Annotated in this window: 41 protein-coding genes; 11 read left to right on the top strand and 30 right to left on the bottom strand. The window is 29.9% G+C overall.

Annotated features, from left to right (window positions below):
- Positions 1-5 precede the first annotated feature (5 nt).
- The 10 genes from RH99_RS04165 to RH99_RS04120 all read right to left on the bottom strand — a co-directional run bounded on the left by RH99_RS04165 (position 6) and on the right by RH99_RS04120 (position 14365).
- Positions 6-428 carry a PRC-barrel domain-containing protein gene (locus RH99_RS04165; RefSeq protein ID WP_243441446.1) on the bottom strand — a complete coding sequence of 141 codons (423 nt, stop codon included), beginning with the start codon at positions 426-428 and terminating at the stop codon, positions 6-8.
- Between the two features lie 104 nt (positions 429-532).
- On the bottom strand, positions 533-961 hold the full coding sequence (nifU, locus tag RH99_RS04160; protein ID WP_010234368.1) for a Fe-S cluster assembly scaffold protein NifU: 429 nt from the start codon (positions 959-961) through the stop codon (positions 533-535).
- Positions 962-966: 5 nt separating this feature from the next.
- Positions 967-2160: a cysteine desulfurase NifS gene (nifS, locus tag RH99_RS04155; RefSeq protein WP_010234365.1), complete on the bottom strand. Its 1194-nt coding sequence runs from the start codon at positions 2158-2160 to the stop codon at positions 967-969.
- Positions 2153-2590, bottom strand: a complete 438-nt coding sequence (locus RH99_RS04150; protein ID WP_010234362.1) for an RrF2 family transcriptional regulator — start codon at positions 2588-2590, stop codon at positions 2153-2155. Before RH99_RS04150 ends, nifS begins: the two co-directional genes overlap by 8 nt.
- 342 nt (positions 2591-2932) lie before the next feature.
- Entirely contained in the window at positions 2933-4369 is a 1437-nt protein-coding gene (locus RH99_RS04145) for a glutamate synthase subunit beta (RefSeq protein WP_010234359.1), read from the bottom strand.
- A 13-nt stretch (positions 4370-4382) separates the two neighbouring features.
- Entirely contained in the window at positions 4383-8903 is a 4521-nt protein-coding gene (gene gltB / locus RH99_RS04140) for a glutamate synthase large subunit (protein ID WP_010234355.1), read from the bottom strand.
- Positions 8904-9393: 490 nt separating this feature from the next.
- Positions 9394-11706, bottom strand: coding sequence for an ATP-dependent DNA helicase (locus RH99_RS04135; RefSeq protein WP_010234352.1), 2313 nt, complete (start codon positions 11704-11706; stop codon positions 9394-9396).
- Between the two features lie 2 nt (positions 11707-11708).
- Positions 11709-12980 (bottom strand): replication-associated recombination protein A, encoded by a 1272-nt coding sequence (locus tag RH99_RS04130; protein WP_010234349.1) that lies wholly within the window; start codon positions 12978-12980, stop codon positions 11709-11711.
- 225 nt (positions 12981-13205) lie between these two features.
- Complete coding sequence (locus tag RH99_RS04125; protein ID WP_010234346.1) at positions 13206-13796, bottom strand: ECF transporter S component; 591 nt, start codon at positions 13794-13796, stop codon at positions 13206-13208.
- A 365-nt stretch (positions 13797-14161) separates the two neighbouring features.
- A complete protein-coding gene (locus RH99_RS04120; protein ID WP_010234344.1) occupies positions 14162-14365 on the bottom strand; it encodes a cold-shock protein in 204 nt (67 codons plus the stop codon).
- A gap of 440 nt (positions 14366-14805) precedes the next feature.
- Between RH99_RS04120 and RH99_RS04115 the strand changes: the two genes are divergently transcribed.
- Positions 14806-17235, top strand: coding sequence for a glycogen/starch/alpha-glucan phosphorylase (locus RH99_RS04115; RefSeq protein ID WP_010234342.1), 2430 nt, complete (start codon positions 14806-14808; stop codon positions 17233-17235).
- A gap of 228 nt (positions 17236-17463) precedes the next feature.
- Here RH99_RS04115 and RH99_RS04110 read toward each other — a convergent pair whose 3' ends face one another.
- On the bottom strand, positions 17464-20394 hold the full coding sequence (locus RH99_RS04110) for an insulinase family protein (protein ID WP_010234340.1): 2931 nt from the start codon (positions 20392-20394) through the stop codon (positions 17464-17466).
- A 313-nt stretch (positions 20395-20707) separates the two neighbouring features.
- Here RH99_RS04110 and RH99_RS04105 point away from each other — a divergent pair, with 313 nt between their 5' ends.
- On the top strand, positions 20708-22117 hold the full coding sequence (locus tag RH99_RS04105) for an aspartate ammonia-lyase (RefSeq protein ID WP_010234338.1): 1410 nt from the start codon (positions 20708-20710) through the stop codon (positions 22115-22117).
- Positions 22118-22204: 87 nt separating this feature from the next.
- Positions 22205-23440: a [FeFe] hydrogenase H-cluster maturation GTPase HydF gene (gene hydF / locus RH99_RS04100; RefSeq protein WP_010234336.1), complete on the top strand. Its 1236-nt coding sequence runs from the start codon at positions 22205-22207 to the stop codon at positions 23438-23440.
- Between the two features lie 266 nt (positions 23441-23706).
- On the opposite strand, the gene RH99_RS04095 is transcribed toward hydF, so the two are convergent.
- On the bottom strand, positions 23707-25311 hold the full coding sequence (locus RH99_RS04095; protein ID WP_010234334.1) for an ABC-F family ATP-binding cassette domain-containing protein: 1605 nt from the start codon (positions 25309-25311) through the stop codon (positions 23707-23709).
- Between the two features lie 258 nt (positions 25312-25569).
- On the opposite strand from RH99_RS04095, the gene RH99_RS04090 reads away from it, so the two are divergent.
- Positions 25570-26409, top strand: a complete 840-nt coding sequence (locus RH99_RS04090; RefSeq protein WP_010234332.1) for a CvfB family protein — start codon at positions 25570-25572, stop codon at positions 26407-26409.
- 163 nt (positions 26410-26572) lie between these two features.
- Here the strand turns inward: RH99_RS04090 and RH99_RS04085 are convergent, their stop codons facing one another.
- Positions 26573-27337: an exodeoxyribonuclease III gene (locus tag RH99_RS04085; protein ID WP_010234329.1), complete on the bottom strand. Its 765-nt coding sequence runs from the start codon at positions 27335-27337 to the stop codon at positions 26573-26575.
- Between the two features lie 202 nt (positions 27338-27539).
- Between RH99_RS04085 and RH99_RS04080 the strand changes: the two genes are divergently transcribed.
- On the top strand, positions 27540-28013 hold the full coding sequence (locus RH99_RS04080) for a metal-dependent transcriptional regulator (protein WP_010234327.1): 474 nt from the start codon (positions 27540-27542) through the stop codon (positions 28011-28013).
- A gap of 249 nt (positions 28014-28262) precedes the next feature.
- Here the strand turns inward: RH99_RS04080 and RH99_RS04075 are convergent, their stop codons facing one another.
- Positions 28263-28454 carry a DUF1540 domain-containing protein gene (locus RH99_RS04075; RefSeq protein ID WP_010234324.1) on the bottom strand — a complete coding sequence of 64 codons (192 nt, stop codon included), beginning with the start codon at positions 28452-28454 and terminating at the stop codon, positions 28263-28265.
- A gap of 182 nt (positions 28455-28636) precedes the next feature.
- Between RH99_RS04075 and RH99_RS04070 the strand changes: the two genes are divergently transcribed.
- Entirely contained in the window at positions 28637-28816 is a 180-nt protein-coding gene (locus RH99_RS04070) for a hypothetical protein (RefSeq protein WP_026038393.1), read from the top strand.
- Positions 28817-29331: 515 nt separating this feature from the next.
- Here RH99_RS04070 and RH99_RS19175 read toward each other — a convergent pair.
- The gene (locus RH99_RS19175) at positions 29332-29502 is read right to left on the bottom strand and encodes a hypothetical protein (protein WP_158511933.1); all 171 of its coding nucleotides are present in this window, start codon (positions 29500-29502) and stop codon (positions 29332-29334) included.
- Positions 29503-29814: 312 nt separating this feature from the next.
- Between RH99_RS19175 and RH99_RS04065 the strand changes: the two genes are divergently transcribed.
- The 3 genes from RH99_RS04065 to glgA are packed head-to-tail and all read left to right on the top strand — an operon-like array spanning position 29815 to position 33571.
- The gene (locus RH99_RS04065) at positions 29815-30957 is read left to right on the top strand and encodes a glucose-1-phosphate adenylyltransferase (protein ID WP_010234322.1); all 1143 of its coding nucleotides are present in this window, start codon (positions 29815-29817) and stop codon (positions 30955-30957) included.
- A gap of 22 nt (positions 30958-30979) precedes the next feature.
- The gene (gene glgD / locus RH99_RS04060) at positions 30980-32122 is read left to right on the top strand and encodes a glucose-1-phosphate adenylyltransferase subunit GlgD (RefSeq protein ID WP_010234319.1); all 1143 of its coding nucleotides are present in this window, start codon (positions 30980-30982) and stop codon (positions 32120-32122) included.
- A 15-nt stretch (positions 32123-32137) separates the two neighbouring features.
- Entirely contained in the window at positions 32138-33571 is a 1434-nt protein-coding gene (gene glgA / locus RH99_RS04055; RefSeq protein WP_010234316.1) for a glycogen synthase GlgA, read from the top strand.
- Between the two features lie 62 nt (positions 33572-33633).
- On the opposite strand, the gene lepB is transcribed toward glgA, so the two are convergent.
- From lepB to RH99_RS03990, 14 genes are all read right to left on the bottom strand, one after another.
- Positions 33634-34146 (bottom strand): signal peptidase I, encoded by a 513-nt coding sequence (gene lepB / locus RH99_RS04050; RefSeq protein WP_010234313.1) that lies wholly within the window; start codon positions 34144-34146, stop codon positions 33634-33636.
- A gap of 340 nt (positions 34147-34486) precedes the next feature.
- A complete protein-coding gene (locus RH99_RS04045; RefSeq protein WP_010234309.1) occupies positions 34487-35470 on the bottom strand; it encodes a 3'-5' exoribonuclease YhaM family protein in 984 nt (327 codons plus the stop codon).
- Between the two features lie 121 nt (positions 35471-35591).
- Positions 35592-35744 carry a lmo0937 family membrane protein gene (locus RH99_RS18900; protein WP_010234306.1) on the bottom strand — a complete coding sequence of 51 codons (153 nt, stop codon included), beginning with the start codon at positions 35742-35744 and terminating at the stop codon, positions 35592-35594.
- A gap of 297 nt (positions 35745-36041) precedes the next feature.
- Positions 36042-37430, bottom strand: a complete 1389-nt coding sequence (locus RH99_RS04040; protein WP_010234303.1) for an N-acyl-D-amino-acid deacylase family protein — start codon at positions 37428-37430, stop codon at positions 36042-36044.
- Between the two features lie 18 nt (positions 37431-37448).
- Positions 37449-38531 carry a polyamine ABC transporter substrate-binding protein gene (locus RH99_RS04035; RefSeq protein WP_010234301.1) on the bottom strand — a complete coding sequence of 361 codons (1083 nt, stop codon included), beginning with the start codon at positions 38529-38531 and terminating at the stop codon, positions 37449-37451.
- Between the two features lie 19 nt (positions 38532-38550).
- Positions 38551-39333 carry an ABC transporter permease gene (locus RH99_RS04030; protein ID WP_010234299.1) on the bottom strand — a complete coding sequence of 261 codons (783 nt, stop codon included), beginning with the start codon at positions 39331-39333 and terminating at the stop codon, positions 38551-38553.
- Complete coding sequence (locus RH99_RS04025; RefSeq protein WP_010234296.1) at positions 39333-40193, bottom strand: ABC transporter permease; 861 nt, start codon at positions 40191-40193, stop codon at positions 39333-39335. The genes RH99_RS04030 and RH99_RS04025 overlap by 1 nt, the downstream gene beginning before the upstream one ends.
- Positions 40194-40205: 12 nt before the next feature.
- Positions 40206-41276: an ABC transporter ATP-binding protein gene (locus RH99_RS04020; RefSeq protein ID WP_010234294.1), complete on the bottom strand. Its 1071-nt coding sequence runs from the start codon at positions 41274-41276 to the stop codon at positions 40206-40208.
- Between the two features lie 327 nt (positions 41277-41603).
- Positions 41604-42380, bottom strand: coding sequence for a 4,5-DOPA-extradiol-dioxygenase (gene ygiD / locus RH99_RS04015; protein ID WP_010234291.1), 777 nt, complete (start codon positions 42378-42380; stop codon positions 41604-41606).
- A 35-nt stretch (positions 42381-42415) separates the two neighbouring features.
- Positions 42416-43060, bottom strand: coding sequence for an alpha/beta hydrolase (locus RH99_RS04010; RefSeq protein ID WP_010234288.1), 645 nt, complete (start codon positions 43058-43060; stop codon positions 42416-42418).
- A 278-nt stretch (positions 43061-43338) separates the two neighbouring features.
- Positions 43339-44568 (bottom strand): aminopeptidase, encoded by a 1230-nt coding sequence (locus tag RH99_RS04005; protein ID WP_010234286.1) that lies wholly within the window; start codon positions 44566-44568, stop codon positions 43339-43341.
- Between the two features lie 166 nt (positions 44569-44734).
- Positions 44735-45241, bottom strand: a complete 507-nt coding sequence (locus RH99_RS04000; protein ID WP_010234284.1) for a GNAT family N-acetyltransferase — start codon at positions 45239-45241, stop codon at positions 44735-44737.
- An 88-nt stretch (positions 45242-45329) separates the two neighbouring features.
- The gene (rbr, locus tag RH99_RS03995; protein WP_010234282.1) at positions 45330-45917 is read right to left on the bottom strand and encodes a rubrerythrin; all 588 of its coding nucleotides are present in this window, start codon (positions 45915-45917) and stop codon (positions 45330-45332) included.
- 167 nt (positions 45918-46084) lie between these two features.
- On the bottom strand, positions 46085-46738 hold the full coding sequence (locus tag RH99_RS03990; protein ID WP_010234280.1) for an HAD family hydrolase: 654 nt from the start codon (positions 46736-46738) through the stop codon (positions 46085-46087).
- A gap of 416 nt (positions 46739-47154) precedes the next feature.
- Here RH99_RS03990 and RH99_RS19610 point away from each other — a divergent pair, with 416 nt between their 5' ends.
- Entirely contained in the window at positions 47155-47364 is a 210-nt protein-coding gene (locus RH99_RS19610; RefSeq protein WP_010234278.1) for a hypothetical protein, read from the top strand.
- 44 nt (positions 47365-47408) lie between these two features.
- Complete coding sequence (locus RH99_RS03985; RefSeq protein ID WP_010234276.1) at positions 47409-50852, top strand: cupredoxin domain-containing protein; 3444 nt, start codon at positions 47409-47411, stop codon at positions 50850-50852.
- 144 nt (positions 50853-50996) lie between these two features.
- Here the strand turns inward: RH99_RS03985 and RH99_RS03980 are convergent.
- Positions 50997-51716 (bottom strand): MFS transporter (locus tag RH99_RS03980; protein WP_010234274.1); only part of this gene is annotated, 720 nt, incomplete at its 5' end.

The following is a 51716-nucleotide window of genomic DNA, read 5'->3' as shown; positions in this document are numbered from 1 at the left end:
TATAATCATCTTGCAGAATTATTTTTTTTACCATGATAAAAATTTTGCAAAAATCCTCTAGATACAATGAGTCCCTTTATTTTAAAAGTAAATAGATTAAATATTATTTCTTCTACTATTCCTCCTACACATCCTATATTGTCAATAACCTCTAATCCTTTAATAGTATTAAATTTTAGATAATTAGATTTATTTAATTTTTTAATAATCATATATTCATTAAAAGAAACTATATCTTCTATTAAAACATTTGCTGATTTTTTTAAAATAGTAGTTGGTGAAATAACAAATCCCCTTACACTATTAGCATCCATATCTATAAGTAAATCCATTATAGCACCGATTTTCTTTCCCTTTAAATCATAAACATCCATTAATATAAAGTCTTTTCTTCTATACATATTACCACCTAAAGATATTATAACCATCCATTAAATTTTAATACAAAAACAAGTCACTTTAAAAATTATAAATCATTTTTAAAGTGACTTGTTTTAAACTATAAATAATATGCTAAAACTTCTTGCCTTTATTAATTTCCATGAACATGCTCATGTATACACTCTGAATGAGTTTTCATCTCCCATGGTTCAAGTCCAACACTCTCTCTGTAGTTGTTTATAGCTTTATGAATAGCTTCTTCAGCTAAAACAGAGCAATGCATTTTTACTGGTGGAAGACCATCAAGTGCTTCTGCCACAGCTTTATTAGTTAATTCCCAAGCGTCTTCAACTGTCTTTCCCTTTATAAGTTCTGTAGCCATACTTGATGAAGCAATAGCAGACCCACAACCAAAGGTCTTAAATTTTACATCTTCTATTTTATTATCTTCTACTTTTATATATATCTTCATTATATCTCCACACTGTGGATTTCCAACTTCACCAATACCATTAGCATTTTCTATTTCTCCAACATTTCTTGGATTTCTAAAATGTTCCATTACCTTATCACTATACATCATAATTATCTTTCCCCTTTCTCTTTTAAAAAATCTTCCCAAAGTGGTGACATTTCTCTTCTCTTTCTTACTATCTCAGGTAAAGTTTCTAAAACATAGTCTACTTCTTCTTCTGTAGTCTTTGCTCCTAATGTTAATCTAAGTGAACCATGAGCTGTTTCATGTGGCAATCCTATGGCTAAAAGCACATGTGATGGATCTAATGAAGCTGAAGCACAAGCACTACCTGTAGACGCATATATACCAGCAAAATCTAAATCCAATAATAATGTTTCTCCTTCTATACCAATGAAGCTTACATCTAAATTACCTGGTAATCTTCTGTCATCACTAGGTCCATTTAATTTTGTATGTGGTATTTTTTCCATTATTCCATTAACTAATTTTTCTCTTAAATTCTTAAGTCTTTTTGATTCTACATCCATCTCACCTATAGCTAATTCTATGGCTTTTCCTATTCCCACAATGCTAGCAATATTTTCTGTACTAGCTCTTCTTCCTCTTTCCTGAGCTCCGCCATGTATTAGATTTTCTATTTTTATACCACGTCTTATATACAAAGCGCCGATACCTTTGGGACCATAAAATTTATGACCAGCTAAAGATAATAAATCTATGTTCATATCCTTAACATCAATATCAACATGTCCAACTGCCTGAACTGCATCTGTGTGAAATAGCACCTTTTTTTCTCTGCAGACCTTACCAATTTCTTTTATAGGTTCAATTGTTCCAATTTCATTATTTGCAAACATAATGGAAACTAAAATAGTTTTTTCTGTAATAGCCTTTTTTACATCCTCTACACTTACAAACCCTTCTTCATCTACAGGAAGGTATGTAACTTCAAATCCATTTTTCTCTAGAAATTTGCCTGTATGTAAAATAGCATGATGTTCAATTTCAGTAGTAATTATGTGATTTCCCTTATTCTTACGTGAAAGAGCTATTCCCTTTAGCGCCCAGTTATCAGCTTCAGATCCACCACCGGTAAAATATATTTCATCTTTTTCAGCATTAATAGCTTTAGCAACTCTTTCTCTAGCAATATCAATTGCCTTCTTTGTATTATCTGAGAAAGAATATAATGAAGATGGATTACCAAATTCTTCAGTGAAGTATGGTAACATTTCTTCTACCACCTCAGATCTTGTGTATGTAGTAGCTGCATAATCCATATAGACTCTTTTTTTACTCATCAATATTCACTCCTTTAAGTTTCATACTTTTGTAATCATCAACCATATCTTGTAATGTTATAGATTTAGTTACATTGTCTATGCTTTCTTTAAGTTTTGCCCACAGAAGCCTTGTAGCACAACAACTACTATTACTACATATACCATCTTCAAGGCATTCTGAAATTTCTATAGGTCCTTCAAGTATATCTAAAATCTGATTAACAGTTATTTCTCTAGGGTTTTTATTTAAAACATATCCACCTTGTGCTCCTCTAATACTTTTTATTAAATTTGATTTCCTAAGAGTAGAAAATAATTGTTCTAAATAGTACTCTGAAATACTTTGTCTTTCAGAAATAGTTTTAATTGATACAGGTAACTTTCCATAATTTATAGCTAAGTCTACCATAGCTTTTACACCATATCTTCCTTTTGTTGAAAGCTTCATTAGCTCACTTCCTTTATGGTACAACTATATAATTTTTTATATCAGAGTGTTTCACTAAACTTTATGTGATTATAATATCAAATCAGGGTAAAGTTGTCAACAATAATTTCTTTAATTTTTTATATTTTTTTTAATTAAAAATTAATAATATGCAATCTATTTTATTAAATCGATAATTCGGAGCAATAGATTCACAATTAGAAGCTATAAAAACTAACTTATAATTCATATTATTTTGTTAAATTATCATAATAGAGATGGGCTGTCTCAAAATAATTAAAGAGATGTCTCACAATGTACATCTATGCATTGTGAGACATCTCTCTTTATTTTTCTTATAAATTATCCTCTTAATAAACTTTCGCCCATTAAATATTCATCTACAGCTTTTGCTGCTTGTCTTCCATCATTTATAGCCCAAACTACAAGGGATTGACCTCTTCTCATATCTCCAGCAGTAAATACTCCTTTTACACTGGTCATATGCTTTTCATCAGCAGAAATATTTCCTCTATTATCTAATTTTAAATCTAAAACATCGATAACTCCCTCATGTTGTGGATGAACAAACCCCATTGCCAATAATACTAGGTCTACTTCTTTTACAAATTTAGAACCTGGCACCTCAGTAGGAACAAATCTACCTGTTGAATCCTTTTCCCATTGAACTTTATTTCCCTCTATAGCAGTAACCTTTCCGTTTTCACCTATAAACTTCTTAGTTTCAATACACCATTCTCTAATTGCGCCTTCTTCATGTGATGTAGAAACTTTCAAGGTTTTCGGATATAACGGCCATGGCATTGTGTCATCTCTTTCTTCAGGTGGTTTTGGCATTATTTCAAATTGATATACATTCTTTGCACCTTCTCTAATGGAAGTACCTATACAGTCAGAACCAGTGTCACCACCGCCGATAACTAAAACATTTTTACCTTTAATATCTATAGCATCTTTAGACACATCATCCCCTGCAACCTTTTTATTTATATAAGTTAAAAAGTCTACAGCGAAATGTACGCCCTGAAGCTCTCTTCCTTCAATTGGTAAATCTCTTGGTACAGTAGAACCACCACAGAGTACAACTGCATCAAAATCATCTAAAAGAGCATTTCCATCATAGTCAAAGCCTATATTAGTATTAGTTTTAAATATAACCCCTTCTTCTTCCATTAGGCTTACTCTTCTGTCTATTACCTCTTTTTCAAGTTTAAAATCTGGTATACCATATCTTAGAAGACCTCCAATTTTGTCATGTCTCTCAAATACAGTAACAGTATGACCAACTGAATTTAACTCGGCTGCCACAGCAAGTCCTGATGGTCCAGAACCTACTACAGCTACCTTCTTTCCTGTTCTAACTTTCGGTGGATTAGCCTTTATTAATTTTTCTTTAAATGCTTTTTCAATAATTCCAAGTTCAAGTTCTTTTATTGATACTGCATCAGAATTAACTCCAAGTGTACAAGCGCCTTCACAAAGTGCAGGACAAACTCTACCTGTAAACTCTGGAAAATTGCTTGTTAAATACAATCTCTTAAAAGCAGCTTCAAAATCATCATTATAAACCATATCATTAAAATCAGGCATTAAGTTTCCAAGTGGACATCCCCATGAACAAAATGGTGTACCACATTCCATACATCTAGCACCCTGTTTACGTAACTCTTCCTCTTTCATTGGAAGATAAATTTGTTTGTAATCCTTTATTCTATCTTTAACTGGACGTTTTTTCGCAGTTTCTCTTTTATATTCTTTAAAACCAGTTGTTTTTCCCATATTATCATCACTCCTATGCTCTCAAAGCAGAGACTTCTTTATTTTTCTCTAGCAAAATTTTCTTATAAGCAGTTGGTATAATCTTTTTGAATTTTTTCTGTGCCTTATTCCAGTTTTTAATTAAATTAGCTGCTTTTAAACTTTGAGTGCAATTTTCATGTTCTAAAATCATGCTGTAAACTTCCTCAATGTCATTTTCATCTAATTCATCTATATCAACAGTCTCATTTATAATTTTGTCTTTCAATGAATTATCTTCATCTAGAACATAAGCTATTCCGCCACTCATTCCTGCAGCAAAATTTCTACCTATGCCGCCCATAACAAGTACTGTTCCACCAGTCATATATTCACAGCAATGGTCTCCAACGCCTTCAACTACTGCTAAAGCTCCACTATTTCTAACCGCAAATCTTTCTCCTACCAATCCATTTATGAATAATTTTCCTTCTGTTGCTCCATATAAAATAGTATTGCCTGCTATTACATTTTCATCTTGCTTATAGCTTGCATTAGCTGGAGTCTTAATTATTATCTTTGCTCCTGATAATCCCTTACCAACATAGTCATTTGCTTCTCCATCAAGATTAAGTGTTAATCCACGTGCAGCAAATGCCCCAAAACTCTGACCTGCCGATCCTTTGAAATTAAAGTGTATTGTATCTTCTGAAAGTCCCTTATTGCCATATAATTTGGCAATTTTTCCACTTATCATAGCACCTACCGCTCTGTCTGTATTCTTAATCTCAAAATTAGCAACAACTTTACTTCCATTATTTAAAGCTTCTTGAGCTATTTTTATCAATTTATAATCCATTGAATTTTCAATGCCATGTTCTTGTTTCTTAACACAATATGGTTTTATTCTGCTTGGCATATCAGGTTTATATAGTACTCTTGAAAGATCTATTCCCTTTGCCTTCCAATGACTACTTTCATCTTTTACTTCTATTTTATCAACTCTTCCAACCATTTCATTCATAGTTCTAAATCCAAGTTTTGCCATATACTCTCTAACTTCCATTGCAATGAATGTTAAGAAATTTACTATGTGCTCTGGTTTTCCCTTAAAATTCTTTCTTAATTCTGGATCCTGTGTTGCAATTCCCATTTCACAAGTATTTAAGTGACAATTTCTAAGCATTGTACATCCGAGTACTACTAAAAGCGTTGATGCAAATACAAATTCTTCTGCTCCTAAAAGAGTAGCAACAACTATATCTCTACCAGTTTTAAGCTGTCCATCAGTCTGAACCACTACTCTACTTCTTAAATCATTTAATAAAAGTACTTGTTGTGCTTCTGAAAGTCCAAGTTCCCATGGTATTCCTGCATGTTTAACAGATGATACTGGTGAAGCTCCTGTACCTCCATCGTGTCCACTTATTAATATTGCATCTGCATGAGCCTTTGCAACTCCTGCCGCTACTGTACCAACACCCACTTCTGATACTAATTTTACATTTATCCTAGCTTCAGGATTTGTAGATTTTAAATCATAAATAAGTTGTGCCAAATCTTCAATGGAATAAATATCATGATGCGGTGGTGGTGATATTAAATCTATTCCAGGTGTTGAATGTCTAACTTTAGCTATAGCTTCATCAACTTTTTTACCAGGTAATTGTCCACCTTCACCAGGTTTTGCACCTTGTGCCATTTTAATTTGTAGTTCATCTGCATTTACTAAATATTCAGCATTTACTCCAAATCTAGCTGAAGCAATTTGCTTTATTGCACTTCTTTTCCAATCTCCATTTGCACCTTTTTTATATCTTACTGGATCTTCTCCACCTTCTCCGCTGTTGCTCTTTCCACCTATTCTATTCATTGCAATGGCAATTGTTTCATGAGCTTCTTTACTTATTGAACCAAAGGACATAGCCCCTGCGCAAAATCTTTTAAGTATTTCACTTACTGGCTCTACTTCTTCTATAGGAATTGAATTATCTTCTTTAAATTTAAACATACTTCTAATAGTACATAAATTTTTATCCTGATTATTTATAAGACCAGCATAATTCTTATATAAATCATAATCATTCTTTCTTGTAGAAACTTGAAGTTTAAAGATTGATTCTGGATTAAAAAGATGGAATTCTCCATTTGCTCTCCATGCATAACTTCCACCTTCATCAAGTTCAGAAACTGGTTTTCTAATTTTGTTGAAAGCACTTTTATGTCTTATTAAAACTTCTTCTGCAACCGTTTCTATTCCTATACCTTCTATTCTTGAAGGCGTTCCTTCAAAGTACTTATCGATGAAATCACTCTTAAGACCAATAGCTTCAAATATTTGTGCTCCATGATAACTCATCAAAGTTGAAATACCCATTTTAGATAGTATCTTAAGTAGTCCATGATTTACTGCATATATATAATTGTCTACAGCTTTTTTATAGGATAAATCTTTTATTTCTCCATCGTTAACCATAGCTTTTATGGATTGATAAGCAATGTATGGATTAACTGCTGTTGCTCCATATCCTAAAAGAAGAGCTGAATGCATAGTTTCTCTTGCCTCACCAGTTTCTATTATAATTGAAACTTTAGTACGGGTTTTTTCTCTAATCAAGTGATGATGTACTGCAGATACCGCTAAAAGACTTGGTATTGCAGCTTCATAGGAATTACTGCATTTATCACTTAAAACTAAAATATTATACCCTTTATTTACCGCACTGGATGCTCTTTCACATATTTTACCTAAAGACTCCTTGAATCCATCTATACCTGTATCATATTTAAAAGTAATAGGTATAGTTATTGCTTTAAAATCGTTATTATTTAATATCTTTATTTTTGACATCTCTAAATCTGTCAAAATAGGTGAATGTATCTCTATAAACGGATTATTATAAAGCTCTTTACTTAGTATATTTCCCTGTGAACCTATATAATTTATAAGTGAAGTTACAAGTTCTTCTCTTATTGGATCTATTGGAGGATTTGTAACCTGAGCAAATAGCTGTTTAAAATATGCAAATAATATTTGTGGTCTATTTGATAAAACCGCAAGTGGTGTATCATTACCCATTGATCCAAGAGGTTCTTTAGCTGTACTTGCCATACTCTTTAAAATTATCTTTAGGTCCTCTAATGTATATCCAAAAGCCTGCTGTCTTTCTTTTAATACCTCTGGTATTATTTGTGTGTCCTCTTCAAAACCATTTAAGTCATCTAAGTCAAATTTATATTTTGATATAGCTTCTTTATATGGCTTATCACAACATATAGACTTTTTAACTTCTTCATCACTTATAATTTTTCCCTTTTTAGTATCAAGTAAAAATATTTTACCTGGCTCTAATTTTCCCTTTTTAACTATATCTTCTGTTGCAAAATCTAAAACTCCAGCCTCTGATGACAGAAGTACTGTTCCATTCTTTGTTATTACATATCTAGCAGGTCTTAATCCATTTCTATCAAGTACTGCTCCTACTTGTGTTCCATCTGTAAATGTTACAGCTGCTGGGCCATCCCAAGGTTCTATTAATGAAGCATTGTATTCATAAAAAGCTCTCTTATCCTCATTCATTTCTTTATTTGCTTCCCATGCTTCTGGTATAAGCATCATCATTGCATGAGCAGGTGTTCTTCCATCCATAACCAAAAGTTCAAATACATTATCTAGTGAAGCTGAATCACTTCCATCTGGATTTATTATTGGAAAGAGTTTATTTATATTTTTACCAAAAACTTTTGATTCTAGGACTCCTTCTCTTGCATGCATCCAATTTCTATTTCCTCTTATAGTATTTATTTCTCCATTATGAGCTAAATACCTAAATGGCTGTGCTAAATCCCAAGTAGGAAAAGTATTTGTACTAAATCTTTGATGAACCAATGCAATTGCACTTTTAAAGTTTATGTCATTTAAATCCATATAGTAACTTGTAATTTGATCTGGAAGAAGCAATCCTTTGTAAATTATTTTTTTACTAGACAAACTACAAACATAAAAATAGTTTGCACCATTCTCCAATAATCTTTTTACTTCACTCTCAGCTCTTTTACGAATCATATATAATTTTTTTTCAAATTCATTCTGAGTTTTGCAATTGTTTTCTATAAATATTTGCTTTATTATTGGCTCCGAACCCTTGGCAGTTGTTCCTATAACTCTACTATCAGTTGGTACATCTCTCCATCCAAGAAATCCCTGTCCTTCTTCTTCAATTAATCTTTCAACTATTCCTTCACATTGGTGACAAAGCGTAGTTTCTTTTGGCAAAAACAGCATACCAACTCCGTAGTTTCCTTCCTTTGGTAATGCTATTCCTACATTATCACAGGCTATCTTAAAAAACTCATGTGGTATTTGAAACATAATACCAGCACCATCACCAGTTTTAGTATCAGAACCAACTCCACCTCTATGAGTTAAATTTACTAATATTTCTATTCCCTTTTTTATAATATCGTGGGTTTTCTCTCCCTTTATATTTGCCACAAAGCCTATACCACAGTTATCTTTTTCAAATTGTGAATCATACAGGCCTTGTTTATTTGGATAACCAATCTTTGAGTTCATTATTTTGCCCCCCTGAAATTTAAAATTATACTCATATTTTATATTTTCTATTGATATAATATCAATAGAAACTTACTTCCAATTCATAAATATAACTAAAATTATATTCTAAATGAATTTTTTATATATTTTAGTTTAGTAAATCAGTTTATTATATTATAAGTGTATTTTTTGAAGCTTTTCAACTGAAAACTTGCATTTTAAACTATAATTATTATTTTCTCAAAAAAAACATTCTTAATTTTTTTAAAATATATACAGTAAAAAGCATAATTATAAATAATTTCAATTTATACCTTCATTAATGTACCTGTACTCTTTTCAATTGAGTACTATTATATTGATATTAAAGGTATATACAATATTAACCTAGTATTTATACAAATCATAGAAAAATACTAATGAAATATATTTAAATAAAATATTCACAATCTTTTATTGCTTTTCATTCCAGAAATTAAAAATAATTCTACTTGATTCATTTGTAGAATTATTCATTTTTTTTAATATTACTCCATTCGTTAGGTAATAATTTTTTATATTCACTTTGAGAATATCTTTCATCAATTAATACAACTATACCTCTATCTTTGTCTGTTCTTATAACCCTTCCCGCTGATTGTAAAACTTTATTGATACCTGGATAAACATAAGAATATAGAAAACCATCCACTTTACTTTTCACAAAGTATTCTTTAATTATATTTCTCTCTAAACATATTCTTGGAATACCCACTCCAACAATAATAGCACCAATTAGTTTTTTACCTATTAAGTCAATTCCTTCACTAAATACTCCACCCATAACTACAAATCCAATTAAAGTTTCATTTACATTTTCAGAAAATTTTTTAATAAAATCATTTTTTTCTTCTTCTGTCATAGTATTTTTTTGACAAACTATATTAATTTTTTCATTTTCCTCATTTTCATCGTTAAATATATAAAAAATACTTTTCATATATTCATAAGATGGAAAAAACACAAAATAATTTCCTGACTTTTGTGATATACAATTTTTTATTGTAGAAACAACTTTTTTATATGTAAATTGTCTATATTTATATTTTGTAGATATACTATCATTTAATAATAGACATAGATTTTCTCTTTTGAAAGGAGATGGTAAACTAATCTTATATGAATCATCATCTCCTCCCAATAAATTTATAAAATAATTCATTGGGGTTAGTGTAGCTGAAAAAAGTATTGTGGACTTTACCTTTTTTAAACATGCTCTCATTACTTCTGATGTATCAACACAAAACATTTTTATTAAAATGTCGTCTTTAACTTTTTCTGAATAGGTTACATATTTATCACTATAGCTCTCATAAATTCTTATAAAAGAATTTATTTTAAAATAAATATCTAAAATTTCTTCTTTAACATTACATTCATTATTTTCCACTAAAAATTTTTCTGCTTCATATATATAATTTTTCAATAGAGGCATTATATCCTTTGGTGAATCTTTTTGTAAATAAATTCCATCCTTATTTTCTTCACATTTTTTCCTTTCCTTTATGAAAAATTTATTTATCTTATTTAAATTTTTATATAGAACAGAAGAAATCTCCTTACATTTATTTTTTAGATTTAAAATATCCTTTTTATTTAATTCTGCTGAATACATATCCCTTGCTCTATCTATTAAATTATGGGCTTCATCTACCAGTACGCAGTAATTTCCTCTATCCTCTGAAAAAAATCTCCTTAAATAAACTTTCGGATCAAAAATATAATTATAATCGCATACAACACAATCACACCAATTAGATAAATCCAAAGAAAATTCAAAAGGACAAACATTGTATTTCTTTGCATAGCTTTCAATTACTTCTCTAGTAATTATATTTTCATTTAGAATACTTGCTATAGCATTATTTATTCTGTCAAAATGACCTCTAGCGTATTCACATATTTCCGGATCACAATTTGTTTCTTCCTTAAAACATATTTTTTCTTTTGCAGTAATCCATACAGTTTTAAATTTAAGTTTCTTTTTATCCAAGAGAATAACTGCCTTTTTCGCTTCATTTCCAGTAGTAGTTTTTGCAGTAGCATAAAATATTTTAGATATAATTCCTTCTCCCAATGCCTTCACTGCAGGAAAAATTGTAGATATTGTCTTTCCTATTCCCGTTGGGGCTTTTACAAAAAAGTTTTTATTTTCTTTTATAGAAATATACACAGCTACTAATAACTTTCTTTGTCCCATTCTATATTCTTCATAGGGAAAACTCAAATCTTTTATAGATAAATTTCTTAATTTTTCCCACCTTTGCTGAAGCTTTGCCCAATATATATATTTTTCAATAATATGGTTAAAAAACTTTTCTAATTCAATTAAAGAATAGGTCTTCACAAAATATTTTATCTTCTTAGTATTCATTTGATAATAAGTAAGTCTTGCATCAATAACTTTAAGATTGTTCTCCAAAGAATAGAAATATGCATAGCATTTAACTTGTGCCCAATGCAATATATTATAATCTTCTGTTATATTGTCTAGCTCATTAGTAGTAGTTTTAATTTCATCAATTATAACACCTTGCTTTTCTGTAATTACTCCATCTATTCTTCCGTTAATTTCCAAGGAAATATTATCTTTTATTACTGTATGTGAAATAGTTACTTCCTTATTATAATTATCTCCAGAACTTTTCTGTATCTTTTGATGTGCCTTAATTGCATCAGTATTTCTACTGCTTCCAGCAAAGCTAGATACTAAATCTCCCTGTCTTAAAACAAATTCAATTAAATCTCTTACAGAAACTTTTATTTTACTTAAATTATCCATATTTAAAAATTCTCATCATATATATAATATTTTTTATTTTCCATTTCATCAGGAAAATATTTTTGTTCTACATAATGACCTGGATAATCATGAGGATATTTATAATCAATTCCATTTCCAAAATTTTTTGCTCCTTTGTAATGCGTATCTCTCAGATGAACAGGAACTCTATATTGATATTCTTTTGCATCTTGAAAAGCTTTATCTACAGCCTCAATTACAGCATTACTTTTGGGTGCTTTTGCAATATATATTATAGCTTCAGCTATTGGTATCCTAGCTTCTGGCATACCAATAGTTTGAAGTGCATTCCAGGCAGCATGAGCCATAATCATTGCTTTTGGATCTGCCATGCCTACATCTTCAGAAGCATGCACTATTATTCTTCTCATAATAAATTTTGGATCTTCACCACCAAGAATCATTCTGCCAAACCAATATAAAGCAGCATCTGCATCAGATCCTCTTAGACTCTTTATAAAAGCAGAGGACATATCATAATGATTATCACCTGATTTGTCATAGTTTATAATTTTTTTTTGCATACATTCTTGAACTAATTCTTTAGTTATTTCTATTATTCCCTCATCATCTTTAGGTGTAGACAATACAGCTAGCTCTAATGTATTTATAGCACACCTTGCATCTCCACCAGACAATTCTGCTATATGCATTAAAGAGTTCTCTTCTAATTTTATATTTATATTTCCATAGCCTCTTTCTTTATTTTGTAAAACATTATTTAACACTTCGACTATTTCATCATTATTAAGACTTTCTAATTGAAATATTTTTGATCTACTTAAAAGCGCATTGTTTATTTCAAAATAAGGATTTTCAGTAGTGGCCCCAATTAATACAACTAGCCCTCTTTCAACTGCGTCTAAAAGTACATCCTGTTGTGAACCCTTTTTTAATGCATGGATTTCATCTATAAAAAAAATAGTTCTCTTTCCATAAAGTTTTAGTAGTTCTTCAGCCTTATTTATATAGTCTTTAATTTCTTTTACACTAATGATAGTGGCATTTAATTTTGCGAATTCACACTTTGTCTCTTTGGAAATAATAGATGCTAAGGTAGTTTTACCTACCCCTGGAGGACCGTATAATATTATGGAAGTTAATCTATCTGTTTCTATAAGTCTTCTTAAAATTTTTCCTTTTCCTATTATGTTTTTCTGACCATAAAATTCATCTAAATTTCTTGGTCTCATTTTTTCAGCTAGTGGTTTATGCGATGAGCTATTTTCCATAGCCATTGTAAATAGATCCAAATCGTTACCTCCCAATATTAGAATTATTATCATTTATCTAAACTTAGCCTTAAAGCAAACTCCCACTAAGTTTAGATCCATTGATATTATTATAAACCATGTAGATTTACTTTTTAAGAAGAATTTAATCAAATTATTATGGTAACGCCATTTAAAATATATAATTACCACAACAATAGCATAATAAAAAGAGCCTGTATAGACTCTTTTTATTATTTAGACATATCATCTTTTTCTAACCTTAATTACTGCAATTACTATTGGAACAGTTATAAAAACAGCCGCTATCATTTCTGGTATTCCATTAACTATAGCAACTCCTAATATTGCCTTACTGGCAGTAGATGAATTTATTTTCATATGTTTTGCATATTGCTGTAAGTATAGTAAATATATTATTCCAAGTACTCCAATAGTATTGGTTATTGACCCTATAGCGGCACCTACTCCAATCTTCAAAGCCTTATTATTTCCAATCATAAATTTATAAGCATAATAAGAAGTCAATGCAATTAAAATTCTTGGCAAAATTGAAACCAAAGGATTAATTAAGGCAAATGATAGTAAAGTTGGTGTCATTATATTTTGAATAATACTGGATATTCCAAATATAAGTCCTATACACATACCCACTATTGGCCCTTCAATAATTGCTCCTATTATTACTGGGACATGCATTATAGTTGCCTGAAGAATAGGTAGCTTTATATATCCCCATCCCGTTATTCCTAGCATAATAGATATGCCCGACAACATACCTACTACTGTTAGTTGTCTAACTCCAAATTTCTTATTTGTCATAATGTTTTGTTTCACAATATTGAACCCCCTTCATTCTCATTCCATAAGGATACAAGACGAAATTTTTTAATTTTTACAAGTTCAGTTTCAACGAAATATCGCCAAAAGATATTTTACCACTTTTGTTTAAAAATTAACATACTTATTATAGCAAAAATTATCCCTTTAAATAGATTTGTCAATGCACTTTTATCTTAGTCTATTTAAAGGGATTTATTTTAATTAACTTTATTTTTTATTCTTTATCTTTTCATGCATTAAAGGTTAATACCTCCACCTCTAAACGAAGCGTAGGTGGGACTTTTCAATCAGATGGGTTAGAATACCCAACTGATTTCCCCATGTTTCAGCTTGCTGAAACGAGTTCACTAATTCTACATTTATACTCTTTGAACATTTGAAGCTTGTAGTCCTTTTGATCCATCTACTACATCAAATTTTACTTCTTGACCTTGATCCAAATTTTTCCTTTTGCCTTCTTCTTTTATAGCCGAATAATGTACAAATACATCATCTTCTCCTTCTACAGAAATGAATCCAAAACCTTTTTCATCATTAAACCATTTAACTGTTCCCTGTTTCATCTAACTTACCTCCATAATAATATAATTATAATTCTAGTATTACCTAAACTCATTTTTAAAATTCCTAGTTAGGCATGTGAAAATAAATAACAAGTCAAAGATGCGAGGTCTATTTTGAATTATACAAGGAAATAGGTTCTGATGATAGTGGTGCTATCAGAAGGTTCTGTTGACGTAGTAGGATTCAAAATAGACTAGCATACTGACTAGTTATTTATTTGAATATGCCTTATGTATTAATTAGACTCTTAATTAATTTTTATCAAGATAATTTAGTCGCACTATTAATAATATAAATAGTATGTATACAATACAATATAATATATTGACTATATAATCCAAAAGATGTAATATTTATTTAATAAATATTACCATATTTATGCTTGTGAAAATTTTTCATTTTATTATTACTAAATAATAAAATTATCAGGAGGAATACTATGAATTTGACTAAAGATCGTATAAAAAATGACTTTAAAAAAAAGCTAATGAACCTTTACTCCGAAGATATTTCAGAATCTTCAAACTTACATTTATATTTAGCTCTTGGTTCTCTTGTAAGAGAATATGTATCCGAAAAATGGATGAAAACTAATGAACAATATTCAAAAAAACAAGTAAAACAGGTTTATTATTTTTCTATGGAATTTCTTATTGGAAGACTTCTCGGTAGCAATCTTTTAAACTTAGGTATAACCGATTTATGTAGAGAAGCTCTTCATGATTTAGGAATAGATCTTTTAAAGATTGAAGAAGTTGAAAATGATGCTGGTCTTGGAAATGGTGGCCTTGGAAGATTGGCCGCTTGTTTTCTTGACTCTATAGCCTCCCTTGAAATTCCAGGTCATGGTTGTGGTATAAGATACGATTATGGATTATTTGAGCAAAAAATAGTAGATGGTTATCAAGTTGAGATTCCTGATAATTGGCTAAGACAAGGTAATGTTTGGGAGGTAAGAAAAGAAAATAAAGCGGCTGTAGTAAAATTTGGCGGCACTGTTACTCCCGTATTTGAAAATGAAACACTATCCTTTAAACATGAAAATTATGAATCTGTTCTTGCAGTACCCTATGATACCCCGGTTGTTGGATATAATAACAATACAGTAAATACTTTAAGGCTGTGGAGTGCTGAAACTATAGATAAAGATTTTGATTTACAATCCTTTAGCAATGGTGAATACAGCAAAGCTGTGGAACACAAGTATTCAGTTGAATCCATTTCTCAAGTGCTCTACCCTGATGATACAAGAATTGAGGGTAAGTTACTAAGATTAAAGCAGCAGTATTTCTTTGTAAGTGCAGGTATTCAAAGTATTATTATACGATTTAAAAAAAATAAACTTCCAATTAACTTGTTTGATCAGTATATTGCAATTCACATAAATGATACTCATCCCTCTGTAGCCATTGCTGAGTTAATGAGAATACTGATAGACGAGGAAAATTTATCTTGGGAAGATGCATGGAAAATAACTACTAATACTATAGCTTATACTAATCATACTATCCTCAGTGAAGCTCTAGAAAAATGGCCTATTAATTTATTTAAGAGACTATTACCTAGAATATATATGATTATTGAAGAAATAAATAGAAGATTTTGCGATGAAATACGTGGAAAATATAATGATGATAAGAAAGTTCATGATATGGCAATTATCTGTGATGGTAATGTAAGAATGGCCTATCTAGCCATAGTAGGCAGTCATTCAGTAAATGGTGTAGCAAAGCTTCATACAGAAATACTTAAAAACAAAGAATTATCAAATTTCGCAAATTTTTACCCCTTTAAGTTCAACAATAAAACTAATGGTATAACTCATAGAAGGTGGCTAATGAAAGCTAATCCTAATCTTTCTAATCTTATTACTGAAGTCATAGGAGATAGTTGGATAAGTAAACCAGATAACCTTATTGGACTTTTAGCATTTTCTAAAAATGCAAATTTTCAAAATAAAATTAACAAAATCAAACAAGACAACAAAATAATTTTTTCAAATTATATAAAAAATACTTACGGAATTCTAGTTGATACAAATTCAATTTATGATATTCAAGTAAAAAGGCTTCATTCCTATAAAAGACAAATCCTAAATATATTTAACATATTAGATTTGTACTATAGGTTAAAAGAAAATCCAAATTTAGATATTGTTCCAAGAACTTTCTTCTTTGGTGCTAAGGCTGCCCCAGGATACTATCTTGCTAAACAAACAATAAAATTAATTAATACTGTGGCAAATAAAATAAACAATGATAATAGTATACATGAAAAAATAAAAGTACTGTTTCTTGAAAATTACTCTGTTTCTCTTGCAGAGAAAATTATACCTTGTGCCGATGTAAGTGAACAGATATCTACTACTACAAAAGAAGCCTCAGGTACAAGTAATATGAAATTCATGATGAACGGAGCTATCACTATGGCTACACTAGATGGTGCTAATGTAGAAATCCATGATGCTGTTGGCGATGATAATATGGTTATATTTGGTATGAGAAAGGATGAAGTTTTATCCTATGAAAAAAATAAGAACTATGTTTCTTATAACTTCTATAATTCTGATCCTAGACTAAAAAGAATACTAGACAACCTAATAAATGGATCTCTTGGAGTAGCTAATTCAGAATTTAGTGATATTCATAAATATCTATTAGCTAATAACGATGAATACTTTGTTCTAAAGGATTTTGACGATTATGTAAAAGCTCAAAACAAAATAGATATCTTATATAGAGATAAGTCTAAATGGCGTGAAATGTGTATATGTAATATTGCTCACTCTGGAATCTTTTCAAGTGACAACACAATACAGAAATATTCAAAAGAAATTTGGAAAACAGAAGAAGTCCATGTAAATATTTAAATTCAAAGTAAGAGAACTTAGTATAAATTTATTTTCATACTAAGTTCTCTTACTTTTAGGCATATTCAAATAAATAACTAGTCAGTATGCTAGTCTATTTTGAATCATACTACGTCAACAGAACCCTCAGATAGCTCACTATCCTCAGAACCCGTTTCCTTGTATAATTCAAAATATCCGTCGCATCTTTGACTTACTATTTATTTTCATATGCCTTAATTAAAAAATTTAGTCAAATACATTAATTATACTTCCAAATAAATCTGAATTTTCATTTATCTTATCTTTTCCACCTAAAACACAAATATAATCTTCTTTCATACATTTATCAATGAGAGGTGCAAATTTTTTTATATCCTCAGCCTTTGTTTTCAAAATTTCTTCTCTTTCTTCTTGTAAAAAGCTATCATTTATATTACTAATATACAGAGCTACCTGCCTATCACAAATCATTGAATTAGTAAGTGGTGTATCTAAAGTACTTATTGTCCCTAGAATATATTTTGTCATTTCCCTTTCATCTGCTGAAAAATTCTCTAGGTACTTATAAAAATTATCATATACATTTATAGTTTCACTTAAATTAGGATCTCTATAGGAAGCAATGCTCATATTACCATTTCTCTTAAAATTAATAAATACTCCATAGGCACCACCTTTTACTCTAACATTGTTCCAAAGATAATCATAGTTTGATATAGTTCTCAGTACTTGAAGTTTGCCGCTATATTTAAATCCAAACTTAGAGAAATTATATCCTTTAGCTACATATTGCACTTTTGATGATGTGACTAATGCTTCATTTTCTTTATTTAATTCAAATTTATATTGAATCTTCTTCCCTGAATTTATTCCTAGTTCATTTGAAATACTATGTTTTATTGATTTTTCTAATTCATTATAATTTTCTTTACTACATCCTATATTTACAATTAAATTATTAGTTGTAAATATACTTTTTGATACCTCTATTATATTTTTTATAATTTCATTTTTTTTCTCATCAAAACTTTTTTCCACTTCCACCAGGAATTTATAGAATGTAAATCCACTAATATTTTCTACATATTTACCTAATTCAGAATAATAGGAATTCACTTTAGATAAAGCAATTCTATGTCCTCCACTTACAATTATCATTTCAATTCTTGATTTAAGTTCTGATAATATTTCTTTAATTCTCTTATAATTATCAAATTTACTTGAAGTAAGTATTTCAAGAATTAATTTAAGTAAACTATCTGTTTTTTCATGAAGAGCCTTTCCTTTAACGATAAATTTAGGATAATAGTTTCCTATTTCGTCCATATTTGAATAGGCTTCAGCATCAAAATCAATGCCTCCAGTATTCTTATTGACCTCATTTGAAAGTTCTTCATAGGAGTAATTTTCTGTATCAATTCTTCCAAACAAATATGAAAGTAATGTTATATATGGTATCTGTTCTTGCTTTACATAACTAGTATCAAAATAAAAATCTATATAATCTATTCCATTAGTTATAAGTTCAGTATACAAAATTTTATAATTATCTATATCTTTTACTATAGTGTTATAAGTATCCAAATTCTTTTTAATATCATCAATTGATAGTAGAGGAATCTTTTCTAAATCTGCTTGACTGTCTGGTGAAGATTGTCTTTTAACTAATAGCTCATTTTCCTCTATAAATTTTTCTATTTCCTCTTTTGTTAAAGATTTTTTATAACTTTCAAGTTTTTCTCTTTCTTCTTTTACCTTCTCTTCAGCCAAATGTTTCTTTGGAATAACCATAAATAATAAACTATGGTTATTGTCTAATAAATTATCTTCAATTAATTTTTCAAAATATCTGTTATTTACATTACTTTTTATCTTATTAAGTACTTCATTAAATTCTAAATTTTGAAATGGGCTTCCTCCATATAGTAAGCTTCCTAATACCTTTTCGCAGTAAGCAAGTCCCTTTGGATAACTACTGTAATCACTTTCTTTCAATTCAAATTCTTTAGAATTTAGTACCGCTTGAATAAGTTCTTTATCAAAACCATTTTTTACAATATCCTTTAAAGTATTAAATACAATGGATTTAAATTCTTCTTTCTTTTCTTCATTCGAATTTTTAATAACAATACTAAGAGAAGTTTGAAGAGAACCATTGTTATACATACCGAATACATCTTTTGCTATTGCTGATTCTATTATAGCTTTCTTTAAAGGAGATGCTGAAGTTTCAAGTAACATATCTTCTAATAAGTCAAATGCTACGTATAATTCTCTATCTTTTATATCACCTATTGCAAAATTTAAGCTCAAATAAGTTTTATCAACTTCACTTTCTTCATTAGCTATAGGATAATTTATAGATTTTTCTTTCATTTTATTAAAAGGTTTTTGTTTTGCTATCTCTATATTTAAATCAACTTTGTCAAAATTATTTAGATAATTTTCATCTATGAATTTAAGCTTTTCTTCAATATCCATATCACCATAGAGATAGATATAGCTATTAGAAGGATGATAGAACTTTTTATGATAATTTATAAATTGTTCTTGAGTAAGATTTGGTATTTCATCAGGATCGCCACCTGAATCAAATCCATAAGGAGTATCTGGAAACAGATTACTATTTATACCTCTAAAAAGTAAGGATTCTGGAGAAGAATAGACACCCTGCATTTCATTGTATACTACACCCTTATATTTTAATTCCTCGTCTTTATTATTTATTTCATAATGCCAACCTTCCTGCTTCATAATTTCCGGATATTTATATATATTAGGATAAAAAACCGCATCTAAATATACATCCATAAGATTTTTAAAATCCTTATCATTTTTACTTGCTACAGGATACATAGTTTTATCTGGATAAGTAGCTGCATTTAAATACGTATTTAAAGAACCTTTTACAAGTTCTACAAAGGGTTCTTTTGATGGAAACTTTCTCGATCCACATAGAACTGAATGTTCTAATATATGAAAAACCCCGGTGCTATTATCAGGTAATGTTTTAAAACTTATAGAGAACACCTTATTATCATCCTGATTTTCTATGCTAACAAGCTTTGCCCCACTCTTTTCATGTAAAAAAAATCTTACAGTAGAACTTATATCATCAATTTTCTTTTCTTCTTTCAGTTTAAACCCATGATAATTTTTATTGATTTGAAAATTCATGTATTATTTTCCCCTCTTTCTAGGTATTTGTATTTTATTTATTTAAAGATTAATACTGGAATATTTATCATACTAGATAAATGTAATATAATTCTTATAACTAGTCAATTCAATATATTGTTTAGTATATATTATTATTCTACATTTTATATACTAATTATTTATATAAATAAATGTTTTTACTAATTATATTTTATATTTCTTTATTACTTTATAAATATAGTTTATTTGAAATTAAATTTAAACTTTGCTAAAATGTCCTTACAAGTCATTAAAAATACGATTTAGTTATTTGATGTGGAGGACTTTGAAAATGGAAAGTTTTAGAATAGAAAAAGATCTCTTAGGCGAGAGAGAAATTCCCACAAATGCCTATTATGGAATAAATACCTTAAGAGCTTCTGAAAATTTTAATATAAGTGGTAAAAAAGTTAACTTAAAATTAATAGATGCTTTAGTAATTGTTAAAAAGGCCGCTGCCCTTACAAATAAAAAGATAAAACTACTATGCTCTGAAAAAGCAGATGCTATAATAGAAGCTTGTGATAGAGTGTTAAATGGAGAATTTTATGATCAATTTATAACTGATTCATTACAAGGTGGAGCAGGTACTTCTACTAACATGAATGTAAATGAAGTTATTAGTAATATTGCAATAGAAATTCTTGGTGGTAAAAAAGGAGATTATTCCTTAGTACATCCTATACAGCACGTTAATATGTGTCAGTCCACTAACGATGTTTATCCTACTGCCCTTAGAATAGCCGCTATAAAGCTGTTAAGAAGTACTTCAAACTCTTTTTCTATACTTCAAGATGTTCTTCAAACAAAGGAAAACGATTTTTCTCACATTTTAAAATTAGGTAGAACGGAACTTATGGATGCACTTCCAGTAATGGTTGGTCAGGAATTTGGGGCCTATGCAAGAGCTATATCAAGAGATAGATGGAGATTATATAAGGTAGAAGAAAGACTAAGAGAAATAAATATAGGAGGCACTGCTATAGGTACCGGCATGAATGCGCCACAAAAATATATGTTCTTAGTTACAGATATACTTCAAGATATTACAGGTTTTGGTCTCTCTAGAAGTGATTTCCCTATAGATAATACCCAAAATATGGATATATTTTGTGAAGTATCAGGACTTTTAAAAGCGGCAGCAGTAAACCTAATAAAGATATCTAATGATATAAGACTTCTAGGTAGTGGTCCTAAAGGTGGCTTTGGCGAATTATTAATTCCACCAGTTCAAGCTGGTTCCTCAATAATGCCCGGGAAAGTTAATCCAGTAATTTTAGAAATGGTTTCTCAAGTTTCAATGAAAGTAATTGCAAATGATGCTTCTATAACCTTTGCAGCCTCCAGTGGCCAGCTAGAATTAAATGCATTTTCTCCCCTTATTGCAGATAATATACTGGAGTCTCTAGAAATTTTAAATAGTGCAGTAATTTCCCTTACAGATAATTGTATTAGAAACATAGATGTAGATATAGAAAAGTGTAAACTAAATTTAGATTCTTCAACAGCTTTAGTGACAGCTCTTGAACATTATATAGGCTATGATAAGGCCTCAGAAATAGCAAAAAAAGCTATTATGGAAAATAAATCCATAGAAGAAATAATAATTAGAGAAAACATAATTTCAAAGGATTTACTTGATAAAATATTAAATCCTTTTTCTCTCACTAGTCCAGGTATTCCTGGAAAGACAATAATCTAAAGATGTGCTACGGTTGTCTCCCGCTTAAAAATGCCCGGGTGTCACAGAGGTTAGTCATGAAATAAATATTAATGGATGGTGATACTAATGAGTAATTTAAATGAAACACCTCGTTCAAATAGACTTCATATTGCTTTATTTGGAAAAACTAATGCAGGTAAATCAAGTATTATAAATGCCCTTACAGGACAAAATATATCCCTTGTATCAGAAATAAAGGGAACTACTACTGATCCAGTTTACAAGGCCATGGAACTTCTTCCTTTAGGCCCTATAGTCTTAATAGACACCGCTGGTCTTGACGATGAAACTGAACTTGGTGACTTAAGAAAGAAAAAGACTATGGATGTTTTAAATAAAACTGATATAGCCCTTATTGTAATAAATGGTTGTGATGGTATATCTAACTTTGATCTTGAAACCATAAATCATATAAAATCAAAGAATATACCTGTAATGGCTATACTAAATAAATCAGACTTAAGTAATGTAGATATATCCTATATAAAGAACCTGGAAGAAAAAATTAAAATTAAAGTCATTTCAGCTTCTGCCACTAAAAAAATTGGAATAGATAATATAAAAAATGAACTCATCAAATTAGTTCCAGATGAAGAGGATAAATTTAGGATTGTAGGCGATTTAATTTCTCCTGGAGATTTTGTAGTACTTGTAACTCCTATAGATAAAGCCGCACCAAAGGGAAGACTTATACTTCCTCAGCAGCAAGTTATTAGAGATATTCTAGAAAGTGATGCTATCTCAATTGTTACAAAGGAATATGAACTTCGAGAAACTCTTGAAAATTTAAATAAAAAGCCGCGCCTTGTAATAACAGATTCTCAGGCATTTTTAAAAGTATCTGCCGATACCCCTAAAGATATATCACTTACTTCTTTTTCTATACTCTTTGCAAGAAATAAAGGTGACCTAATAGAACTTGTAAAAGGAGCAAAAGCAATAAATAGTCTTAAAGATGGTGATAAAATACTTGTTTCAGAGGCTTGTACCCATCACAGGCAATCAGACGATATTGGTAAAGTTAAAATACCAAGATGGCTTAGACAAACTACTGGTAAAGATTTAAGTTTTGAATTTTCAAGTGGCTTTTCCTTTCCTGAGAACATAAAGGACTATTCCCTTGTAGTTCACTGTGCTGGCTGTATGCTAAATAGAGCAGCTATGCTTCATAGAATCTCTTCTGCAGTAGATGCAGGAGTTCCTATAGTAAATTACGGTGTATTAATAGCATATGTACATGGGATATTAGAAAGAGCCTTAAAGCCATTCCCATCAGCAAAATTTGCTTTTGAAGAAGATTAAGGCATATGAAAATAAATAGTAAGTCAAAGATGCGACGGATATTTTGAAGTCTACAAGGAAACGGGTTCTGAGGATAGTAAGCTATCTGAGGGTTCTGTTGACGTAGTAGGATTCAAAATAGATTAGCATACTGACTAGTTATTTATTTGAATATGCCTAAATTAATAAAAAAACTACAACATAAGACTTATAGTATAAACAGAATTTTAACTATAATCTATGCTGTAGTTTTTTTCTAAAATAAATGAATTGTATACAATTATGCCTTATTTAGAAAGCTTTTTAATATCATCACTTTCTTCGTATTCATCAAAGGTCATCTTTTTATCTATTATTCCCTTTGGTGTAATTTCAATAATTCTATTAGCGATTGTTTCTATGAACTGATGATCATGGGAAACAAACAGTAAATCACCTTTGTAATCAATAAGTCCATTATTTAAGGCTGTAATTGATTCTAGGTCAAGGTGATTAGTAGGCTCATCTAAAATCAGCAAATTTGCACCACTAAGCATCATTTTTGACAACATACACCTAACTTTTTCTCCACCAGAAAGCACATTAGCTTTTTTAAGTGCCTCTTCACCAGAGAAAAGCATTCTACCTAAGAATCCTCTAATAAAGCTTTCAGATTTTTCTTCTGAAAATTGTCTAAGCCAATCTACTAAACTCAAATCCACATCATTAAAATACTCTGAATTGTCTTTAGGAAAATAAGAGGTACTAATAGTAATTCCAAATTTAAATGAACCACTATCTGGCTCTATCTCCCCCATTAGTATTTTAAAAAGTGTGGTCTTCGCTATTTCACTTTCACCAATAAAAGCAATTTTATCACCCTTATTCACAATAAAACTAACATCATCTAATACCTTTACACCATCCACTGTTGCACTTATGTTTTCCACAGCTAGAATATCATTTCCTGCTTCCCTATCTGCTTTAAAACCAACAAAAGGATATCTTCTTGTAGAAGGTTTTATATCATCTAAATTTATTTTATCTAAAAGTTTCTTTCTTGAAGTAGCCTGTTTTGCTTTAGATGCATTAGAACTAAATCTAGCAATAAAGGTTTGTAATTCCTTCATCTTCTCTTCTTTTTTCTTGTTTTGATCCTTTGCCATTTGTAATGCTAATTGACTGGACTCATACCAGAAATCGTAATTTCCAACATACAATTGTATTTTACCAAAATCCACATCTGCCATATGGGTACAAACACTATTTAAGAAATGTCTGTCATGTGATACCACAATAACTGTACCTTCAAAGTTTATTAAGAATTCTTCTAACCAATTCACAGACTGCATATCCAAATGGTTTGTAGGCTCATCTAAAAGTAAAATATCAGGATGACCAAATAATGCCTGTGCAAGTAATACTCTAACTTTTTCGGCACCATCCAATTCGCTCATTTTTTTAGAATGATCCTCTACAGCTATTCCAAGTCCCATTAAAAGTGTAGCTGCTTCTGACTCTGCTTCCCATCCGTTTAATTCTGCAAATTCGCCTTCAAGTTCTGAGGCCTTTATTCCATCCTCATCTGAAAAATCTGGTTTTGCATATATGGCATCTTTTTCCACCATAATGTTATATAGCTTTGAATGTCCCATAATAACAGTTTTCAAAACTTCAAATTCATCAAATTGAAAGTGATCTTGTTTTAATACTGCAAGTCTAGCATTAGGAGACATACTCACATCTCCAGTATTAGGTTCTATCTCACCTGATAATATTTTTAAAAATGTAGACTTTCCAGCCCCATTTGCTCCAATTACTCCATAACAATTACCTGGAATAAACTTTATATTTACATCTTCAAATAATTTTCTACCACCATAGCTAAGGCTTATATTATTTGCAACTATCATTAAATTACCAACCATCCTTATCACAAATTTTTTTTTATCTTTATTAAAAGCTCAAAATCACCTAAATTAATTTAAGATGTTTCTTGAGCTACCCAGTCATTATAACATAATGTTAATATTAATGGGAGTAATTTAATCTATAAAATATTCTTTTGAATCACATAATAATCAAGCATTATTTAATTATTCTAACACAATTCATCGAAATGTGTTAGAATAATTAGATATGACTAATAGTCAAAGGAGGAATTTCAATTTATGATTGATATAGGTAAATTTAATAAATTAGAAGTAGTAAGACAATCTGATTTTGGATATTTTCTAGATGCAAAAACTGACAATACAAATGATGATGTTCTACTTCCAAATGGTAATTGCGCTGATAAAGAAATTAATGTGGGTGATGAGGTAAATGCTTTTATTTATCGTGATTCTAAAAATAGACTAGTTGCTACTCTAAAAGAGCCTTATGCTACTGCCTTTCAGCTATGTTACTTAAAAGTTGTTTCTGTAACTGATATAGGTGCCTTTGCAGATTTTGGACTAGATAGAGATTTATTTGTTCCCATGAAAGAACAAAATTATTTACTAGTTCCAGAAAATAAATATCTATTCTACATATATATAGATAAAACAAATAGACTAGCAGCAACTACATTTATAGATGATTATCTTGAAAATACAGAAGATGATTTAATTGGGAAAGATGTGGAAGGAACTGTGTATGGTTTCCAAACAAATGGTAGTATTATGGTAGCTATAGACAATAAATATAGAGGCGTAATTCTTAAAAATGAATACTTTTCAAGAATAATTCCTGGTGAAGTTATAAAATTAAGAGTAAAGAAACATTTTGAAGATGGGAAAATGTCCTTAACACCAAGAAAATTCCCTAAAGATGAAAGATTATCTCTTGAAGATATAATTCTTCAATATTTAAAAGATCATGATGGTTTTATGCCTTATAACGATAAAAGTTCTCCATCAGATATAAAAGAAGTATTTAATCAGAGCAAAAATTATTTTAAAAATGCATTAGGCGGTCTTATGAAACAAGGACTTATTGTTCAAAGTAAGGAAGGAACAAAACTTAAATAGCATTTAAGTTAAGAGTTAAAAATTAAGAATCAACAAGTTAATATTTTGAATTTAGAGTATTTATTAACATTCTCGTCTTAATTCTTATCTCTTAACTATTATATCTCTTTTATTATATGATTATAAATTTATTATATTATTCATATTGAACCAATATAATATGCTATACATTAAAAGACACTTTTACAGGACAATGATCTGATCCCATAATTTCATTTAGTATTTCTGCACTATTTATATTATCAATTAAACTTTCAGTGACAAAAAAATAATCAATTCTCCATCCTGCATTTCTTTCTCTTGCTTTAAAGCGATAACTCCACCAGGAATATTTAATCTCATCTTTATGAATATATCTAAATGTATCTACATATCCATTCAAAATAAATTTGTCAATCCAAGCACGTTCTATTGGTAAAAACCCTGAATATTTTTCATTGGCTTTTGCATTTTTTATATCTATTTCATTATGAGCAGTATTATAGTCGCCACATATAATAAGTTTCTTACCTTCTATTTTTAATTTATTCAAATATTCTAGCAAAGCATCATAAAAATCTAATTTATATTTAAGTCTTTCCTCATCCTTTTGACCATTTGGAAAATATATATTGAATAGAATAAAATTATTGAATTCTGTAATCAATATTCTCCCTTCACTATCAAATCTTTCTATTCCTATGCCATACTTTACAGAAATAGGTTTTTCTTTAGTATAAGTTGCCACTCCACTATATCCCTTCTTCTTTGCACAAGAAAAGTAAGAATTATATCCTTCTATACCTTTTAATTCTTCACTTAAATTATCTAATTGAAGTTTTGTTTCTTGAATGCACAATATATCTGGATTATATTCATTTATAAATTCAAAAAAACCTTTTTTGCTTATTGCTCTAAGTCCGTTAACATTCCATGAATATATATTCATAAAACCACCTACTCTCTATATAATTCTTTAATCAAAACATTACAACTATTATATCATTTTATAATTCAATTTATAATATTTCATATATATGACATTTCTCTATAATGCTATTACCATAAAATAATGATTAAGGTTTTGTTCTTTAAAGCTTATATTATGTATATAATTTATTAAATAATTTAATTCTTAGGTAGGTGTATACATGTCAAAAGAAAATTTCTACACATTTAGTGAATACATGAAAAAAGAAGAAAATACAATTACTGCTTCAATGGAAGATTATCTTGAAATGATATACAGACTCTCTATAGAAAGCAATTTTACTAGAATTCATGATCTTGCAAAATCCTTAAATGTCCAACCACCCTCTGCTACTAAGATGGTACAAAAACTTTCTGATTATGGATTGATAAATTATGAACGTTATGGAATTATTGTATTAACTGAAAAAGGTGGAAAATTAGGTAGTTTCCTTCTTGATAGACATAATACCATAGAACAATTTTTAAAATTACTAGGAATTTCAAACAACGTATTAGAACAAACAGAAAAAATAGAACATACTATTGGTGATGATACTCTCAGATATCTTAGAAATTTTGTAGACTTTATTAAAAGTAATCCAAAACTTATGGATAACTTCAATATATTTTGCAATAAAAAAAATAATCATTAATCCACCTAGCCATCTTCAAATAAATAACTAGTCGTCAGTATACTAGTCTATTTTACCTTATATACTACATTAACAGAACCTTCTGATAGCACCACTATCATCAAGAACCTGTTTCCTTGTATAATTCAAAATATACCTGGTATATTTGACTTGATATTTATTTTCACATGTCTTATAAAAAAATTTAAGGAGTTAATACTAAAGATTCAGTATTAACTCCTTAAATTTTAATTCTATACTATATGGTAATTAGTTTGCTTTCACAAAACTACCACAGTCTGTACACTCAGGTGTTTTTGCTTCTGTTTCATGTTTTACAACTTCTATTTTTTGTAATGTACAATATTTATCTGCCTTATCATTGAACTTACATTCACTAACAGAACACCCTATACTATCATTATGACCACCGTGCATAGAAATATTATTATGATTTTCCATTTTTAAATCTCCTCCTCTTTTTTAATACATAAATAGTATTGCTAAATCAAATAAATATTATTCAAGGTTTTTTATAAATATTTAACTATAATTTTATAAATATTTATACTAAAAACCAAACTATCACATTATTAATCCCTTTTTCATACTTTAATAATATAATCAAATTTAGGAGGTCTAAATTGAAAAATATTATTAACGAAACTTCTATGAACTATAAAAGCTTAATGGAAAATAGCAACATAGAAAACAACAATTTTTATAAAACTATATCTTATTCTTTTTCTGATAATGATTATTATTTCTATCCTTTTTTTGAGGATTTTTCTTGTAAAGATATTAATCATAGTTCCCAATGTTAATTTAATTCTTAATTTATTAGGAAAAAGAATAAAACATACCTATAAAAGTTATAAGTGACTATCTCAAAAATAGTAAATACTAATTGAAGCAAGTTCTTAATTCAGGTGGGGATTCTTTTACCCCACCTGAATTTTAGAACTGCAAATGCATGGCTTACTTGGCGTCGAACTCCCACTTGAAGAAAAGCAGACAAAACAAAATTTATTTTGTATTTGGTCGCTTTCACAGAGTGCAAGTAGAGAACCCAAATTTTAATTTGGTGTGAATCACTTTCACAGAGTGCAAGCAGAGAACCAAAATCTTTTTTTTGATTTTATGTGAATCGCTTTCACAGAGTGCGTGGGAGACTTACGCCAAATTAGTCAGGTTAAACTTGAGAATGGCTAATCTAATTAATATAAATCACCTTAAATTTTATTAGTAAAATATCTAAAAAGCTGTCTCACAATGTATAGCTATATATTGTGAGACAGCTCTTCTAACTTTACCTCTAAAATTAAATCCTTAATTTATACTATCTAGTTACAGGATTCTTAACATTTTCTGCATTGTTTTTTCCAAAAGCATACGCTGATTCATTTAATTCATTAGTTTGTACTGATTGAACATCCTTATTTTCCGGATTTCTATCATCATAGATTTTAATTTTTTCTGGTGAAGTTTTGGCCATTGAACGTTTTGTCATTATAAACACCTCCCTAATCTATTTTTACTTAGTCTACAAGTTTTTATTCTTTGACAATAAATTTATTTTTGGTAAAATGTAATTATTATGTTAATATATTCATATATATATTTATATCTTTTTAACTTCTAATATATAAATATATATTAAAATATTATGTATATTTATGGAAAATAAAAATTTTATTTTTTTATAGAATTTATATTCTTAAGTAGTGCCTTTTTTCACAAAATAAGGTAATATATATATATACAAATATGTTATCAATTAAATTAACATTTAAATTTTTGCTTAATAATAGGGGGGTATATGATGCCAAAGAAAGAAATGATTGCAATGATTTTAGCAGGTGGACAGGGTAGTAGATTGGGGATTCTTACTAAAAAAACAGCAAAACCTGCAGTTCCCTTTGGAGGTAAGTATAGAATAATAGACTTTACCTTAAGTAATTGCTCAAATTCAGGTATTGATACAGTGGGGGTACTAACTCAATATAGGCCACTTATATTAAATAATCACATTGGTATAGGTAGTCCTTGGGATTTAGACAGATCCAATGGAGGTGTGTTTTTACTACCACCATACATGAGAGAAAATGGTGGCAATTGGTACAAGGGAACTGCAAATGCCATTTATCAAAATAGAAGTTTTATTGATTCATATGAACCAGAATATGTAATCATTCTCTCTGGAGATCATATTTATAAAATGGATTATTCAAATATGCTTGAGTATCATAAAGAAAAAAATGCTGATGCTACTATTGCCGTTTTTGAAGTTCCTTTAAATGAGGCTAGTAGATTTGGAATAATGAATACAAAAGAAAATAACGAGATTTTTGAATTTGAAGAAAAGCCTAAGATTCCTAAAAACAATATGGCTTCCATGGGTATTTATATTTTTAATTGGAAAACATTAAAAAGACTTCTTCATGATGATGAATTAGATACTAAATCTAGTAATGACTTTGGAAAGAATATAATTCCTAGAATGCTCCTAAGTGGCAAAAAACTTTTTGCATATCCTTTTAGCGGATATTGGAAAGATGTTGGTACAATAGATAGTTTCTGGAAATCAAACATGGATATGATTAATGATAATAATGAGTTGAACATACATGACCCGGATTGGAGAATTTATTCTGTTAATCCAACAAGGCCCCCTCAGTATATCGGTTCTGATGCAATGGTTAAAAGTTCACTTGTTGTTGAAGGCTGTGTAATACTAGGTGAAGTTAATAATTCGGTACTCTTTCCTGGTGTTCGTATAGGTAAAAATTCTAAGATATACGATTCTGTTGTAATGCCGAATACAATTATAGGTGACAATGTAACTATAAAAAAGTCTATTATTGGTAGTAATGCTATAATATCTAATGGCTGCTTGATAGGAACTGAAGAGGAAGTAACCGTAATTGGAGAAGGAAACAAGGTACGAGAAAGTGCAGCAGTATAATAAGAAAAAGAGGTGTTAATAAATGCTTTCTAATTACATGGCTATATTAAACTTAAATGAGAATGAAGATAATATTAAGAATCTTACTAAAAATAGACTAATTGCTTCAATACCTATAGCAGGCAGATATAGAATTATTGATTTTGTATTGTCTAATCTCGTAAATGCGGGTATTAGAAATGTTGGAATATTTACACAAAGTAAGGCAAGATCTTTAATTGATCACATAGGATCCGGAAAGCCTTGGGATTTGGATAGAAAAATAAATGGACTCTTTATATTTAATTTTGGAGAAAGAAATTACTATCTAAGTGATGTTGAGATGATAAAAAATAATATGGAATATATTTATAGAAGTAAGCAAGATAAAGTTATATTATGTTCTTCTTCTATGATTTGTAATATAGACTACGAGGCAGCTGCAAAATTTCATGAGGAATCTGGTAAAGACATCACTATAGTTTACAAAAAAATAAAGTCTAACAACAATTATTTTAGAAATTGTAATATATTAAATATAAAGAATGATGACTCTGTAATAAGTGTAGGAAAGAATATAAAGATTACAGAATTATATACTAGGAAAAATTTAATTTCTGATGGTACTGAAAACGTATCAATGGAAATCTTTATTTTAGATAAAGAAACCTTAATCAGTATACTTAACAATTGCATAAAAACAGGCTATTGGGCTGACTTAAAAGATTGTATTTACAACAATATAGCCGATTTAAATGTAAATGCCTATGAATTCAAAGGATATTTATCTAATATTAATTCTATTAATTCTTATTACAAAGCAAACATGGACATGTTGAATTTAGATATAAATAAGGAATTATTCTTCAATAATGGTCTAATCTATACTAAAGTAATGGATGAGTCCCCTACTAAACATTTTAGTACAGCAGATGTATCCAATTCTCTTATTGCAAATGGCTGCCTTATTAAAGGTAGTGTTACTAACAGTGTACTTTCAAGACGTGTTATGATTGACGAAGGTGCTGAAGTAAAGAACTGTATTATAATGCAAGGGTGTCATATAAAATCTAATGCTAAATTATCAAATGTAATAATTGATAAAGATAATATAATTGACAAAAATAAAGAGTTAAAAGGTGATACTGATTTTCCATTAGTTATTGAAAAAAAATCATTACTTTAGAGGAGTGAATCTTAGATGAAGGTTTTATTTACTGCTTCAGAATGTTTTCCATTTCTGAAGACTGGAGGTCTTGGTGATGTTGCCTATGCGTTGCCAAAAGCCTTAAGAAAAATTGGTATCGATGCACGTGTTATACTTCCTAAATATGGTGCTATATCTGATTATTTTAAAAACAACATGCACCATATAGAAAACTTTGATGTTCCCGTGGGTTGGAGAAATAAATTCTGTGGTTTAGATTATATAGAGCATGACTCTGTACCCTTTTATTTTATAGATAATCAATACTATTTCTATAGAGAAAATCCCTATGGATATTATGATGATGCTGAGAGATTTGGATTTTTTTCAAGAGCTGTACTTGAAGCCATTAATCATATGGGAGATTTTACTCCAGATATTATTCATTGCAATGACTGGCAAACTGGAATGATTCCAGTAATTCTAAAAGATACATTTAGCTTTAGTCCAAAACATAACAATATAAAAACTGTATACACTATACACAATTTAAAATATCAAGGTATATTTGATAAAAATATTTTAACGGAATTGCTATGCTTAAATGAAGGCTATTTTCATGAAGATGCCCTGAAATTTTATGATGGCGTATCCTTTATGAAAGCAGGACTTAAATTTGCTGATAAGATATCTACAGTAAGTAATAGCTATGCCTATGAAGTGCAAACTCCTTTTTATGGTGAAGGCTTAGATGGCCTTCTTAAAAGTAGATCTTGGGACTTTTGGGGTATACTTAACGGTATAGATTTTGATATTTATAATCCTGCCTTTGATAAGGATTTATTTGCCCACTATGATAAAAATTATTATGCTGATAAATATAATAATAAATCAGAACTTCAAAAAATGTTGAATCTACCTGTAAATTCAAATGTACCCATAATAGGTATTGTAAGTAGATTAGTTGATCAAAAGGGTTTAGATTTAATTGCATCTGTTCTTGAGGAATTACTACAAGATGGAATTCAAATAGTTGTTCTAGGTACAGGCGATACACAATATGAAGATATGTTCAAATATTTTGCATATAAATATCCTGATAAACTATCAGCTAATATTACATTTAGTAATTCTCTAGCTCAAAAGATTTATGCAGGATCAGATATGTTTCTTATGCCTTCCCTGTTTGAGCCTTGTGGCATAGGTCAGTTAATTTCTTTAAGATATGGAACTGTACCTATAGTAAGAGAAACTGGCGGTCTTAAGGATACTGTATTCTCTTATAATGATGCTACCGGAGAGGGAAATGGATTTACCTTTGCCAATTATAATGCATATGACATGCTTAACACAATAAGACGTGCAGAATATTTCTTCTACAATAGAAAAGATATATGGAATAATCTTATTTTAAGAGGAATGTGGCAAGATAACTCCTGGACAAAATCAGCTTATAAATATGAAGAATTGTATTCTTCCCTATTTTAAAAATAAAATCTTGTAACAAAAAAAGCAGGTAAATTACCTGCTTTTTTTTATAAAATTTCTTGTTATTTAAGATCACCAAATCTATTAAAAGGATATATTATAAATCTAGCTTTACCTTCTATATCAGACCAATCAATATAAGAATTTTGCCAATATCTAGAGTCCAGTGAGTTATTTCTATTATCTCCCAGAAAAAAATAATGGCCTTCTGGTACTTTAAAAGTACCACTTTTCCCACCACTATTCATAACATATGGTTGATCTATCTTTTTACCATTAACATATACTTCTCCACCATCATCAACTTTAACAGTATCATTTGGAAGACCAATAAGTCTCTTTATTAACTCCTCATTTAGTTCTTTTGATTTAAATACTACTATATCTCCACGTTTAAGACTATTCTTACTATAAATTCTTGTTACAATTATCTGATCATTATCTTTTATGGTTGGATACATAGATGCTGTGGGAACCATTATTTTAAAAAATAAAAATTGCCTTATTAATACTGCTAATATTATTGCAACAAGTATAGGAATTATGTAATCATTAAAAATTTTTTTTGCTTTCATTTTTCTCCTCCAAATTATTCTTTTAATAAATTATTATAGTATATAAAGATTCATTGATATTGGTATAAATACATTTTATATTATTTTTGCCATTTTGTATAATTAAGGCATGTGAAAATAAATAGTAAGTCAAAGATGCGACGAGTATTTTGAATTGAGCAAGGAAGCAGGTGACCAGGATAGTGGGCTATCTGAGGGTTCTGCTGACGCAGTAGGATTCAAAATAGGCTAGCATACTGACTAGTTATTTATTTAAATATGCCTAATAGTAAAAAAACTGACTGCAAATTTCAGTCAGTATATGTAGGTACTGGATCCATATATTTCTAATGATTTATATTTATATATTATCCTGCTCACTTCTAGATTCTTTATAAAATTTTGAATTATATATTCTTCGTTTCTCTAATGACCATACAGGGTCAGATACCTCACCAGGATTAGTAGAATCCACAGCCTTTTTCATATCAAACATAGTAGCATCCATATCATCTAGGTAGTGAAGCATTTCAGCTTCAGGAAACATTGGCTTCTTAGGACTGCCATATTCTGGTTCATAATGATGAGATAATATCATATGTTGCAGCATCATTGAAATCTCTTTATCTGCTCCAACCTTATCTGCAGCTTCTTTTATTTTTTCAGTTCCCATAACTATATGCCCTAAAAGTTGACCCTCTATAGTATACTCTGAAACTATTCCAAGTTCTGAAGCATCCATTTCTTCTAGTTTAGCCATATCATGAAGAATTACCCCCGCATAGAGTAAATCAGTATTAATAAAGGTATATACCTTGCTAAGAGCATCTCCGGCTTTAAGCATAGTAGTTACATGATAGAGTAGTCCAGATCTTATAGAATGATGATTTTTCTTTGCAGCTGGGAAATTCATTATCTTATCTCCAGCTTTATCTATAATATAATTTACTATATCTTTTATATCTTTATTTTTTATTTTTCCTATATAATCTAACATAGTTATATACATGTCTTCTGCTTCATAGGGTGCCGATGGTACAAAATCTTTAACATCTACCCCATCTTCATCTATTGCTAATCTTATCTTATCTATTTTAAGTTGAAGATTATTTTGCCATTCTACTACTGATGCACGCACTTTTACAAGTTTATTTTCTTTATATAATTCTTCATCTTCACTAGAGGCATCCCAAAGTTTAGCACTTATCTCTCCAGTTTTATCTCCCACATTTAAATCAAGGAATTTCTTATTATTTGATGACATTCTGCTGGAAGCAGATTTTATAACATAAAAGCTATCTATTCTAATACCAGCTTTTAATTCATTTATTTGTTTAAAATCCAAAACAATCCCTCCATTTGACTTTATAATACTATTATTAGAATATCACAAAATACTGTTATGGTCTAATATTAGAAAATTTTTTATATAAAAAATGTCACTTAAAAAGTGACATTTTCTAAAATCATCTATGTTTTCTTCCAGTAACTAAATCTACTATGAATACAATTGCAGCTATAATGAGAAGCCAGTTAATTAATACTCCACCAATTCTAAGTAAAAGGCCCAAAATCCAAAATACTACAACTATTCCACCTATCCATCTAAGTAATGTCATATTAATCCCACCTTCCACTAATTTCTATTACATATTACTTAATTTAGAATATGTAATTTATATATTTTTATTCTTTTAAAAATTAAAATAGAATTTATTATTTTCATAATTACTTAGTTCAAAATATATACCCTTTAGTGATAATTATTATCTATTAACAATATATATTATCCACTTTTATCCTAACATATATGCAAAAATAATACAACAACTTTTAACATAATAAAAGAAATGATCTATATTTTACAGATCATTTCTTTTTAATGTATAATTATAAAATTTTAAAATAATTTTAATTTACCATATAGTACAAGCCGGCAAATCTCGTATACATTTTCCTGACATAGAATCTAAAATTATATCACCATTATTCACTACTATTTTTCCATTTACAATTACATAGGGTATTCCTTCTGGTTTGGCATCAGGCTCACCTACATCTGGAAACTGTGCTTTATCCCCTATAGTATCAATATCAAAAATCACTATATCAGCATCTGCTCCAACTTTCATTCTTCCTTTATTGCTTAGTCCTAACATATTGGCAGGAAATAATGTGCACTTTTCCACGGCTTTAATTAAAGAAAGATTTTTCCCCTCTCTAACCATTTTTCTAAAAAACCTTGGAAAAGTTCCTGCATTTTGGGGATGACCTTCACTAGTTAGACCTGTTGGACTAGGGCCAATATCAGATGAAAGTACAATATATTCCTTAGATAAAGCTTCATATATTTCTTCTTTTATTCCAGTAAAGCAAATAACATTATCATCTTTATGATATTTTCTAAGCTCATCATAAGTTTCCCTGGTCAATCTTTTACCTTTATATTTACCTGTAGCCACTAACAAGTCTTCGAATTTCCAGCCAAATCTTTTCATATATTCTTCATCATAAATTGTAGATCCAATAAATGTAGAAAATGCACTGTACATTCCACTATCTGCCGAAACCTTTACTCCTCTAGCTCTTGCTTTATCTAGCATATCTAAGGCTTCAGTCATAATACCCGTTCCATACTGATAGACAAAATGAGATACTAAAACATGGGCACCAGTTTTTTCTGATATTTCTATGGCATCTTCTAAAGAGGTCAGGTCATTTGGCAGATTCACATTAGTATGAATAGCTATAACTTTTCCATATTTTTCAGCAATACTACTTAAGGTCATTATCTCATCTTTTGAAGAACCAGGTGCATATTCAATTCCAAAGGATAGTCCTATAGCTCCTGACTGAAAAGATTTTCTAAGTAAATCAGCCATTTCTTTAATCTGCTCTTTTGTTGCTGCAACATAAGGGTCAGTAATTCCTACAGTCTCTCTTAATGTAAAAGAATGACCTATTAATTGAGCTTGATTAATAATAAATCCTCTTGAATCCTGTTCATCAAAGAATTTCTTTATATCCAATGGACCTCCACCACAATTCCCACCTACAGTGGTCGTAACGCCTTGTAGTACTGCAAGCTTTCCACATGGAACGGATCCGTCAATATGGCCATGAATATCTATGAAACCTGGACTTACAATAAGTCCTGTAGCATCTATATCTATATTTCCGCATATATTTTCATTGGTGATTTTAGCTATTTTATTACCAATAATTGCAATATTACCTTTTTCAATGGATTCTTGTTCTACATCTACAATATTTCCATTTTTTATTACCAAGTCATAAATATTCATATCCTCACTTCCTATAAATTATTGCTGTTTAAATTCAGACCAAATTGAATCATATTGCTTTGTAACATTACCTACATCCTGAAGATTCTTAGCCTTTTTAAATTCATCCTGTGGAACATAAACAGCTTTGTTATTTAAATATTCCTTTGACATATATTTTTTAGCTGCTGTATTTGTACTTATATACTCTATATTATTAGTTATATCATTATTTACTTTACCGTCAAGTAAAAAGTTTATAAATTTTTCTGCATTTTCTTTGTGTGGAGCCTTTACAGGTACTACAAAATTATCCTCTTCAAACTGCATTCCCTCTTCAGGGTAAACAATTTTAAGCTTTGGATTTCCCTTTAATGCAGCAGATGCTTGTGATCCCCACATAACTCCTATGGATGTATCCCCACTTATCAAACTATTATGAGGAGTATCTGCATCAAATACCTTAACATTTGGTTTTAAATTTTTAAGTTCTGCCTTTGCCTGATCAAGCTTTGTAGGATCAGTTTCATTTATACTATAACCTAGCTTAGTTAATGCCATACCTATTACAGATCTAGGATCATCTAAAAGTACTTCTGAACCTTTTAGAGATGGATCCCATAAATCCTTAATTCCTTTAATATCCTTTTTTACTTTATCAGGATTATATACAATCATCTGGCTACCAAGACTATATGGTATAGAATACTTATTGTCTTTATCATAATATTGATTTAAATAAGTAGAGTCTACATTTTTATAATTAGGAATATTAGATTTATTTATGGGCTGTATTAACACTTCTTTCTGTTTACCCATAACCTGTACCATATAATCAGCACAAATTATTACATCATACTGAGATCCCTTTACAGCTTGAAGTTTTGCTAACATTTCTTCATTAGTAGAAAAGTTGCTGTAATTAACCTTAATTCCAGTCTGCTTTTCAAATTGATTAATTACATCATCTGGTACATAATTGGCCCAGGTAAAAAGATTTACTACTTTTTCACCACTATTCTTAGAGGTAGAAGATGTCTTATTTGAGCAGCCTGCAAAAGACAACATAGCTACTAAAAATATTAGTAAAATACTAAGAGTTTTTAATAATTTCTTTGACATGAAAATCACTCCTAAAGTTTTATTTTTGAACTTTTAGTTTTACGGTTTGAGAAACAATTAAAACTAAAAAAGTTATACCTAACATTACAGTACATATTGCATTTATTTCTCCAGAAAGTCCAAATCTCAGCATTGAAAATATCTTTATAGGTAGAGTAGTGCTTTCTGGTCCTCCAACGAAAAAGTTTATAATTACATCGTCTAAAGACAATGCAAAAGCTAACATAGCTCCTGATATTACTGCTGGAAAAATTATGGGCAAAGTTACTGTTCTAAAAACTGTAAAATCACTAGCTCCTAAATCCATAGCTGCCTCTTCAATTGAAGAATCAAATCCTGACAGCCTTGCTCTAACATTGATTAAAACGAATGGCATACAAAAAGTTGTATGTGCAAGTACCAATGTAAATATTCCAAAAGTCATTTGAAGCATAGAAAAATATACTAATAAAGAAATACCCATTATTATTTCTGGTATAACTATGGGTATATATAATAATAAGTTTACTACACCTTTGCCCTTAAACTTATATTTATGTAATCCAATGGCCCCAATTGTTCCAATAATCGCTGAAAGTATTGTACTAAAAAATGCTATTGTCAAACTATTTTTTATAGCAATTAGTACATCATCATCATTAATTAATCTTTTGTACCAATCAAAAGTAAACCCTGTCCATACAGCATTGCTTTTTGATGCATTAAATGAATATACTATTATAACTATTATAGGAATATACAAAAATGCAAATATAAATAATATATATAAACGTGATAATCTTTTTAACGCTTTTGTTCCCATCAAAAAACCTCCATATCAACCTTTTTCCCAACTATTTTTATATATAAACCTATTAATATAAGTGAAATAACAATCATTACAATTGAAAGTGCTGCTCCAAAAGGCCAATCTCTTGATTGTAAAAACTGATTTCTTATTAAATTACCAATCAACATTATTTGACTTCCACCCATCAAATCTGGTATAAAAAACAATCCTACTGATGGTATAAACACAAGTATACATCCAGCCATTATTCCTGACATAGTAAGTGGAATTGTCACAGTTGAAAAAGCTTTTAATCTACTAGCCCCAAGATCCTTGGCCCCCTCAATATAACTTCTATCTAATTTTCCAATAGAATTATATAGTGGAAGTACCATAAATGGGAACATGGTATATACCATACCCACAAGCACTGCTCCATAACTGTACAGCATTTTTAATGGTTCCTTAATTATACCTGATAGTATGAGAAAATGATTTATAATTCCTTCAGTTCTTAAAAGTATAATCCATCCATAGGTTCTTATAAGCGAATTAGTCCAAAATGGTACAATTATAATTATTAATACTAAAACACTAAACTTTCTTGGTATCTTTGAAGCAAAATATGCAAAAGGGTATCCTAATATTAAAGTTAATGCCGTAGTGATAAAAGCAATTACTAGCGAATCAAAAAACACTTTAAAATATATAGGATTTTTCATTCTTACATAGTTCTCAATAGTTGGAGTATAAACAATTCCTCCATCTACTCCTCTTTGCATAAAACTTATAAATATTATATATAAAAGTGGTATTGCTACAAAAATCAACATCCATAGTGCAATAGGAACTGTTGTTACTGCTTTTGATACATATGTTCCATTCTTCTTCATATAACCGTTCACCTATCCTTCTTTAACAATTGCCATGTCCTCTGGATTCCAAAAAAGCCATACTTTTTGTCCAATTTTAGGAATACCTGATTTTTTACCATAGTTATAAATAAGTATTTCTTGTCCATCTTCTAGTGTGGCAATTGTTTTTATTAAAGAACCCATATACGCATGTTCCTTAATATTAGCTTTAAGGCTAAAGGCCTTTTCTTCTATGGAATATTTCATATTTTCTGGTCGTATTGATATATAAACATCCTTTTCATTGGTAGATAAACTTATGCTATCAATATTCATAATTTTATTGCCAATTGCTATAGAAAATTTATCTTTATCAACTTTCTCAATAGAAACTTTAATTAAATTTGACTCTCCTATAAATCCCGCTACAAATTTTGTTTTAGGTCGTTCATATATATCTTCTGGAGTACCTATTTGTTCAATAATTCCCTTGTTCATTACTGCAATTCTATCTGACATATTAAGAGCTTCTTCTTGGTCATGAGTTACATAAATAAAAGTTATACCTAGCTTTTTTTGAAGCCTTTTTAATTCTACTTGCATTTGCTTTCTCAATTTTAAATCTAAAGCCCCTAAAGGTTCATCTAGAAGTAGTACCTTTGGTCTATTTATTAAAGCTCTTGCTATAGCCACTCTTTGCTTTTGCCCACCGCTCAGTTGACTGGGTTTTCTCTTCTCGTAACCACTAAGCTGAACTAAATTAAGCATATCATTTACTCTTTTACTAATTTCTTTTTTATTTATATTTTTAATTTTAAGACTGTAGGCAATATTATCAAATACTGTCATATGCGGGAAAAGTGCATAATTTTGAAATACAGTATTCACATTTCTCTCATGAGGCTGTTTATTTTCAACATGTTTATTTTCCAATAAAATACTACCATTACTTGGATGTTCAAAACCAGCTATCATTCTTAGTGTAGTAGTTTTTCCGCATCCACTTGGTCCTAAAAGCGTTAAAAATTCTCCTCTTTTTATCTTTAAGGATATATTATCCACTACTTTTAAATTATCAAATTTTTTACCAATTCTATCTATATCTAATATAATATCAGACAATTTTTCTTCCCCCCAACTATTAATGACTCTTACTTAGTGGAAGTTTGGAGCCACACTAAGTTTAAATTAATTATCCAACAATTAATCATCGGATAAAATATTCCTTAGCTTTCATATCTAAGTCCTAGGAATTAAATTTATTATAATCTCATAAAAGCTATATGTCAATTAATACCTATAAGCTATTATATCACTAATATATTCTATATTAAATGTATAAAATAGTAAGATAATGTTTATATACTTAATTTCAGCTTGTTTTTAGACACAATTTTACAAAAAACAAAGAAAAAACGCGATAAAATCCCGTTCTATCTAACAATATAATTATCCTATTCTTACACATCTCATGGATATGGAGGCATTCTGTATACCCTCATGAATAAAATTCACACTATCATCTTCACCTTGCATAGCTTCAACATATAAAAGTGGTAAATAGTGTTCATTTGTTGGTAATGCTAATTGTGCGACTTTCCTTATTTCCTTATAATCAATTAACTTCTTATATTCATTATTATTTATAGCTACTCTTACATATTCATCAAATTCCATTGCCCAATTGTAGGGATTGGCATCTATTTCCTGTTCCATTTCCATTAGATTATGCACTATGTTTCCACTACCTATAATAAGTATTCCTTTTTCTCTAAGCTTATATAGCTTTTTCCCCAAGTTATAATGATATTCTTCATCTCCTAGTACATTTAAACTCATCTCAATTACAGGTATATCTGCCTTTGGGTACATATGCAACAATACAGCCCAGGCTGCATGATCAAGGCCCCAACTATCAGTACTTTTTATATCTTCATCATTTAATTCCTGCAATATAATTTCACAATATTTTTTAGAACCCTTTGGTTCATATTTTATGTTATATAATTCTTCAGGAAATCCATAAAAGTCATAAATTTGACGTGGTTTATCTGCTCCCGTAATATAGGTTCCTCTAGTTTGCCAATGAGCTGAAACTACAAGTATAGCTTCAGGTCTTTCAAAGCTTTCTCCAAGCTTTCCTAGCATCCTTGTATAAGAATTATCTAATACTGCATTCATAGGACTTCCGTGTCCAATAAATAAAGCTGGTAATTTTTCTTTCATATATCATTCTCCTCTTATTTAAAAGTTTCTAGTAGTTAATCATTAGCTTTATTTTTACTAAGAAACTCTGTAAAAATATTAGCTACTTTACCTAAGCTTTCTATGCTTTCCTCTAAATTATTGTCTACTTCTAAAGAATGTTGTGCATTATCTATCAATGTCAAATCCACATTATCATAATCTTTTATAACCTGTACATTTTCTTGGGTAAATATAGGATCTTTGGTTCCTACAATAACAGAACACTTACTATTACTTATATGCTCCATAGTAGTTGGTGTAGGTGTTAAATATAAGGATCTAACATTATCGTATCCTATTATATTTGCAATATTTCCTGCTATTTCACCGCCAATACTTTTACTGGTAAAATATATATTGTCATAATTTTTACTACTACAATTTTTAATTACTTGTAAAACCTCCTTGGCTATAATTTTAATTATTTCTTTACCCATATCCTTTTTTGATAACTTAAATCCATATCTAATGCATAGTACATCATAATCCTCAATAGTTGCTGCCTTTCTTGCATAGTGCAGTAAAGGTTTTTCACAGCTATAATTAACTCCTGGAAATAATACTACTAATGAATTATCTTTATTTTCATTGCAGTAAAAATCATTAATTACATCATAACCACTGGATGAAGTAATCTTTATAGGTATAAACTTAAACACAAAATCCCCTTCTTTTGAAGCAAGTTCTTAATTCAGGTGGGGATTCTTTTACCCCATCTGAATTTTAGAACTGCGAATGCATGGCTTACTTGGCGTTGGACTCCCACTTTCACAGAGTGCGTGGGAGTCTTACACCAAGTTAGTCAGGTTAAATAATTTATTTTAATTATATCATAGCCCTTAAAGGTTATGAATACATCTAAAAATATTTTCAATGACTGAAAAGCAGGGATTTATCACTAAATTAAACTCAGTGATAAATCCCTGTTTGTATACTATTAAAATATAAAGTTCCCATTTTTAAATACTATCACATCTTCTCCATTGTCCTTAATTCCAGTTATATTTAAATCTGATGTTCCCACCATAAAATCTACATGTTCCATGGAATTGTTTGCACCAATATTTTTTAATTCTTCTTTTGTCATGTTTTCTCCATTTTCTATGCATACTGGATAAGCTTCTCCTATAGCTAAATGACAAGATGCATTTTCATCAAATAAAGTATTATAAAATAATATATTTGAATTGGAAATAGGAGAGTCATAGGGAACTAGTGCCACTTCTCCAAGATATTTGCTTCCCTCATCCGTATCTATAAGGCTCTTTAAACTATCATAACCTTTCTTTGCAGTAAAATCTATAATCTCTCCCTCTTTAAATGTAATTGAAAAATCTTCAATCAAATTGCCCCTATAATTTAGCGGCTTTGAACTTACTACAATACCATTTACTCCAGTCCTTTTAGGCAATGTAAACACTTCTTCCGTAGGTATGTTTGCTACAAATTCAATATTTTCAGGTGTATATGATGATCCCCCAAGCCATAGGTGCTTTTCAGGAAGTTCTATTTTCAAATCCGTACCTATAGAATTTTTATAATGAAGATATTTAAAATTATTCTCATTTAAGAAATCCATACTTTTTTTCAAATTATTTTTGTGCTTTTCCCATGAGGCTACAGGATCTTCTACATCTGCCCGCACTGCCTTAAATATAGCACTCCAGAGTTTTTCCACTGCCTCATCTTCAGTTGCATTTTGGAATACTTTTTTTGCCCAAGCTTTAGTAGGTACAGATACCACGCACCATACATTTTTATCGCTCATAAGTCTTTCTCTATATTCCTTTAATGCAATACTTCCCGCTTTGTTTGCCTTCATAATTCTCTCAGGTTTTACTTCTTTCATAAGCTCAGGATCTGAAGCTGAAATACTTAAAAATGCAGCCCCTTCTTTTGCATAAGATACAAAAAGCTCTTTTCTCCAACTGGGAAATTCATCAAAAATATCTTCTGGTGCATTTAAATATTTAATCTTTGAGAGCAATTCATCATTCCAGTTAACAACTACATCCTTAGCACCTTCTTTGTAAGCTATTTCTGAAACTTCTCTAGTAAATTCTGCACATTCTATTGGAGAATTAATAACAAGGACTTGATTTTTTTGAATATTGATACCTTCTTTAACTATAAGACTAGCGTATTTTTTGAAAAAATTATTATTCATAGTAAAACCCCTCTCTATTAATTTTTGCTATAAAATAAATCTTATTCTAACCCTTCTATAGTAAAATTATACCATAAGAATTTCATCGCAATTTATCCTAATTTGTTTATATGCTTTAATCTACGCTATCCAACTTTAAATTCATTTATCTTTTAAACCTAAACACCTAAAATTCTGCTGCTAAATTTTTTAGTTCTTCATCACAAGTTCTATAAATAGTCCATTCATCCATTGATTTAGCTCCCATTTGTTTATAAAATTTTATAGATGGTTCATTCCAATCAAGACAAGACCATTCAAATCTACCACATTTTCTTTCAATTGCTAATTTAGCTAAAAATGAAAGCATTACTTTGCCAAAACCTTTACCTCTCATTTCAGGCTTTATGTATAAATCCTCCAAGTATATTCCTGGTCTTCCCAAAAATGTAGAGAAGTTATGAAAAAACAATGCAAAACCTATAGGTTCACCATTGAATTCTTCAATTATAACTTCTGCCATTTTCTTTTCAAATAAGAATTCTTTAAGTATATCTTCCGTAGCCATAACTTGGTCAGATAAATTTTCATATTTAGCAAGTCCCTTAATAAAGTCAAAAATTACTCCTGTATCTTTTTTATCAGCGAACCTTAAAGTAAAACCTTTAATTTTTGTTTCTATTACTGTATTCATAAACCCTTCACCTTCTAATTCTTATATTTTTCATGTTTTATTTTAAATTAAAAAACATCCCATACAATAGAATGAGATGTTTTTTATATTAAAAACTTTCTACAAAGACCTCAAAATGAGCTGTTGGATGTGCACAGGCAGGACAAGATTTTGGTGCACTTTCTCCTGTATATATATAACCACAATTATTACATTTCCACTTTATAACTTTATCTTTTTTAAATACTGTTCCATTTTCTACATTGTTAAGAAGCTCTCTATATCTTGCCTCATGATGTTGTTCAACTTCAGAAATTCGTTTAAATACTATAGAAATTTCATCAAAACCTTCTTCCGCAGCAGCCCTTGCAAATTCTGGATAAAGTTCAGACCATTCTTCATTTTCTCCATTTGCAGCTGAAAGTAAATTTAACTTAGTATCTCCTAAAGCCACTGGATAAGCAGCCTCAGTAATGTTTACAGGTTCATTACTAAAACTTTCAGCTAAAAATTTAAAAAATCGTTTAGCATGCTCCTTTTCATTATCAGCAGTTTCTAAAAATATATTAGAGATTTGTACATATCCTTCCTTTTTAGCCACAGACGCATAATACGTATATCTATTTCTAGCCTGTGATTCACCGGCAAAGGCCTTAAGTAAGTTTTCAGCAGTCTTTGTCCCCTTTAAAGATTCCATATAAATCTCTCCTTTTCATTAAATTTATAATAATATAATACATTTTTTATAGCTTGTACAAAATGTATTATATTATATAGTATAATACATTTTTCACCAAAATTCAAAGAGTATATGTATATAACCAGCAATATTTAACAACGTTTTCATTAATATAATTTGTAAAATTATATTAATATTTCTTTTAATTCATCAATATTTTTTACTATATAATTAGGGTTTTCCCCTTTTAATTCTATAATTGACCCATATCCATACAGCACTCCTACCGAATCAATTTCTGCTTCTTTTGCTCCAATGATGTCGTATTTTCTATCTCCAACCATAATTATTTTATTTTTAGCTTCACATTTATATTGTTTTAATGCATAAGAAATCACTTCCCCTTTTCTGCTTTGTGTCCCATCCAAATTACTTCCAGCTACAAAGTCAAAATACTTATCTATTTTAAAGTGTTTTAATATTCTTTCTGCAAAAATACTAGGCTTTGATGTAGCTACAATTAATTTTTTCTTCTTACTGTAAAGTTCTTCAAGCAATTCAATTATACCTTTATATACATAGTTTTCAAATATACCTTTATCAGAAAAATATTCTCTATATTTTTCTATTGCAATAGCTGCGTCAGCATCCTTAAAATTGTAATATTCTTTAAAAGAATCTTTAAGTGGTGGACCAATGAATTTTTCTAGATTATCAAGATTATTTTCAAATATGCCAAAGCGCTTTAATGAATATTGTATAGATTTTGTAATACCTAATTTGGGATCAGTTAAGGTACCATCTAAATCAAACAAAATAGTATTGTAAATTTCTTTCATGTTAACCTCCTCAATGACTTCATTCCTCGTATATTCCAATATCAGATTAGCTAGGGAATATTTAATCATCATATACTGTAAAAGTTATTACTTTTTTATATTTTACCACATACTTTAAAATAATAGAGTTAGACAAATCATTATTTTGTATTTTTATCTTTAGTCATATCAGTAAAAATAATAACAATATTGTCAATTGTATTATGCTACTTATTATAATAAGTTGATACCTACACTAGTTTATTTTATAAGCATACTTCATAAAAGCAACTAATTTTTTCTTCACCTTTATAGTGTCGACCTCATAATATGTACTACCATGAAAACCTTATAGTTAAATTACTACTAATATTACTTTATACATCTTTTTCAAAGTATAAGTACTATATAAATTAAGAGGGAGTGATAATAATACAATGGGAGTAAAAAATTATAAACTTAATGATGATAAAATTTATTTTAACGGAGGATGTATACAGGTTAAGCTCTTTAATATAGTCGCCATATCTACTAAAATAGTATACAACAAAGAAGGAGATCACGATCCAAATGGATTAATGTACGTTTTGAAAGAAAATGAAAATATTTTAAGAGAAGAAGTAAAAAAAATCCATCTACACCTGTAGATATTGTACAGCCTTTAGTAATAAGAGCAAATTTAGGAGATATAGTGATTATAGATTTTGAAAACAAATTGGACAGACCTGCATCTATTCACATTCAAAACGTAGACTATAATGTTTTACATTCAGATGGTGCCTCTATAGGTTTTAATCCTGATACCACAACTAGGAGAAAAATAAGATATAGATGGGTCGCTGATAAGGAAGGTATATTTTTCTTTAATGACATGGCCGACACTAGAAGTTCTGAAAAATCCACAAATGTTCATGGACTCTTTGGTGCACTAATAGTTGAACCTGTGGGAGCAACATGGACAGACCCTATAACAGGTAAAAATATTAAAAGCGGTTTATATGCAGATATACACCATCCAGCACAACCTGACTTTAGAGAATATACTACAATCTTTCATGATGAACCAGAAATAAAAGATATTAATGGTAATCAACCTATGAATCATGAAACAGGAATGCCAGAATCAACAATGCCTATAAATTACAGAGCAGAACCTATGAGAAATCGTCATCCTCAGGGCACAGGAGGAGTTGGTGAGGAAGTAGCCTTAAGTTCATGGGCTTTTGGTGATCCTTCTACACCAGTATTACGTGCCTATAAAGGTGACCCTGCTAAAATTAGAGTAATTCATGCTGGTATAAAAGAAACTCACGTATTCCATCTTCATAATCATCAATGGAAATTGGAACCTAATGATCCTAAATCCACTATAATTGACTCCATATCCTTTAGTCCTCAACAAAGTTTTACTATTGAACCTTTATTTGGAGCAGGAAGCTTAAACGGATGTATAGGTGACGTCATATGGCATTGTCATCTTTACCCTCATTTTGCTGAAGGAATGTGGGGACTATGGAGAATACTTGACAGACTGGAAGATGGAACAAGCGTACTTCCAGATGGTACTCGTGTACCTGCTTTGATTCCACTACCAGATAGAACGCCTCCATTGCCCCAAGACGATGAGCACCCCGGATTTCCACGATTTGTAGCCGGAGAAGTTGGTAAAAAGGCCTTTAAACCACCACTTGGAATAGTTAATGGTAGAGGCCCAACAGCTTTAGAAGAAGCAAACTTTGTGCCAAATGCGAAGCCAGGAGCTTTATATTCTAATCCCTGTCCACCAGATGCAGTTACTAAAGTTTTTGAAGTAGTGGCCATACAAGTTCCTATAAAATATAATAAGGAATGCTGGCATGACCCTGAAGGAAGGATATTTGTTCTAAAAGAAGATGAAGAAGCAGTTAGAAGTGGTAAAAAAGAACCAGAACCTTTTGTTATAAGAGCAAATGTAGGAGATTGTATAGAAATTAGACTTACAAATAAGCTTCCTGAAACAATAGGTGGAAATGCCTTTCAATTGAAGACTAAAACCACTGAGGCTGGTTGGCATATACACCTAGTTAAATTTGATGGCATTGTTTCTGATGGTGGTGCTAATGGCTGGGATGACGATTCCTCTGCTAATTTTGGTGATACACTTATTGAACGATTCTATGCTGATACAGAACTGAGAACAATATTCTTCCACGATCACTTATTTCCAAGTGCTCATCAACAGCATGGATTATTTGGTGCCTTAATTATTGAACCCTCTAACTCCACTTTTCACGATCCTAAAACTGGTAAAAAAATGAAAAGTGGAACTAAGGCAATAATAAAAAGACCTGGAGAACCTGACTTTAGAGAGTTTGTTCTTGCAGTTCATGATTTTGCACTTCTTTTTGATAAAGATGGTAAACCTTTAAATCCACCACCCTTTCCAGGATCTCAGAATGATCCAGGTGTTATGGGTATAAACTATAAAAACAAGCCTTTTCAGTTTCGTAAAGGCGATCCTGCTTATGTTTTTAGCTCCTATGTACACGGTGATCCCGTTACACCTCTCCTTGAAACTTATGAAGGGGACCCAATACGAATAAGACTATTTGATGGTGCACATGAAGAACAACATTCTTTTAATCTCAATGGCTTAAGATGGCGAAAGGAACCTACTGATCCAGTATCTCCTCTTGTTCAGGCACAAACTTTAGGTATATCAGAAGCCTTCAATATAGAAATAAATGAAGATTATAAAAAGGGGGATTATTTGTATTATTTAGGAGGAATTGATGACTTATGGCTTGGTTTATGGGGAATATTAAGAGTTCATAAAGAGAAAGTTGCTCACCTGTTGCCTCTTGATGATAGACCATTACCTCCAATGAGAACAGAATCCTTACCTTGTAAAACAGGCAATCCGCCACCTAAAGCAAAATGCCCTACTCATATATGTCCTAAGTATGCTAACACAAGAAAATTTGATGTTGTTGCTATACAAAAGGATATTGTATACAATAAATTTGGAGATCATGATCCAAATGGTTTGATGTTTGTATTAGCAGAACATGAAAAAGCTATTATTAATGGAGTTATTAAACCCAAACCATTAATATTACGAGCAAATGCAGGAGATTGCATAGAAGTAACCTTAAAGAACCACATTTTTAAACCACTAATACAGGATAAACACCCTGAGGTTCCCGTAGAAGCACCTTTTCCCCCATCAAATAGAGTTTCTCTTCATGCACAATTACTAAAATACGATGTTTTAAACTCTGATGGAGCAACAGTAGGTTTCAACTATGATCAAAGCATTGCTCCAGGTGAAAGTATAACCTACAGATGGTTTGCTGACTCAGAATTGGGTACCTGTACCCTTACTGGCTTTGGAGATATACGAAACCACAGACATCACGGTCTCTTCGGTACTATTATAATCGAACCTTTAGGCTCTAAATATATCAATCCAAAAACTGGTAACGAAGTAAAAAATGGTTATCTAGAAGAAATAGTGATATCCAATCCAGGCATACCAGACTTTAGAGAATTTGTAGTGTTTATGCAAGATGGCATAAGCCTATATGATAAAAATAATAAACCAATACCAGATCCTGTTGACGTAGGACATGGTGCAGCTCATCCAGCTCCAGCTAACCAAGGACATGATGTAGCTCGTCTAGATTTTGAGGACCAAGGTCAAAAGGGAATTAACTATAGATCTGAACGTTTTGAGAACCGTTTAAAAAAAGACCCTAGAGTGCATCTTGTAATGAGTTCAAAAATTCATGGTGATCCAGCAACTCCTGTTTTTAACTCCTACCCTGGTGATCCTGTAAGAATAAGACTCCTTATGCCAGCAGACAAGCCAAGAAATCACAGTTTTGTATTGCATGGGCATTCTTGGAAAGCTCAATATTCTGACCCATTTTCTAATATTATATCCGTACAAGGAGCAATAAGTATTGGTAATGTATTTAATATTAGCCTAGAAAATGGAGCAAATGAAAATCCAGGTGATTATTCCTATAGATCTGGAATATTCCGTTGGGATGTAGAATTAGGTATGTGGGGAATATTTAGAATTTTTGATGAGATTCTTGAAAATTTAATAGTTATAAATGAAAATAATCATTTTCATAAAAAACACAGTTAGCGTTATGTGAATTTATATATTCTCAAAAATAATAAAGTATTGGTGAAAAGTCTGTTAATAATAGTCATAAAAATGGGATTTAGTACTAAAAATATCTTTATTTTTAGTACTAAATCCTTTATTGAACCTTCTTTTCACACTTTATTAGTTTAGTTGTCTTTTAGGTTTAGAAACTAAGTAATGTACAGCCACTATCAATATATATGCGTAAAAGAATATTTGAATTATAAAGACATAACTTACTTTTGCTCCACCAGCAAAACCTATTATATAAGTTAAAAAAGTAGCTCCAAGATTATTAAAAATTGTTACAATAGCCGATGCAGCTGGAACATATGATTTTTCTACACGTTGTATAATATATCCTTGAAGAGCAGGATACATTAAAGCCATAGATATACCAAGAATTGCAATTCCTATAATAGCTTGAATTTTGCTTTTTCCTGAAAGTATAATTAATATACCTATTACTGAAACTGCAGGAGCTATAGCAAGGAATCTTAGTTGTCCTACCTTTTCTAAAAATTTATCTCCTAAAGCTCTTCCCAATGTAAAGAGAATCCAAAAACTAGAAAGTATAGTTGGCACGTCTGTTTTACTAAGTCCATAGTAATTTTCAAGAAAAGTTCCAGTCCAGTTTGTTGTTGATATTTCTGCTCCTACATAAAAGAAAACTGCAAGAGATAATAATAGCACCAATGGATTTTTTAGCAATGAGAAAGTATTATTACACTTAGAATCCCTTTCACAAGAAGTATGAATATCAGCCTTCCATGAAATAATAACAAATACAGCAACGCAAACTATATGAATAATATAAGTATAATTAAAACTTATGTTATTTTTCAAAATAAGTCTATCTAT

This window comes from Clostridium arbusti SL206 (assembly GCF_000246895.1).
Lineage (GTDB): Bacteria > Bacillota > Clostridia > Clostridiales > Clostridiaceae > Clostridium_I > Clostridium_I arbusti.
Note: the sequence above shows the minus strand (reverse complement) of the source record. Positions and strands in the feature narration are given on the sequence as shown.

Bases quoted from the DNA above. Each gene is read 5' to 3' on its own strand.
- RH99_RS04165 (WP_243441446.1), bottom strand. From the start codon at position 428: ATGGTTATAATATCTTTAGGTGGTAATATGTATAGAAGAAAAGACTTT.
- nifU (WP_010234368.1), bottom strand. From the start codon at position 961: ATGTATAGTGATAAGGTAATGGAACATTTTAGAAATCCAAGAAATGTT.
- nifS (WP_010234365.1), bottom strand. From the start codon at position 2,160: ATGAGTAAAAAAAGAGTCTATATGGATTATGCAGCTACTACATACACA.
- RH99_RS04150 (WP_010234362.1), bottom strand. From the start codon at position 2,590: ATGAAGCTTTCAACAAAAGGAAGATATGGTGTAAAAGCTATGGTAGAC.
- RH99_RS04145 (WP_010234359.1), bottom strand. From the start codon at position 4,369: ATGGGAAAAACAACTGGTTTTAAAGAATATAAAAGAGAAACTGCGAAA.
- gltB (WP_010234355.1), bottom strand. From the start codon at position 8,903: ATGAACTCAAAGATTGGTTATCCAAATAAACAAGGCCTGTATGATTCA.
- RH99_RS04135 (WP_010234352.1), bottom strand. From the start codon at position 11,706: ATGGATAATTTAAGTAAAATAAAAGTTTCTGTAAGAGATTTAATTGAA.
- RH99_RS04120 (WP_010234344.1), bottom strand. From the start codon at position 14,365: ATGAAACAGGGAACAGTTAAATGGTTTAATGATGAAAAAGGTTTTGGA.
- RH99_RS04115 (WP_010234342.1), top strand. From the start codon at position 14,806: ATGAATTTGACTAAAGATCGTATAAAAAATGACTTTAAAAAAAAGCTA.
- RH99_RS04110 (WP_010234340.1), bottom strand. From the start codon at position 20,394: ATGAATTTTCAAATCAATAAAAATTATCATGGGTTTAAACTGAAAGAA.
- RH99_RS04105 (WP_010234338.1), top strand. From the start codon at position 20,708: ATGGAAAGTTTTAGAATAGAAAAAGATCTCTTAGGCGAGAGAGAAATT.
- hydF (WP_010234336.1), top strand. From the start codon at position 22,205: ATGAGTAATTTAAATGAAACACCTCGTTCAAATAGACTTCATATTGCT.
- RH99_RS04095 (WP_010234334.1), bottom strand. From the start codon at position 25,311: ATGATAGTTGCAAATAATATAAGCCTTAGCTATGGTGGTAGAAAATTA.
- RH99_RS04090 (WP_010234332.1), top strand. From the start codon at position 25,570: ATGATTGATATAGGTAAATTTAATAAATTAGAAGTAGTAAGACAATCT.
- RH99_RS04085 (WP_010234329.1), bottom strand. From the start codon at position 27,337: ATGAATATATATTCATGGAATGTTAACGGACTTAGAGCAATAAGCAAA.
- RH99_RS04080 (WP_010234327.1), top strand. From the start codon at position 27,540: ATGTCAAAAGAAAATTTCTACACATTTAGTGAATACATGAAAAAAGAA.
- RH99_RS04075 (WP_010234324.1), bottom strand. From the start codon at position 28,454: ATGGAAAATCATAATAATATTTCTATGCACGGTGGTCATAATGATAGT.
- RH99_RS19175 (WP_158511933.1), bottom strand. From the start codon at position 29,502: ATGACAAAACGTTCAATGGCCAAAACTTCACCAGAAAAAATTAAAATC.
- RH99_RS04065 (WP_010234322.1), top strand. From the start codon at position 29,815: ATGCCAAAGAAAGAAATGATTGCAATGATTTTAGCAGGTGGACAGGGT.
- glgD (WP_010234319.1), top strand. From the start codon at position 30,980: ATGCTTTCTAATTACATGGCTATATTAAACTTAAATGAGAATGAAGAT.
- glgA (WP_010234316.1), top strand. From the start codon at position 32,138: ATGAAGGTTTTATTTACTGCTTCAGAATGTTTTCCATTTCTGAAGACT.
- lepB (WP_010234313.1), bottom strand. From the start codon at position 34,146: ATGAAAGCAAAAAAAATTTTTAATGATTACATAATTCCTATACTTGTT.
- RH99_RS18900 (WP_010234306.1), bottom strand. From the start codon at position 35,744: ATGACATTACTTAGATGGATAGGTGGAATAGTTGTAGTATTTTGGATT.
- RH99_RS04040 (WP_010234303.1), bottom strand. From the start codon at position 37,430: ATGAATATTTATGACTTGGTAATAAAAAATGGAAATATTGTAGATGTA.
- RH99_RS04035 (WP_010234301.1), bottom strand. From the start codon at position 38,531: ATGTCAAAGAAATTATTAAAAACTCTTAGTATTTTACTAATATTTTTA.
- RH99_RS04030 (WP_010234299.1), bottom strand. From the start codon at position 39,333: ATGGGAACAAAAGCGTTAAAAAGATTATCACGTTTATATATATTATTT.
- RH99_RS04025 (WP_010234296.1), bottom strand. From the start codon at position 40,193: ATGAAGAAGAATGGAACATATGTATCAAAAGCAGTAACAACAGTTCCT.
- ygiD (WP_010234291.1), bottom strand. From the start codon at position 42,380: ATGAAAGAAAAATTACCAGCTTTATTTATTGGACACGGAAGTCCTATG.
- RH99_RS04005 (WP_010234286.1), bottom strand. From the start codon at position 44,568: ATGAATAATAATTTTTTCAAAAAATACGCTAGTCTTATAGTTAAAGAA.
- RH99_RS04000 (WP_010234284.1), bottom strand. From the start codon at position 45,241: ATGAATACAGTAATAGAAACAAAAATTAAAGGTTTTACTTTAAGGTTC.
- rbr (WP_010234282.1), bottom strand. From the start codon at position 45,917: ATGGAATCTTTAAAGGGGACAAAGACTGCTGAAAACTTACTTAAGGCC.
- RH99_RS03990 (WP_010234280.1), bottom strand. From the start codon at position 46,738: ATGAAAGAAATTTACAATACTATTTTGTTTGATTTAGATGGTACCTTA.
- RH99_RS19610 (WP_010234278.1), top strand. From the start codon at position 47,155: ATGGGAGTAAAAAATTATAAACTTAATGATGATAAAATTTATTTTAAC.